At 66.2% G+C, this 56,139-nt stretch carries 58 protein-coding genes (1 of these 58 only partly in view); 22 read left to right on the top strand and 36 right to left on the bottom strand.

Translation table 11 applies throughout. From position 1 onward, the window contains the following. Positions 1 to 108: 108 nt before the first annotated feature. Both ACEN8G_RS09275 and ACEN8G_RS09270 read right to left on the bottom strand, forming a co-directional pair. Positions 109 to 540, bottom strand: coding sequence for a DUF488 family protein (locus ACEN8G_RS09275; RefSeq protein WP_413415779.1), 432 nt, complete (start codon positions 538 to 540; stop codon positions 109 to 111). Beyond that, complete coding sequence (locus ACEN8G_RS09270) at positions 537 to 1,181, bottom strand: lysoplasmalogenase family protein (protein WP_413415781.1); 645 nt, start codon at positions 1,179 to 1,181, stop codon at positions 537 to 539. The genes ACEN8G_RS09275 and ACEN8G_RS09270 overlap by 4 nt, the downstream gene beginning before the upstream one ends. Positions 1,182 to 1,237: 56 nt before the next feature. Here ACEN8G_RS09270 and trmFO point away from each other — a divergent pair, with 56 nt between their 5' ends. Further along, on the top strand, positions 1,238 to 2,587 hold the full coding sequence (gene trmFO, locus ACEN8G_RS09265; RefSeq protein WP_413415783.1) for a methylenetetrahydrofolate--tRNA-(uracil(54)-C(5))-methyltransferase (FADH(2)-oxidizing) TrmFO: 1,350 nt from the start codon (positions 1,238 to 1,240) through the stop codon (positions 2,585 to 2,587). On the opposite strand, the gene ACEN8G_RS09260 is transcribed toward trmFO, so the two are convergent. Beyond that, complete coding sequence (locus ACEN8G_RS09260; protein ID WP_413415785.1) at positions 2,554 to 3,060, bottom strand: histidine kinase; 507 nt, start codon at positions 3,058 to 3,060, stop codon at positions 2,554 to 2,556. The two genes, trmFO and ACEN8G_RS09260, sit on opposite strands and share 34 nt — an antisense overlap. 46 nt (positions 3,061 to 3,106) lie before the next feature. Beyond that, positions 3,107 to 3,766, bottom strand: coding sequence for a squalene/phytoene synthase family protein (locus ACEN8G_RS09255; RefSeq protein WP_413415786.1), 660 nt, complete (start codon positions 3,764 to 3,766; stop codon positions 3,107 to 3,109). 108 nt (positions 3,767 to 3,874) lie between these two features. On the opposite strand from ACEN8G_RS09255, the gene ACEN8G_RS09250 reads away from it, so the two are divergent. Genes ACEN8G_RS09250 through ACEN8G_RS09240 form a run of 3 tightly spaced genes read left to right on the top strand, consistent with a single transcriptional unit; the run spans position 3,875 to position 7,226 of the window. Then, positions 3,875 to 5,896 (top strand): pilus assembly protein TadG-related protein, encoded by a 2,022-nt coding sequence (locus ACEN8G_RS09250; protein ID WP_413415787.1) that lies wholly within the window; start codon positions 3,875 to 3,877, stop codon positions 5,894 to 5,896. Next, entirely contained in the window at positions 5,893 to 6,513 is a 621-nt protein-coding gene (locus tag ACEN8G_RS09245; protein WP_413415788.1) for a TadE/TadG family type IV pilus assembly protein, read from the top strand. The genes ACEN8G_RS09250 and ACEN8G_RS09245 overlap by 4 nt, the downstream gene beginning before the upstream one ends. Next, positions 6,510 to 7,226 (top strand): TadE/TadG family type IV pilus assembly protein, encoded by a 717-nt coding sequence (locus tag ACEN8G_RS09240; RefSeq protein ID WP_413415789.1) that lies wholly within the window; start codon positions 6,510 to 6,512, stop codon positions 7,224 to 7,226. The genes ACEN8G_RS09245 and ACEN8G_RS09240 overlap by 4 nt, the downstream gene beginning before the upstream one ends. A 74-nt stretch (positions 7,227 to 7,300) precedes the next feature. Here ACEN8G_RS09240 and ACEN8G_RS09235 read toward each other — a convergent pair whose 3' ends face one another. The 3 genes from ACEN8G_RS09235 to ACEN8G_RS09225 form a co-directional block, all read right to left on the bottom strand. Then, positions 7,301 to 8,707 (bottom strand): pyruvate dehydrogenase complex E1 component subunit beta, encoded by a 1,407-nt coding sequence (locus tag ACEN8G_RS09235; RefSeq protein ID WP_413415790.1) that lies wholly within the window; start codon positions 8,705 to 8,707, stop codon positions 7,301 to 7,303. A gap of 1 nt (position 8,708) precedes the next feature. Beyond that, the gene (gene pdhA, locus ACEN8G_RS09230; RefSeq protein WP_413415791.1) at positions 8,709 to 9,755 is read right to left on the bottom strand and encodes a pyruvate dehydrogenase (acetyl-transferring) E1 component subunit alpha; all 1,047 of its coding nucleotides are present in this window, start codon (positions 9,753 to 9,755) and stop codon (positions 8,709 to 8,711) included. 165 nt (positions 9,756 to 9,920) lie between these two features. Continuing rightward, the gene (locus ACEN8G_RS09225; protein WP_413415792.1) at positions 9,921 to 10,826 is read right to left on the bottom strand and encodes a LysR family transcriptional regulator; all 906 of its coding nucleotides are present in this window, start codon (positions 10,824 to 10,826) and stop codon (positions 9,921 to 9,923) included. Between the two features lie 100 nt (positions 10,827 to 10,926). Here ACEN8G_RS09225 and ACEN8G_RS09220 point away from each other — a divergent pair, with 100 nt between their 5' ends. Continuing rightward, positions 10,927 to 11,802, top strand: coding sequence for an NAD(P)H-binding protein (locus ACEN8G_RS09220; protein ID WP_413415793.1), 876 nt, complete (start codon positions 10,927 to 10,929; stop codon positions 11,800 to 11,802). Here the strand turns inward: ACEN8G_RS09220 and ACEN8G_RS09215 are convergent. From ACEN8G_RS09215 to eno, 4 genes are all read right to left on the bottom strand, one after another. Then, on the bottom strand, positions 11,759 to 12,106 hold the full coding sequence (locus ACEN8G_RS09215) for an FtsB family cell division protein (protein ID WP_413415794.1): 348 nt from the start codon (positions 12,104 to 12,106) through the stop codon (positions 11,759 to 11,761). The two genes, ACEN8G_RS09220 and ACEN8G_RS09215, sit on opposite strands and share 44 nt — an antisense overlap. A 67-nt stretch (positions 12,107 to 12,173) precedes the next feature. Continuing rightward, a complete protein-coding gene (locus tag ACEN8G_RS09210; protein ID WP_413415795.1) occupies positions 12,174 to 12,899 on the bottom strand; it encodes a TorF family putative porin in 726 nt (241 codons plus the stop codon). An 11-nt stretch (positions 12,900 to 12,910) separates the two neighbouring features. After that, positions 12,911 to 13,348, bottom strand: coding sequence for a hypothetical protein (locus ACEN8G_RS09205; protein WP_413415796.1), 438 nt, complete (start codon positions 13,346 to 13,348; stop codon positions 12,911 to 12,913). 189 nt (positions 13,349 to 13,537) lie between these two features. Beyond that, the gene (gene eno / locus ACEN8G_RS09200; RefSeq protein WP_413415797.1) at positions 13,538 to 14,815 is read right to left on the bottom strand and encodes a phosphopyruvate hydratase; all 1,278 of its coding nucleotides are present in this window, start codon (positions 14,813 to 14,815) and stop codon (positions 13,538 to 13,540) included. 116 nt (positions 14,816 to 14,931) lie between these two features. On the opposite strand from eno, the gene ACEN8G_RS09195 reads away from it, so the two are divergent. From ACEN8G_RS09195 to ACEN8G_RS09175, 5 genes are all read left to right on the top strand, one after another. Continuing rightward, positions 14,932 to 15,393: a hypothetical protein gene (locus ACEN8G_RS09195; RefSeq protein WP_413415798.1), complete on the top strand. Its 462-nt coding sequence runs from the start codon at positions 14,932 to 14,934 to the stop codon at positions 15,391 to 15,393. 15 nt (positions 15,394 to 15,408) lie between these two features. Beyond that, positions 15,409 to 15,750 (top strand): phage holin family protein, encoded by a 342-nt coding sequence (locus tag ACEN8G_RS09190; RefSeq protein WP_413415799.1) that lies wholly within the window; start codon positions 15,409 to 15,411, stop codon positions 15,748 to 15,750. Beyond that, entirely contained in the window at positions 15,747 to 16,079 is a 333-nt protein-coding gene (locus tag ACEN8G_RS09185) for a DUF3618 domain-containing protein (protein WP_413415800.1), read from the top strand. The genes ACEN8G_RS09190 and ACEN8G_RS09185 overlap by 4 nt, the downstream gene beginning before the upstream one ends. After that, positions 16,079 to 16,390: a hypothetical protein gene (locus ACEN8G_RS09180; RefSeq protein WP_413415801.1), complete on the top strand. Its 312-nt coding sequence runs from the start codon at positions 16,079 to 16,081 to the stop codon at positions 16,388 to 16,390. Before ACEN8G_RS09185 ends, ACEN8G_RS09180 begins: the two co-directional genes overlap by 1 nt. A gap of 61 nt (positions 16,391 to 16,451) precedes the next feature. Next, positions 16,452 to 16,667 (top strand): DUF4170 domain-containing protein, encoded by a 216-nt coding sequence (locus tag ACEN8G_RS09175; protein WP_413415802.1) that lies wholly within the window; start codon positions 16,452 to 16,454, stop codon positions 16,665 to 16,667. Between the two features lie 56 nt (positions 16,668 to 16,723). Here the strand turns inward: ACEN8G_RS09175 and ACEN8G_RS09170 are convergent, their stop codons facing one another. The 5 genes from ACEN8G_RS09170 to carA form a co-directional block, all read right to left on the bottom strand. Continuing rightward, entirely contained in the window at positions 16,724 to 17,380 is a 657-nt protein-coding gene (locus ACEN8G_RS09170) for a rhomboid family intramembrane serine protease (protein WP_413415803.1), read from the bottom strand. Positions 17,381 to 17,382: 2 nt separating this feature from the next. Continuing rightward, entirely contained in the window at positions 17,383 to 17,859 is a 477-nt protein-coding gene (greA, locus tag ACEN8G_RS09165; protein WP_413415804.1) for a transcription elongation factor GreA, read from the bottom strand. 191 nt (positions 17,860 to 18,050) lie between these two features. Then, entirely contained in the window at positions 18,051 to 21,380 is a 3,330-nt protein-coding gene (carB, locus tag ACEN8G_RS09160; protein ID WP_413415805.1) for a carbamoyl-phosphate synthase large subunit, read from the bottom strand. Next, positions 21,380 to 21,772: a hypothetical protein gene (locus ACEN8G_RS09155; RefSeq protein ID WP_413415806.1), complete on the bottom strand. Its 393-nt coding sequence runs from the start codon at positions 21,770 to 21,772 to the stop codon at positions 21,380 to 21,382. The genes carB and ACEN8G_RS09155 overlap by 1 nt, the downstream gene beginning before the upstream one ends. Next, on the bottom strand, positions 21,769 to 22,935 hold the full coding sequence (gene carA / locus ACEN8G_RS09150; RefSeq protein ID WP_413415807.1) for a glutamine-hydrolyzing carbamoyl-phosphate synthase small subunit: 1,167 nt from the start codon (positions 22,933 to 22,935) through the stop codon (positions 21,769 to 21,771). Before carA ends, ACEN8G_RS09155 begins: the two co-directional genes overlap by 4 nt. A gap of 127 nt (positions 22,936 to 23,062) precedes the next feature. Here carA and ACEN8G_RS09145 point away from each other — a divergent pair, with 127 nt between their 5' ends. The 11 genes from ACEN8G_RS09145 to ACEN8G_RS09095 all read left to right on the top strand — a co-directional run bounded on the left by ACEN8G_RS09145 (position 23,063) and on the right by ACEN8G_RS09095 (position 34,743). Further along, entirely contained in the window at positions 23,063 to 23,515 is a 453-nt protein-coding gene (locus ACEN8G_RS09145; protein WP_413415808.1) for a GatB/YqeY domain-containing protein, read from the top strand. Positions 23,516 to 23,568: 53 nt separating this feature from the next. Beyond that, complete coding sequence (locus ACEN8G_RS09140) at positions 23,569 to 23,982, top strand: endonuclease domain-containing protein (protein WP_413415809.1); 414 nt, start codon at positions 23,569 to 23,571, stop codon at positions 23,980 to 23,982. Further along, on the top strand, positions 23,983 to 25,866 hold the full coding sequence (gene dnaG / locus ACEN8G_RS09135; RefSeq protein WP_413419017.1) for a DNA primase: 1,884 nt from the start codon (positions 23,983 to 23,985) through the stop codon (positions 25,864 to 25,866). Between the two features lie 41 nt (positions 25,867 to 25,907). Next, positions 25,908 to 27,938, top strand: a complete 2,031-nt coding sequence (rpoD, locus tag ACEN8G_RS09130; RefSeq protein WP_307119256.1) for an RNA polymerase sigma factor RpoD — start codon at positions 25,908 to 25,910, stop codon at positions 27,936 to 27,938. 252 nt (positions 27,939 to 28,190) lie between these two features. Then, a complete protein-coding gene (locus tag ACEN8G_RS09125; RefSeq protein WP_307119257.1) occupies positions 28,191 to 28,805 on the top strand; it encodes a DUF6975 family protein in 615 nt (204 codons plus the stop codon). Between the two features lie 163 nt (positions 28,806 to 28,968). After that, a complete protein-coding gene (locus tag ACEN8G_RS09120; protein ID WP_307119258.1) occupies positions 28,969 to 29,820 on the top strand; it encodes an AAA family ATPase in 852 nt (283 codons plus the stop codon). Further along, positions 29,820 to 30,254 (top strand): GFA family protein, encoded by a 435-nt coding sequence (locus tag ACEN8G_RS09115; RefSeq protein ID WP_413414670.1) that lies wholly within the window; start codon positions 29,820 to 29,822, stop codon positions 30,252 to 30,254. Before ACEN8G_RS09120 ends, ACEN8G_RS09115 begins: the two co-directional genes overlap by 1 nt. Next, positions 30,254 to 31,480 carry a hypothetical protein gene (locus ACEN8G_RS09110; protein WP_413414669.1) on the top strand — a complete coding sequence of 409 codons (1,227 nt, stop codon included), beginning with the start codon at positions 30,254 to 30,256 and terminating at the stop codon, positions 31,478 to 31,480. The genes ACEN8G_RS09115 and ACEN8G_RS09110 overlap by 1 nt, the downstream gene beginning before the upstream one ends. 61 nt (positions 31,481 to 31,541) lie before the next feature. After that, complete coding sequence (locus tag ACEN8G_RS09105; protein ID WP_413414668.1) at positions 31,542 to 32,120, top strand: CHAP domain-containing protein; 579 nt, start codon at positions 31,542 to 31,544, stop codon at positions 32,118 to 32,120. Between the two features lie 37 nt (positions 32,121 to 32,157). Beyond that, complete coding sequence (locus ACEN8G_RS09100) at positions 32,158 to 33,555, top strand: hypothetical protein (RefSeq protein WP_413414667.1); 1,398 nt, start codon at positions 32,158 to 32,160, stop codon at positions 33,553 to 33,555. Between the two features lie 9 nt (positions 33,556 to 33,564). Further along, entirely contained in the window at positions 33,565 to 34,743 is a 1,179-nt protein-coding gene (locus tag ACEN8G_RS09095; RefSeq protein WP_413414666.1) for a vWA domain-containing protein, read from the top strand. 152 nt (positions 34,744 to 34,895) lie between these two features. Here ACEN8G_RS09095 and ACEN8G_RS09090 read toward each other — a convergent pair whose 3' ends face one another. Together ACEN8G_RS09090 and ACEN8G_RS09085 are read right to left on the bottom strand one after the other, a co-directional pair. Further along, the gene (locus ACEN8G_RS09090; protein WP_413414665.1) at positions 34,896 to 35,759 is read right to left on the bottom strand and encodes a hypothetical protein; all 864 of its coding nucleotides are present in this window, start codon (positions 35,757 to 35,759) and stop codon (positions 34,896 to 34,898) included. A gap of 48 nt (positions 35,760 to 35,807) precedes the next feature. Then, a complete protein-coding gene (locus ACEN8G_RS09085; RefSeq protein ID WP_307119264.1) occupies positions 35,808 to 36,101 on the bottom strand; it encodes an Hpt domain-containing protein in 294 nt (97 codons plus the stop codon). A gap of 85 nt (positions 36,102 to 36,186) precedes the next feature. Here ACEN8G_RS09085 and ACEN8G_RS09080 point away from each other — a divergent pair, with 85 nt between their 5' ends. After that, positions 36,187 to 38,493 (top strand): hypothetical protein, encoded by a 2,307-nt coding sequence (locus ACEN8G_RS09080; protein ID WP_413414664.1) that lies wholly within the window; start codon positions 36,187 to 36,189, stop codon positions 38,491 to 38,493. A 684-nt stretch (positions 38,494 to 39,177) separates the two neighbouring features. Here the strand turns inward: ACEN8G_RS09080 and ACEN8G_RS09075 are convergent. The 18 genes from ACEN8G_RS09075 to ACEN8G_RS08990 form a co-directional block, all read right to left on the bottom strand. Further along, positions 39,178 to 39,462 carry a DUF1467 family protein gene (locus ACEN8G_RS09075; RefSeq protein ID WP_413414675.1) on the bottom strand — a complete coding sequence of 95 codons (285 nt, stop codon included), beginning with the start codon at positions 39,460 to 39,462 and terminating at the stop codon, positions 39,178 to 39,180. A 54-nt stretch (positions 39,463 to 39,516) separates the two neighbouring features. Further along, on the bottom strand, positions 39,517 to 41,154 hold the full coding sequence (locus ACEN8G_RS09070) for a ribonuclease J (protein ID WP_413414663.1): 1,638 nt from the start codon (positions 41,152 to 41,154) through the stop codon (positions 39,517 to 39,519). Between the two features lie 13 nt (positions 41,155 to 41,167). Continuing rightward, entirely contained in the window at positions 41,168 to 41,941 is a 774-nt protein-coding gene (locus tag ACEN8G_RS09065; protein ID WP_413414662.1) for a type III pantothenate kinase, read from the bottom strand. Positions 41,942 to 41,952: 11 nt separating this feature from the next. Then, positions 41,953 to 42,603 (bottom strand): biotin--[acetyl-CoA-carboxylase] ligase, encoded by a 651-nt coding sequence (locus ACEN8G_RS09060; protein ID WP_413414660.1) that lies wholly within the window; start codon positions 42,601 to 42,603, stop codon positions 41,953 to 41,955. Positions 42,604 to 42,650: 47 nt separating this feature from the next. Next, positions 42,651 to 44,099 (bottom strand): NADH-quinone oxidoreductase subunit NuoN, encoded by a 1,449-nt coding sequence (gene nuoN, locus ACEN8G_RS09055; protein WP_413414658.1) that lies wholly within the window; start codon positions 44,097 to 44,099, stop codon positions 42,651 to 42,653. Next, on the bottom strand, positions 44,099 to 45,673 hold the full coding sequence (locus ACEN8G_RS09050) for an NADH-quinone oxidoreductase subunit M (RefSeq protein ID WP_413414657.1): 1,575 nt from the start codon (positions 45,671 to 45,673) through the stop codon (positions 44,099 to 44,101). The genes nuoN and ACEN8G_RS09050 overlap by 1 nt, the downstream gene beginning before the upstream one ends. Beyond that, complete coding sequence (gene nuoL / locus ACEN8G_RS09045; protein ID WP_413414656.1) at positions 45,670 to 47,763, bottom strand: NADH-quinone oxidoreductase subunit L; 2,094 nt, start codon at positions 47,761 to 47,763, stop codon at positions 45,670 to 45,672. Before nuoL ends, ACEN8G_RS09050 begins: the two co-directional genes overlap by 4 nt. A gap of 109 nt (positions 47,764 to 47,872) precedes the next feature. Further along, a complete protein-coding gene (gene nuoK, locus ACEN8G_RS09040) occupies positions 47,873 to 48,178 on the bottom strand; it encodes an NADH-quinone oxidoreductase subunit NuoK (RefSeq protein ID WP_086129652.1) in 306 nt (101 codons plus the stop codon). Continuing rightward, positions 48,175 to 48,786: an NADH-quinone oxidoreductase subunit J gene (locus ACEN8G_RS09035; RefSeq protein ID WP_307119275.1), complete on the bottom strand. Its 612-nt coding sequence runs from the start codon at positions 48,784 to 48,786 to the stop codon at positions 48,175 to 48,177. Before ACEN8G_RS09035 ends, nuoK begins: the two co-directional genes overlap by 4 nt. Before the next feature lie 33 nt (positions 48,787 to 48,819). Next, positions 48,820 to 49,308, bottom strand: a complete 489-nt coding sequence (gene nuoI, locus ACEN8G_RS09030; protein WP_307119276.1) for an NADH-quinone oxidoreductase subunit NuoI — start codon at positions 49,306 to 49,308, stop codon at positions 48,820 to 48,822. Beyond that, positions 49,305 to 50,360, bottom strand: a complete 1,056-nt coding sequence (gene nuoH, locus ACEN8G_RS09025) for an NADH-quinone oxidoreductase subunit NuoH (protein ID WP_413414654.1) — start codon at positions 50,358 to 50,360, stop codon at positions 49,305 to 49,307. The genes nuoI and nuoH overlap by 4 nt, the downstream gene beginning before the upstream one ends. After that, positions 50,357 to 52,357 (bottom strand): NADH-quinone oxidoreductase subunit NuoG, encoded by a 2,001-nt coding sequence (gene nuoG, locus ACEN8G_RS09020; protein ID WP_413414653.1) that lies wholly within the window; start codon positions 52,355 to 52,357, stop codon positions 50,357 to 50,359. The genes nuoH and nuoG overlap by 4 nt, the downstream gene beginning before the upstream one ends. A 54-nt stretch (positions 52,358 to 52,411) precedes the next feature. Continuing rightward, positions 52,412 to 52,996, bottom strand: a complete 585-nt coding sequence (locus ACEN8G_RS09015) for a hypothetical protein (RefSeq protein WP_413414652.1) — start codon at positions 52,994 to 52,996, stop codon at positions 52,412 to 52,414. Beyond that, on the bottom strand, positions 52,993 to 54,291 hold the full coding sequence (gene nuoF, locus ACEN8G_RS09010) for an NADH-quinone oxidoreductase subunit NuoF (protein WP_413414651.1): 1,299 nt from the start codon (positions 54,289 to 54,291) through the stop codon (positions 52,993 to 52,995). The genes ACEN8G_RS09015 and nuoF overlap by 4 nt, the downstream gene beginning before the upstream one ends. Next, entirely contained in the window at positions 54,291 to 54,464 is a 174-nt protein-coding gene (locus ACEN8G_RS09005; RefSeq protein WP_413414650.1) for a hypothetical protein, read from the bottom strand. The genes nuoF and ACEN8G_RS09005 overlap by 1 nt, the downstream gene beginning before the upstream one ends. Continuing rightward, a complete protein-coding gene (locus tag ACEN8G_RS09000) occupies positions 54,464 to 55,132 on the bottom strand; it encodes a complex I 24 kDa subunit family protein (protein WP_413414649.1) in 669 nt (222 codons plus the stop codon). The genes ACEN8G_RS09005 and ACEN8G_RS09000 overlap by 1 nt, the downstream gene beginning before the upstream one ends. Continuing rightward, entirely contained in the window at positions 55,132 to 55,470 is a 339-nt protein-coding gene (locus tag ACEN8G_RS08995; RefSeq protein ID WP_413414648.1) for a nuclear transport factor 2 family protein, read from the bottom strand. Before ACEN8G_RS08995 ends, ACEN8G_RS09000 begins: the two co-directional genes overlap by 1 nt. Then, a protein-coding gene (locus ACEN8G_RS08990) for an NADH-quinone oxidoreductase subunit D (protein ID WP_413414646.1) crosses the window boundary here: on the bottom strand, positions 55,467 to 56,139 show its 3' portion. It continues 563 nt past the right edge of the window; only the last 673 of its 1,236 coding nucleotides appear in the window; its start codon lies off the right edge, out of view; the stop codon is at positions 55,467 to 55,469. The genes ACEN8G_RS08995 and ACEN8G_RS08990 overlap by 4 nt, the downstream gene beginning before the upstream one ends.

Below are 56,139 nucleotides of genomic sequence, written 5' to 3'. Positions count from 1 at the left end.
AGACCTGGCCGCCAGAGCGTTCTGGGCCGGCGCCTTGCCCCTCTGTGTCGCCGGCCCCCCAAACCTACGGGGCGGCCGAATTCCTTATTCCGGCCGCCCCGGCCTTTATCAGGGGTAGAGGTCCACCACTTCGGCACCCTCGCCTTCCGCCGCGAGCAGCAGCGTGCGGTGGCAATGTTCGGGATTGCGCTCGAAGCACAGCAGGGCGCTCGGCTTCTCCTCCGCCAGCGCGCGCATCTGCGCCGCCTCGGCCTGCGCCTCGGGCAGATGGAGCTGCCCGTCATAGACGGCGCGCAGCGTCTTCACGTCGCCTTTCTTGGCGGCATCGCGGCCCAGCTTGGGCGTGCCGAGATTCTTCAGCAGCACATAGTCGATCCCCGCCCCCTTCAGGCTGGCGGCGAGGATGTTCTTGGAAAAGCCCGGGCGTCGCGACAGCGGCACCGCGCGCACGTCGATCACGCGCTCCACCCCGGCCTTGCGCAGCGCCGCGATGAACTCGTCCATCGTCGTCGCCTCATAGCCGATGGTGAAGATCTTCATGCCGCCGCCTTTTCTCCGCGAAGCGCACGGACCGCGCCCCAGGCGATCAACGCCTGACCGATGAAATAGGTCGGCCACACCAGCAGATGCGCGATCTGCGGCGCGATCATGCGCCCCTCGCGCAGGAAGATCAGCCAGTCGGAGACGAAGAACAGCAGCGCACCGGCCGCGACCAGCGTGCCGAGCCGGCTGAGCATCGCCGAGGCGGTCATCAACGAGAGGCCGAACACGTAGAAGGCGAGCAGCTCGACCTGATAGCCGCCCTTGAAGACCCACCAGGCGAGCAATGCCACGGCCATCGCGACCGGCGGGGCGATCCACTGCGCGGCGGGGACGCGCTTGTTGCGCAGATAGAGATAGCTGGCGAGGAAATGCCCGGCGAGGAAGGCGAGCCCGCCCGCCGCCATGCCCTGCAGCTCGAGCAGCACGTCACCCAGTGCGCCAAGCGCCAGCACCGCGCCGATCATCCGCCCGTCGCCATTCACCGCCTTGTTGCGCGCCCACAAAGCGAGCAGGCCGACGCCCGCCCCCTTCCAGACGACGGCGGCGGTGCCGCCCGCCTCGAGCCAGTAATTGGCGAAATAGCTGGCGCCGGCGATGAGCGCGGCGGTGAAGAGCGGTTCGGTACGAAGGCGGTCCATTCGCCCTTGATGCCGCGTGACTGGCGCAATGCCAAGCATCGCTCTATCGGGGGCGCATGCACGACATTCATATCATCGGCGGCGGCCTGGCCGGCTCGGAAGCCGCGTGGCAGCTCGCGAACAAGGGTTTCAAGGTCCGCCTCTCCGAAATGCGCGGCAGCGGCACCATGACGCCGGCGCACCAGACCGAGGGGCTGGCCGAGCTGGTCTGCTCGAACAGCTTCCGCTCGGACGACGCCCAGAACAATGCAGTGGGCCTGCTCCACCAGGAGATGCGCGACCTCGGCTCGCTGATCATGGCGCAGGGCGACCTGCACAAGGTGCCCGCCGGCTCGGCGCTGGCCGTCGACCGCGACCGCTTCTCCGACGGCGTGACCGCGGCGCTGATGGCGCATCCAAACATCGAGATCGTCCGCGAGCGGGTGGACCGGCTGCCCGAGAGCGGCCTCACCATCGTCGCCACCGGCCCGCTCACCGCGCCTGGCCTGGCCGAGAGCATCGGCACCGCCACCGGCAGGGACCAGCTCGCCTTTTTCGACGCGATCGCCCCGATCGTTCACCGCGACTCGATCGACATGGACGTCGCCTGGTTCCAGTCGCGCTGGAACAAGGTCGGCCCCGGCGGCACGGGCAAGGATTACATCAACTGCCCCATGACCAAGGAGCAATATTACGCCTTCCACGCCGCGCTTCTCGCCGGCGAGAAGACCGAGTTCCGCGAATGGGAAGACGTTCCGTACTTCGAAGGTTGCATGCCGATCGAAGTGATGGCCGAGCGTGGGGTCGAGACGCTGCGCTTCGGCCCGATGAAGGGTGTCGGCCTCGACGATCCGAAGACCGGGCGCTGGCCCTATGCGGTGGTCCAGCTGCGCCAGGACAATGCCTCGGCGACCCTGTGGAACATGGTCGGCTTCCAGACCAAACTCAAATATGCCGAGCAAGTCGCTCTTTTCCGGACGATTCCCGGGCTTGAGAATGCCGAGTTCGCGCGGCTCGGCGGGTTGCACCGCAACACCTTCATCAAGTCGCCCGAGCTACTGGACGCACAACTTCGCCTCCGCAACGCTCCACATATCCGCTTCGCCGGCCAGATCACCGGCTGCGAGGGTTATGTCGAAAGCTCGGCGATCGGCCTCCTGGCAGGCCGCTTCGCCGCCGCCGAGCTGGCCGGCGAGACGCTCACCTCACCGCCCCGCGAAATGGCCCTGGGGGCGCTACTTTCGCACATAACCGGGGAAGCAGAGGCCGAGACCTATCAGCCGATGAACGTCAATTTCGGCCTGTTCCCGCCAATCCCGGGCAAGACCAAGAAAGCCGATCGCAAGCTGATGTACACCGATCGCGCCCGCGAGGCGAAGCAGAGCTGGATGGCTCAGTCCTCGCTGTCGTCCGCCGAAGCCTCCTGAGCCGCTGCCGGCGCCTTCGCCGCAGTCGCGGCGGGGGTGCAGGCGCAGCGCGGCTTGGCCGGCTTGCGCTTGACTGCGGTGGTGGCGAACTCGGCGCGGCTTAGCGTGCCCGACTTGTCCTTGTCGGCGCCTGCAAAGCGCTCCACCGCCTTCACCGACCATTCCTCGAAGCCCAGCTTGCCGTCATGGTCGGTATCGAGCCGGGCGAACAGCTTGCGGCGCAGCGCGAAGAATTCGTCCTTGGCGATGCTGTCGTTCTTGTCCTTGTCGATCCGGTCGAAGCGCTTCTGCTCGCGCGTCTTCGCCGCGGCGCTGGGCGGCTCGGCGGGAAGATCCTGCTCCGTTTCGGAGGCAACTCCCGCAGCGGGCGCCGCAGGGAGCCTGGTTTCGGTGCTCGCGGCGCCGCGGAACAGGAATAATCCGGCAACGACCAGCAGCAGAGTCGCTCCCGCACCCACTAGATAGCGCCACATTCGCCTCTCTCCCCCTTGCATGGGCGAGGCTAACCCGGCCGCGCGGTCAGCGTCCAGTGAGGCGATGCCAGAGCAGCCGCCCGACCCGGGAGGGAGCACCGGCCGCCTTGGGCGCCTCGGCAAGGTCGAGCCGCGCGCGATGGGCGAGCGCCCCCAATGCGCGTGCCGGCCGGCTCCAGCGCATCCCGGCAGCACCCTCCAGCAGCGGACGCGCGAGATCGCAGGCGATCGCCCGCTCCTCCTCGGCTTCGAGATTGCCCGCCAGGTCGGCCAGCGCCCAGCCCTGCCCGGCAAGGGCGAGCGGGTCGCCCCTGCTGCCCAGCAGCGCCCCGGCGGCGACGAACAACTGCCCCCGTCCCTCGCCGAAGCGGCGCATGGCATCGGCGTCTAGCCGCTCCTCCTCGATCAGCACTTCCCAGCCATGGACGATCGGCACCAGGGAGGCACCGGTAATACCGTGGCGCAGCACCTCGGCCTCCAGCGCCTTCAGCACCGGTTCGGCAGGCGCAGGCGCATGATCGAGCTTCTCCAGCGCTTCGCGCCACCAGGCGAGCCGCATCTGGCCGAGCGCCGGCTCGCGCGTGGTGCGCAGCAGCCTGGCCAGCGCATCGTCGAGCGCCAGCAACGCCACCAGCCCAGCCCGACGATCGACACGCGCATAGGTGAGCACGAGATCTCGTTCCGGATCCTCCACGAGCCCCGTCACGCCGCGAGTCCCAACGGTCTTAAGGCCGGCGTTAACCATCCGGATTTATACGTATTTAGCGACAATGGATCCAAGGAACCTTGTTGAACGGGGATTAGGGGCCCTTCTATGACCGAAGGACGGGGGAATACAGCGTCGGCGCGCGCCTTTCTGGGTGCGCTCGGAGGCGATACGCGCGCCAATACGCTGGCCATCATGGCGATAGCGCTGATCCCCCTTGCGGGCATGGTGGGCGGCGGCGTCGACATCAGCCGCATGTACATCGTCAAGACGCGTCTGCAACATGCCTGCGACGCCGCGGCGCTCGCGGGCCGCAAGACGATGGGCGGCGGCACCTGGGGCGACACGCCGCGCCAGACGGCCGAGAAGTATTTCGACGCCAATTACGACAAGAACGCCTATGGCATCGATCCGGCGACCGTGGCGAAGACGTTCACCGAGAAGGCCGGCAAGGTCTCCGGCACTGCTTCTGCGACCGTGCCGATGACGCTGATGCGCATCTTCGGCAAGACCAACGAGCAGCTCTCCGTCGCCTGCGACGCCGAGATGCGCTTGCCGAACACCGACGTGATGTTCGTCCTCGATACCACCGGCTCGATGAACTATTGCCCGAACGGCGATTCCAGCTGCAACGGCAATTCCAGCTCGCGCATCGCGGCGCTTCGCAAGGCGGTGAAGTGCTTCTACCAGATCGTCGCGCGAACCGACATTCCAGACGTCGATTGCGACGGCGACGAGCCCAGTGGCGGCACGGGCGATCAGGTGCAGATCCGCTTCGGCTTCGTGCCCTATTCGACCAACGTCAACGTCGGCAAGCTGCTGCCCAACGACTATATCGCCGACAAATGGTACTATCAGACGCGCCAGGCCAATATGGCGGTGCCGCCCCAGAGCACCACCACCTATTGGGAAAGCTATGGCGGCGGCTCGATCAGCCAGGCCAATTGCCTGAAGTTCATGGGCAATACGAGCTTCGGCAGCTTCACGCCCTCCCCCACCACCTCCGGCGGCCCGCCGCCGACGGCTACCGTCGCGACGAGCTTCCCTAGCGACGGCTCCGCAAGCGATGGCGGCAACAATGGCGAATGGGGATGGAACGGTGCGCCCGATACCCAAGGCAGCGACAAGAGCTGCCGGCGCAAGCGCACCGACACGACGACCTTCTACCAGGAGAAGTTCGCCAGCTGGACCTACAACAGCATTGAAGTGGATGTCAGCGGGCTCAAGGCCGGCGGCAGCAACTGGAACAGCTCCTTCACCGCGCTGGTCGGGGACACGACGCCCGGCAACGACGTCACCCCGGCCACCATTACCTGGTCGGGCTGCATCGAGGAGCGCGCGACCGACAAGACCACCGATTACGATCCGATCCCGTCCGAGGCGACCGATCTCGACATCGACATGGTGCCGACCAATGACGAAACGCGCTGGAAGCCCGCGCTCCCCCGCCTGATCTTCACGCGCAAGTCCGGGAACGGCGTGAACTACAACGCCACCAGCTGGCCCAGCAGCGGCTGGGACCCCACCAGCGGGTGGAATGCCGATCCGGCGCCGAACACGACCGCCGACTACAACAACAACGCGACCTTCTATTGCCCGACTGAGGCGCGGAAGCTGCAGACCTGGACCGACGCCACCGTCTTCCAGAACTATGTCAACTCGCTCACCCCCAACGGCAACACCTATCACGATATCGGCATGATCTGGGGGGCGCGGTTCATCTCGCCCACCGGCATCTTCAAGACCGAGAATGCCTATACTCCCAAGGGTGGCGAGATCGAGCGGCACATGATCTTCATGACCGACGGCGATACCAACGCGCAGACCTATGACTATGCCGCTTATGGCCTGCCCTTCTTCGATAGCCGCCAGACCGACGAGAGTCCGACCAAGGCGCAACTCGACGAGCAGGTGAACCTGCGCTTCCTGGCGATCTGCGACTGGGTGAAGAAGAAGAACATCACTCTCTGGGTGATCAACTTCGGCGAGGGCCAGAGCCAGGACACCAAGGATCGCCTGAAGAAATGCGCGACCTCGGAGCGCTTCTTCGACGCGACCGATGCGGCCGCGCTGCAGAAGACCTTCAAGTCGATTGCCGACCAGATCTCGCAGCTGAGGCTGACCAAGTGACGCGCCGGGCGCTGCACCGCCTTGCCCGCGACGATCGCGGTGCGACGATCGTCGAGTTCGCGATCGTCTCGCCGGTGATGGCCATGCTGCTGCTCGGCGCCTTCGACATCGCGCATACGCTCTACATGCGCGCGGTGCTGCAGGGCGTGGTGCAGAAGGTCGGGCGCGATGCGACGCTCGAAAGCGGGCTCGCCGCCAATACCCAGAGCAGCCTCGACGCGAAGGTGTCGCAGCAGGCCAAGCTGCTGGCGAACAACGCCACGGTGGCGATCACCCGCAAATGGTACCGCACCTTCGCCAATGCCGCGGCGGCGAAATTCGAGCCGTTCACCGATACCAATGGCAACGGGACCTGCGACGGCCCGGTGGGCGGCACCCCGGGCGAGCCCTATGAGGATAACAACGGCAACCAGAAATGGGATTCAACCGGCGGCAACGAGGGCCAGGGCGGCGCCAAGGACGCCGTGGTCTACACCGTGACCGTCACCTATCCGCGCTTCTTCCCGATTTATCGTCTCATCGGCGGATCGAACACCACTACGGTGAGCGCGTCGACGATTTTGCGCAACCAGCCCTATGGCGACCAAGGGGCCCCGACCGTGAGGAATTGCCCGTGACGCGCGCGCGACACTATCTGCCCCGGCTGATCCGCCGCCTGCGCGAGAACGAGAGCGGCGTGGCGCTGCTCGAATTCTCCTTCTCGCTGCCCATCGTGCTCACGCTCAGCCTCGCGGGCGCGGAGCTGACCAACTATGTGATCACCAAGATGCGGATCGGCCAGATCGCGCTGCACCTGGCCGACAATGCCGCGCGCATCGGCTCCGGCAGCCAGCTCCAGGCCAAGACGATCTCGGAGGCCGACATCAGCGACCTGCTTGTCGGCGCCGACCTGCAATCGGGCGAGCTCAAGCTGCTCACCAACGGGCGCGTGATCCTCTCGAGCGTCGAGCCGGATCCCACCAATTCGGGCAAGTCGCGGATCCGCTGGCAGCGCTGCAAGGGCGCCAAGACGGCGCTCAACTCGACCTATGGCGCACAGGGCGACAAGAACATGGCCGGCATCGGCCCCACCAATCGCCAGGTGGCCGCGCCGGACAGCGGCGTCACCATGTTCGTCCAGGTGCGCTATCAATACACCCCGCTGATCCAGACCTCGCTGTCGCCGAGCACCGAGTTCAACGAGGTCGCCTCGATGATGGTCCGCGACCGCCGCGACACCAGCGACGACAGCGCGCTCGGCAACACCAATGCGAAGCACCCCAGGGGCATCTACCGGGTGACCGGCGTCACGCCCTCGCTCTGCCCCGGACAGCAGGAACTCGAGACCTAGGCGTCCCCTGGCTGGCAAAAGAAAAAGGCCGGGGGAGACCCCGGCCTTTTCCGTGTTCGATATCCGGCCGAATATCAGGCCTTGTAGGTGACCTTCTTCACCGCCGCGACCACCTTGTCCGCGGTGATCAGCGCCAGCTTCTCGAGGTTCGCCGCATAAGGCAGCGGAACATCCTCATTGGTCACGCGAAGCACCGGCGCGTCGAGATCGTCAAAGCCCTGTTCCATGACGACAGCGGCGATCTCCGACGCGATCGAGCAGGTCGGCCAGCCTTCCTCGACCACGACCAGGCGGTTGGTCTTCTTGAGGCTCTCCAGCACCGTCGCGGTGTCGAGCGGGCGCAGCGTGCGCAGGTCGACCACCTCGGCATCCACACCCTCGGCAGCCAGCTTCTCGGCCGCTTCCAGGGCCACACCCACGCCGATCGAGTAGCTGACGACCGTGACGTCCTTGCCCTCACGGACGATGCGCGCCTTGCCGATCGGCAGGACGTAATCGTCGAGCTTCGGAATCTCGAAGTGGCGACCGTACATCAGCTCGTTCTCGAGGAACACGACCGGATCTTCCGAGCGGATCGCGGCCTTGAGCAGGCCCTTTGCGTCCTGCGCGTCATAGGGCGCGATCACGATCAGGCCGGGGACGCTGGCGTACCAGGGGCCATAGTTCTGCGAGTGCTGCGCTCCGACGCGGCTCGCTGCGCCGTTCGGACCGCGGAACACGATCGGGCAGCGCATCTGGCCACCGGACATGTAGTTGGTCTTGGCCGCCGAGTTCACGATGTGGTCGATCGCCTGCATCGCGAAGTTGAAGGTCATGAACTCGACGATCGGCTTGAGGCCGCCCATCGCCGCGCCCGAGCCGAGGCCGGCAAAGCCATACTCGGTGATCGGCGTGTCGATCACGCGCTTCGGGCCGAACTCCTCGAGCAGGCCCTGGGTCACCTTGTAGGCACCCTGATACTCGGCGACTTCCTCGCCCATAACGAAAACGCGCGGATCCTTGCGCATCTCCTCGGCCATCGCGTCGCGCAGCGCCTCGCGGACGGTCACCTTGACCATCTCGGTGCCCTCGGGGATCGCCGGGTCCTGGACCGTGGCGGCCTTCTCGCTGGCGAGCTGCTTGGTGCCGCTGTCTGCCTTCTTCGGGCCGCCATCCTCGCCGGCAGCCGGCTCGGCCGCAGCGGGAGCCGGCGTCGGGGCCGGTGCGGCGGCAGGTGCCGGGGCCGCCGAAGCGTCCTCACCTTCGCCCGCGATCGTCGCGATCACGGTGCCGACCTTCACGTTGTCGGTGCCCTCGGCGACCAGGATCTTCGAGATCGTGCCTTCGTCGACCGCCTCGAACTCCATCGTCGCCTTGTCGGTCTCGATCTCGGCCAGGATGTCGCCCGACTTGACCGTGTCACCTTCCTTGACGAGCCACTTGGCGAGCGTGCCCTCTTCCATGGTGGGCGAGAGCGCCGGCATCTTCAGTTCGATCGCCATCTCAGTAGGACTCCACCAGCACGTCGGTATACAGTTCGGAAGGATCGGGTTCGGGCGTCTGCTCGGCGAAGTCGGCGGACTCGTTCACGATCTTGCGGATCTCGGCCTCGATCGCCTTCAGATCGGCCTCGGAGACCTTCATGTCCTCGAGCTCGCGCTTGACCTGCTCGATCGGATCCGACTTGTCGCGGACCGACTGCACTTCCTCGCGGCTGCGATACTTGGCCGGGTCGGACATCGAGTGACCGCGGTAGCGATAGGTCTTCATCTCGAGGATGATCGGACCCTTGCCCGAACGGACCCAGGCCAGCGCTTCCTCGGCGGCACCGCGGCAGGCGAGCACGTCCATGCCGTCCACCTGGATGCCGGGGATGCGGAAGCTCTCGCCGCGCTTGTAGAGCTGGTCCTCGGCCGACGACCGGTTTACGCTCGTGCCCATGGCATATTGGTTGTTCTCGATCACATAGATGATCGGGAGCTTCCACAGCTCGGCCATGTTGAACGACTCGTAGACCTGGCCCTGGTTCGCGGCGCCGTCGCCGAAATAGGCCATGGCGACGCCGCCATCCTCGTTATACTTGTGGGCGAAGGCCAGGCCGGTGCCGAGCGCGACCTGCGCGCCGACGATGCCGTGGCCGCCGTAGAACTTCTTCTCAGTCGAGAACATGTGCATAGAGCCGCCCTTGCCGCGGCTGATGCCCGCCGCACGACCGGTCAGCTCGGCCATGATGACCTTGGGATCGATGCCGTATGCGAGCATGTGGCCATGGTCGCGATAGCCGGTGATCACCGAGTCCTTCTCGCCGTCGAGCGCGGACTGCAGGCCGACCGCAACGGCTTCCTGGCCGATGTACAGGTGGCAGAAGCCGCCGATGAAGCCGAGGCCATAGAGCTGGCCGGCCTTCTCCTCGAAGCGGCGGATCAGCAGCATCTGCTTGTAGAATTCGAGCAGCTGCTCCTTGGAAGCCTCATACCGCTTGGGCTCTTCGGGCCGCTCGCGGTTGGTCTTTGCGGGTTCAGTCGTTTTGCGTGCCGGTGCTTTGGCCACAGGAAATCCTCGTCCGGGGAGGGGGAAGGCGGGTGCCTATAAGCGCGTTTTCGCCCGCCGTGCAACTAACGCGGGAATGCGCGTGCCGTTCACGTGCCGCTACGGCAATTGCAGTCTCTGCAACCAGAAATGCGATTTCCGCACGCTGCATTGCAACAAACGCAATCAGACCGGGCGCGCGAGCAATCCGGTGCAGAAATCGAGGAACGCCCGCACCTTGGCGGGCACGTGACGACCCGAAGGATAGAGCGCATGCAATGGGAAACGCTCGTCGGGCCAGTCGGGAAACAGCTCGACCAGCGCACCGCTGGCGAGGAGCGGCGCCACGCCAATGGCAAGCGTCTGCGCGACCCCGGCACCAGCGACGCAGGCGGCGATCATCGTGGCGCCGTCCGTAGTGATCAGCCCCCTGCCCGCCGCGACTTCGACCAGTTCGCTGCCGCGGCGGAACTCCCAGTCGAACGGGCGTCCCGTGCGTGGGTCATTGAAGTGGATGCAGCGATGCCCGGCAAGCTCCCCGGGATGACGCGGCCGGCCATGGCGCGCGATCCAGGCCGGCGCGGCGACGGTCAGCACGCGGGTCTCCGCGAGCATGCGCGTCACCAGCGAGCGGGATTCGGGCGGCCCGAAGCGAATCGCCACGTCGATCCCCTCGCGCACCAGATCGTCGGGCCGGCCCCGGGCGAGCAATTCGAGCTCGAGTTGGGGATGTGCGTCTAGAAACTCGGGCAGGCGCGGCGCGAGCACGGTGCTGGCGAAATGGGAATCGACATCGGCACGCAGCCGCCCCGTGATCCGGCGCGTGCTGCCGCCCAGCGCCTCGGCAGCCTCGGCGATCCCGTCGAGCAGCGGCGCGACCGAGGCGTGGAAGCGGGCGCCGGCCTCGGTCAGCCGCAACGACCGGGTGGTTCGATCGAACAGCCGCGCCCCGACCCGGGTCTCGAGCCGGCCGATCGCCCGCGACACCGCCGAGTCGGTCAGTCCCAGCACGGGGGCAGCGCCGGTGAAGCTTCCCGCCTCCACCACTGCCACCAGCACGCGGACGCCCGCGAGCAGCCGATCATCGAACACCACACAACTCCTGCATTTACGTCATGAATGATCTGACAGATCGGCGTTATAGTCAAAGAGCGCCCGCGCCTATCTCGCTTGCGAGACAAGGAGATCGACAATGTACGCAATGACGGGACTGACCGGACAGGTTGGCGGCGCGCTGGCCGAGGCACTGCTAGCCGAGGATGCAGGGCTGCGCGCCCTGGTGCGTGATGCTTCGCGCGCAGCACGCTGGCAGGAGAAGGTCGAACTGGTGACAGGCGAGATCGCCGATGTCGCCGCGCTGACCGAGACGCTGCGCGGTACCGAGACCGCGTTCGTGATGCTGCCCGCGGCCTTTGATCCGCAGCCGGGCTTCCCCGATGCCCGCGCGATGATCGAGTCGGTGCGGGAGGCGCTGCTGGCAGCGAAGCCCGAGCGCGTCGTGGCGCTATCCACTATCGGCGCCCGGGCAGTGCAGCCGAACCTGCTCAACCAGCTCGGCCTGTTCGAGGATGCACTGCGCGACCTGCCGATGCCCGTCGCCTTCCTGCGCGCCGCCTGGTTCATGGAGAATGCCGCCTGGGACGTGGCTCCCGCACGCGAAGGTCGGATCGCCTCCTTCCTGCAGCCAGTCAGCCACGCGATCCCGATGGTCTCGGCAGGCGATGTCGGGCGCGCGGCGGCGACGCTGATGCGGCAGCAATGGCGCGGCGTGCGGGTGGTCGAGCTCGAAGGGCCGGCCCCGGTCTCACCTGAAGCGATCGCCGGCACTTTCGCCGCGCTGCTCGGCCATCCGGTCGAGGTTCAGCCGGTGCCGCGCGACAGCTGGGAGGCGCTGTTCTGCGATCAGGGCATGGCCCATCCCCTCCCCCGCATCCAGATGCTCGACGGGTTCAACCAGGGCTGGATCGCATTCGGCGATCCCTCGGCGGAAAGGATGAAGGGGGCGACGACGCTCGCCCAGGCGATCAGCGGCCTGTTGGCGCGGGACCGTGCTTCTGCAGCGGAATGACCACTTCGTCCGGGCGGACGACATTGAGCTGCTTGCGCGCCAGCTCGTCCGCCAGGTCGGGATCGACGCCGCGCTTCTGGTCGAGCAGGTCAACGCGGTTCTTCAGCGCCGCACGCTGCTTGTCGAGCGCGGCATAATCGGACTGCTTCTGCTGGTACTCGGCCTTGATCAGCTTGGTCTGCATCACACCGGTGGGTCCGAGCACGGCGTTATAGCCGAAAAAGCCGATGGCGATCAGCGTCACCGCGGGCAGCCCGGCCCGGCGCAAAAGGGTCTGGAAGGGAGAAGCAGTACGCGATCGCATATGGTGTTTTTCGCTTAACCACGCCCCGCGCGCAAGGCCCGTATTGGTGCGGAGGAAGGGGGGCGGATCAGAAGGCCAGGCGAACCCGCCCGACCACCCGGTCGCCGCTATTGCCCGGGTCGGCAAAGGACGAAGCGCTGGTCCGGCGCACGAAGTCCGTGCCGATATAGTCGAGACCGATCGTGAAGGGGAACTGGTTGTAGTCCACCCCCAACCGCCAGTCGGTATAGTTTCCCAGCGGCCGGAGCCGGGCGGCCCGCACCGAATCGTCCATACTCCCGCTGCTATGTCCCAGCGCACCGGACAGCGAGAGCGGCGTCCTGGGGATGCCGGCATTGGCGGACGCGAACAGATAGAGGTTGTCGCCGCCGATGGCGCGCTGGTCCGGCGCATAGACGGCACCAATGCCGATCTGAAGCGGTCCCAGCGAATAGCTGCCCCGGGCACCCAGCTCGACATAGTCCATCCGCTCGCGCGCGCCGGCGAACAGATGGGCGGTCACATGTCCGCGCAGCCGGAACGGTCCCGCATCGGTTGTCGCGCCCAGTTCGAGATCGGCAACCGCGTCCGCTTCCGCATGGCGGGAAGCGTTGCGCGTGGTCGCGACCCGGGCGGATGCATCCACTATCCCGACCGAGACTTGCGCGTCCGCAGACGCCGCCGCGCGCCCGCCGCTCCAGCTCAGGCCCCGGCGATTCTCGTCGGTCGCCAGCTCCACGCCGCCGGAGACATCCTGCGCAGCCGCGCTCGAAAGACTTGCGAGCCCAGCCGCCAGCAACAGGATCGCACGCATCACCATCCTGTTCAGCGCCCCACTCCCTTCGGCGCGATTTCCGTCTTCAAGATTGCCTGATCCTCTCCTGCGGCCGCCAGCAGGTGCATGCGGATCTCCTCACCACGCCGGGCGACTTCCGCCGCAACGGCATCCTCATCGGCGCGACACCAGCCCGGGCGGTTCCCTTCCAGGATCGCCTTGCGGTCGATGCTGCGGTTCAAGCGCAGCTTCCCGCCCAATCGTGCCTCACGCTCGATGCGCAGGTGCGCGCGCCACGTGCAGCGCAGTGTCGACGCCATGCCCGCCTTGGCGACCGAACCGACCTGCCGCCGGACCAGCACGACGCGAGCGCGGTAATGCGCGTCGATACTTTCGCCCTCATGATCGAAGCTGGCGCGATGCTCCAGGGTGGAATGGACCGGTTCCGGGGCGGCGAGCGCCAGCCCGAGTGCGAGAACAATGCTCATGGATCATCTCCTGCAGCTTACCGGCTCTCTCGGCCGGTATTCCCGTCGGATGAACAAGCGAGCCTTGCGGCGCAACCACCTGCGCCTGGGAGAAACAATTCCTCACAATGGCACGAAAAAGGCCGGGGCATCGCGCCCCGGCCTCTTCCATCTATCCCTGCCCTTCCAGGCGGAAGGGACGGGTTTCGATTACTTCTTCAGCACCGAACGGCCCGCATAGATCGCAGCGTCGCCCAGCTCTTCCTCGATCCGGATCAGCTGGTTGTACTTGGCAAGCCGGTCGGAGCGCGCCAGCGAACCGGTCTTGATCTGGCCGCAGTTGGTGGCGACCGCCAGGTCGGCGATCGTCGCGTCCTCGGTCTCTCCCGAGCGGTGCGACATCACCGCGGTGTAGGACGAGCGCTGCGCCAGGCTCACCGCTTCCAGCGTCTCGGTCAGCGTGCCGATCTGGTTGACCTTCACCAGCAACGAGTTGGCATAGCCGCCCTCGATGCCGCGCAGCAGGCGCTTCGGGTTGGTCACGAACAGGTCGTCGCCGACCAGCTGGACCTTGCCGCCCAGCTTCTCGGTCAGCGCCTTCCAGCCTTCCCAATCGTCCTCGGCCATGCCGTCCTCGATCGAGAAGATCGGGTACTTGGCGGCCAGCTCGGCGAGGAAGTCAGCGTTTTCAAGCGACGAGAAGGTCTTGCCCTCGCCTACCATCTTGTAGGCGCCGTCCTTGAAATATTCGGTGGCGGCGCAGTCGAGCGCGAGCATCACGTCGTCGCCCGGCTTGTAGCCGGCGGCCTCGATCGAGCTCATGATGAAGTCCAGCGCCTCGGTCGTCGAAGCGATGTTCGGCGCGAAGCCGCCCTCGTCGCCCACGCCGGTAGCCAGGCCCTTCTCGTGTAGCTTCTTCTTGAGCGTGTGGAAGATCTCGGAGCCGCAGCGTACCGCCTCGACGATGTTCTCCGCACCCACCGGCACGATCATGAACTCCTGGAAGTCGATCGGGTTGTCGGCATGCTCGCCGCCATTGATGATGTTCATCATCGGCACCGGCAGGACGTGCGCATTGACGCCGCCGACATAGCGATAGAGCGGCAGGCCGCGCGCATCGGCAGCGGCCTTGGCGGCGGCCAGGCTGACGCCCAGGATCGCGTTGGCGCCCAGGCGGCCCTTGTTCTCGGTGCCGTCGAGCTCGATCATCGCGGCGTCGAGATCGGCCTGGTCCTCGGCTTCCATGCCGACGACTTCCTCGAAGATCTCGCTGTTGACGGCCTCGACTGCCTTGTCGACACCCTTGCCGAGCCAGCGCGACTTGTCGCCGTCGCGCATTTCCACGGCTTCATGCGCGCCGGTCGAGGCGCCCGAGGGCACTGCGGCGCGGCCGAAGCTGCCGTCCTCGAGCAACACATCGACCTCGACGGTGGGGTTGCCCCGGCTGTCGAGGATTTGGCGAGCATGGACGTCGATGATTGCGGTCACGAAACGGTCTCCCTAGATATGGGGTATTGAGGGCGCGACGCGGCCTCTAACGGCTCCGGATGGAACTCGCAAACGTGGCCGTTGTTGTTTCGCGAAAGGCATGGAGGGTTTTTGGCATGGCTGACGAAACGACGGGCGAAACGATCGACGGGGCGGCGGATACCACTGCCGAGACCACAAAGCGTTCCGCGGCGGACACGATCCGCGAAAAGGCCGGCGAGATCGGCAGCGACGCGGCGGACCGCGCCCGCGCCTTTGCCAGCGAAGGCAAGGAAAAGGCGACCGGCGCGCTCGACGAGGTCGCCAAGATGATGCAGTCGGCGGCGCTCGACGTCGATGCGCGGCTCGGTGAGCAGTACGGCAAATATGCCCGCTCCGCGGCGGACGGCATCGCCAATTTCTCCGAGAGCCTGCGCGGCAAGGAAGTCGACGACCTGCTCGAGGACGTCACGGCATTCGTCCGCAAGAGCCCGGCGATCGCGGTCGGCGTCGCGGCGGGCCTCGGCTTCGTGCTCGCGCGGCTGATCAAGTCGGGGATCGATGCCGCATCGGACGCGGCGGACACCGACAAGTCGTAAGCGGCGAAACGGGGGGTGGACGCGCCGCAGCCTGAAGAGAAGTCCATCGGCGACCTGCTCCAGCAGCTCGTCGAGGACGGCAGGGCCTATGCCGATGCCGAGATCGGCTATTACCGCACGCTGCTGCGCTCGAAGCTGCGCGATGCCCGGGCGATGCTCTGGATGGGTGCGGTGGCGCTCGTCCTCGCTCAGGCCGCCGCGGTGGCACTGGTCGTCGGGCTGGTGTTCACCCTCTCCCCGCTCGTCGGGCCAGGCTTCGCCACCCTGATCGTCGTGCTGGCGTTCCTCGCGATCGCCGGGCTGATGGGCTGGCTCGCCTGGAGCCATGTGAAGCGCATCTTCAAGGAAAAGCCGTGAGCGAGAATCCGCACGACGTGGATGCCGCTAGGGCTCGGATCGACGCGGCCAGGGCGCAGCTGTTCGGCACGCTGGGCCAGGTGCAGGAGCGGCTGAGCCCCTCCAACCTCGCGCAGGATGCGGTCGAGACCGCCGCCCACGGCGTCGCCACGGTCGCGCGCAAGGGCGCCGAGGCGGTACGCAGCCGTCCCCTCGCCGCCGCCGGCATCGCCGCCACCGTGGGCCTGGTCATGGCCCGGGGCTGGATCGGCGACATCCTCGGCAAGCGGCATGAAACTCGCGACCCGGCCACGGGTTTGAAGCGTAAAGGCAAGAAAGGATCCTCGTGATGAGCAGCAATCCCGCAAACGAGAAGGCCGAGAGCCTGACCGAGAACCCCTATGTGCTGGTCGGTGGCGGCATCGCCCTCGGCGTGCTGATCGGCATGCTGATCCCGCGAAGCCAGAAGGAGCGCGAGCTGCTCGACGCGACCGGGCGCCAGATCGCCGACAAGGTCACCGGCACCGTCCAGGCGGTGAAGGATGCCGGCAAGGCCGAGTTCGACGCGCTGCTCCCCAGCCGCGACGACGCCAAGGAGCGCGTGGGCGCGCTGTTCGGCAATCTGGTCGATGCGGCGAAGGGCGCGACGCAAAAGGCTTGAGGCCGGCGCGCCTGCTTCCTAGAGGCCTCTATAAAACCAGAAAGTGTTTTTCGGAGGCCCAATGAGCAAACTGCACCTCGTCTTCGGCGGTCGCGTGACCGATCCGCAGACGCTCGACTTTGTTGATCCGTCCAAGCTCGACGTCGTCGGCATCTTCCCCGACTATGCCAGCGCAGAGAATGCGTGGCGCGGCGCTGCCCAGCGCACGGTGGACGATGCCGAGATGCGCTATGTCGTGGTGCATCTGCACCGCCTGCTCGAGCCCGATCTGGGCTGAGCGACGAGGAACTGATCCCCGGCCCAGTGCCGGGGACAGTCAGGCGAGAACGGCCCTCAGGCCTTCCGCCAATGCCACATGAAGAGCGGACGGGCGACGCCCAACCCCGCCAGGAAGCCGCCGATCGGAGCAGCTGCGCCCCAGGCGAGCACGCTGGCGCGCGAAACGCCCTCCGGAGGCGTCTGCAGCAACGCCGTCACCAGGCTGATCGCCGCCCAGGCAGCAGCGAGCCACAGCACGTGCACGGTACGGGCCGAGAAGGGCCCGATCGGCGGATTGCGCGGCTGGCCATAGAGCAGCGAATAGGCGCCGATCACCGCCGACAGCGCGCCGCTCATGCCGAGCATCGGCCACATCGCCATCGGCGCGATCAGCGCATAGGCGGCGGACGCCGCGAAGGCGCCGACCACATAGAGCAGCACGAATTGCGGCCAGCCGATTGCCTGCTCGGTCTTCTGCCCGGTGATCACCAGCATCAGCACGTTGAAGAAGATCTGCAGCGCGCTGGCATGGACGAACAGCGTGGTGAGCGGCGTCAGCCATGCCGGCACCGCCCAGATATCGGGCGCGAGCAGCTCCTGCTGCAGGCGCGCCGGAATGAAGCCGGCGAGCACTGCGGCAGTGGGAAGCTGGTTGGCGATCAGGATCAGGGCGCTGACCAGCGCCGTGACCGCCGAGATCGTGATCGTCGCCGGGAAATCGCGGAACTTCACGCTCAGATGAATTCGATCTGCGACACCAGATAATAGCGGTCGCCGGCGGGCACCGAGACCTCGACCTCTTCGTCCACCTTGCGCCCGATCAGCGCGCGGCCGATCGGCGAGTTGTACGAGATGCGGCCGCGGCTGACGTCCGCCTCGGTCTCGCCGACGATCTGGTACTTGATCGGCTTGTCGTCTTCGTCGAGCAGCGTCACCGTCGCGCCGAACACGACCCGGTCGCCCGAGAGCTCGCGCGGGTCGATGATCTGGGCGCGGCTGAGCTTGCCCTCGATGTCGGCGATCGTCGCCTCGTTCTGGCCCTGCTGCTCCTTGGCGGCGTGATATTCGGCATTTTCCGAAAGGTCGCCATGCGCACGCGCCTCTTCGATCGCATCCACGATCAGCGGGCGCTCGATTTTCAGGCGCTTCAGCTCCGAAACGAGCTTGTCATAGCCTTCCTGAAGCATCGGCATCTTATCGACCGTAGCCATCCACCAAGTCCTTCAAAACGCCCCGTCCCACAAGCGCCCCCAGGGGGAACGCCCGCACATGGATACTGATGGGGGAGATCAATTGTGCGAACGCGAATAATAAGCCTGCGGCGTCCGCTCCGCAAGGCTAGGAAAGTTATGGTGCGGGACAAGCCGCTCTTACCCCCTCCCGCGTGCGGGAGGGGAGAAGGTCAGCCCCGGCTCGCGTAGAATTCCTGCAGCGGCCGCACGTCCAGGCTGTGCTTCGACAGTGCCTCGATCGCCCGCGCCGCAGCGACGCTTGCCTGCGCCGTGGTGAAATACGGGATCTTGAGGTTGAGCGCCGAGCGGCGGATGTCCGACGAATCCTTGAGCGACTGCCAGCCTTCGGTCGTGTTGAAGATCAGTGCGATGTCCCCGTCCAGGATGCGATCGACGATGTGCGGGCGGCCCTGGGCCACCTTGTTCACGCGCTCGACCTTGATGCCCTCGGCCTCGAGGTAATCGGCAGTGCCACCGGTCGCCACGATCGAGAAACCCAGCTCGGTGAGCAGGCGCACGCCCGGCAGGATCACCGGCTTGTCAGTGTCCTTGACGCTGACGAACAGGCGGCCCGCGCTCGGCAAGGTCGTCCCCGCCCCCAGCTGCGCCTTGGCGAAGCTGGTCGCGAAGTCCAGGTCGATGCCCATAACCTCGCCCGTCGACTTCATCTCGGGGGAAAGCACCGGGTCGACACCCGGGAACTTGTTGAACGGGAACACCGCTTCCTTGACCGCGATATAATCGATGTTGCGGTCGATCGTCGGCAGGTCGGCCAGCTTCTCGCCCGCCATCACGCGGCTGGCGATCTTGGCGACCGGGATGCCGATCGCCTTGGCGACGAACGGTACGGTGCGCGAGGCACGCGGGTTCACCTCGATCAGGTAGACCTCGCCGTCCTTCACCGCGAACTGGATGTTCATCAGGCCCTTGACCTTGAGCGCCCGCGCCAGGGCTTCGGTCTGGCGCTCGATCTCGGCGATGATCTCGGCGGGCAGGCTGTAGGGCGGGATCGAGCAGGCGCTGTCGCCCGAATGGACGCCGGCTTCCTCGATATGCTGGAGCACACCCGCGACAACCACGTCGGTGCCATCGGAAATGGCGTCCACGTCCACCTCGACGGCATCGCGCAGATACTGGTCGATCAGCACGGGGCTGTCGCCCGAGACCTGCACGGCGGTCTGGATATAGTCGTCAAGCTGCTGGGTGGAGTCGACGATCTCCATCGCGCGACCGCCCAGCACATAGCTCGGCCGCATCAGCACTGGATAGCCGATCCGCTCGGCGATCTTCACCGCCTCGTCGCGGGTGCGGGCCAGGCCGTTCGCCGGCTGCTTGAGGTCAAGCTTCTCCACCAGGTCGGCAAAGCGCTCGCGGTCCTCGGCCAGGTCGATCGCGTCGGGCGAAGTACCCAGGATCGGAATCCCGGCATCTTCCAGCGCCTTGGCGAGGTTGAGCGGGGTCTGGCCGCCGAACTGGACGATCACGCCGACCAGCTCGCCCTTTTGCTGCTCGACGTGCAGGATCTCCAGCACGTCCTCGGCGGTCAGCGGCTCGAAATAAAGGCGATCCGAGGTGTCATAGTCGGTGCTCACCGTCTCCGGGTTGCAGTTGACCATGATCGTCTCATAGCCCGCGTCCGCCAGCGCGAAGCAGGCATGGCAGCAGCAATAGTCGAACTCGATACCCTGGCCGATGCGGTTCGGACCGCCGCCCAGGATCACGATCTTCTTGCGGTCGCTCGGCGCCGCCTCGTTCTCGGGCTCGCCGAAGCTCGGCGCCTCGTAGGTCGAATACATGTACGGCGTCTTCGCCTCGAACTCGGCCGCGCAGGTGTCGATCCGCTTGAACACCGGGCGCACGCCGAGCTTGTGGCGGTGCGCACGCACGTCATTCTCGGTCACGCCGCCGGTCATCGCCTTGACGACCTCGCCGATCAGGCCCGACGACTTGGCCATGGCATCGGTGCCCGCGCGCAGGTTCGCCGACTTTAGCGCGAGGAAGGCCAGGCGCTTGTCGCTGAAGCCCATCGCCTTCAGGCGGCGCATGCCCAGCGCGTCCTGCGGCAGGCCCTTTTCCATCACCTCGGCCTCGGCCGCGATGATCTCGGCCAGGCGCTCCATGAACCACGGGTCGTACTGGCCGATCGCGCAGACCTCGCGCACGGTGAAGCCCTCGCGCAGCGCCTGGGCGGCGATCAGCAGCCGGTCGGGCGAGCGGACGGCCAGCGCCGCCTCGATCTCGTCGCGCGGCGCACCGGCGAGCTTGTCGACATTGTTGAATCCGCTCAGGCCGGTCTCCAGACCGCGCAGTGCCTTCTGCATCGATTCATGGATGTTGCGACCGATCGCCATCACTTCGCCGACCGACTTCATCGCGGTGCCGAGCGTCGGCTCGGCGCCCTTGAACTTCTCGAAGGCGAAGCGCGGGATCTTGGTGACGACGTAATCGATCGTCGGCTCGAACGACGCCGGGGTGGCGCCGGTGATGTCGTTGTCGATCTCGTCGAGCGTGTAGCCCACCGCCAGCTTGGCCGCGACCTTGGCGATCGGGAAGCCGGTCGCCTTCGATGCCAGCGCCGACGAACGCGACACGCGCGGGTTCATCTCGATGACGATCAGGCGGCCGTCCTTCGGATTCACTGCGAACTGCACGTTCGAGCCACCGGTTTCCACGCCGATTTCGCGGAGCACCGCGATCGATGCATTGCGCATGATCTGGTATTCCTTGTCGGTCAGCGTCAGCGCCGGGGCGACGGTGATCGAGTCACCGGTGTGCGTGCCCATCGCATCGACATTCTCGATGCTGCACACGATGATGGCGTTGTCCTTGCGATCGCGGACAACCTCCATCTCATATTCCTTCCAACCGAGGAGCGATTCCTCGATCAGCACCTCGGTGGTCGGCGACAGGTCGAGGCCCGTCCGCACGATGGCGATGAATTCCTCGCGGTTGTACGCGATGCCGCCGCCCGAGCCGCCCATGGTGAAGCTGGGGCGGATGATCGCCGGCAGGCCGACATGCTCGAGCCCGGCCAGCGCCTCGGCCTCGGTATGCGCGATCGCCGAGCGGGCGCTTTCGAGCCCGATCTTGGTCATCGCGTCCTTGAACTTCAGCCGGTCCTCGGCCTTGTCGATCGCCTCGGCGTCCGCGCCGATCATGATGCAGCCGAACTTCTCCAGCGTGCCGTCATTGGCGAGGGCGAGCGCGGTGTTGAGCGCGGTCTGCCCGCCCATCGTCGGCAGCACCGCATCGGGGCGCTCCTTCTCGATGATCTTGGCGACGATCGCCGGCGTGATCGGCTCGACATAGGTGGCGTCGGCCAGCTCGGGATCGGTCATGATCGTCGCCGGGTTCGAATTGACCAGGACGATGCGATAGCCCTCTTCCTTGAGCGCCTTGATCGCCTGCGTGCCCGAATAATCGAACTCGCAGGCCTGGCCGATCACGATCGGACCGGCGCCAATGACGAGGATGGAGGAGATGTCGGTGCGTTTTGGCATTATCTTTTCGTCGCCTCAACTAGGCTTTTGATTTCTACAGGACCTTCGATTTTTGCCTCCGGCGGCAATCGGTCCTTCACACACGCCAGAACTTCTTTGCGGGTGCTTGCGGGCAATAACAGCACAACCGTCGCGCCGTGAATGTTGCCCGGATCGAGAGTTAAGACACGAACATCGGATATTGTGCAGATGGCCGCATCTTCCACGGCGTTACCGTGCAAATCTTGGTCCGGCTTCTCACCGCGCGCCATGCGAAGATATGATCCACCGAGTGAAAATTGCTCATATCTCACCACAAAAGCGCGTTCCGGCAGGGCGGAAAGCGGGGGCGCTGAAGCCTGACAACCGGCGAGGGGCATTCCAAAGAGTGCAATTAAGGCTTTCGCCATCACTTGCCCATCATCCCCACGAACCGCTCGAACAGATACAGACTGTCCTGCGGACCCGGGCTCGCCTCGGGATGGTACTGGACGCTGAAAGCCGGGCGATCAGTCAGCTCGATGCCAGCGTTGGAGCCGTCGAACAGCGACACATGCGTCTCGCGGGCGTTCTCGGGGAGCGTCTCGCGCTCGACCGCGAAGCCGTGGTTCATGCTGGTGATCTCCACCGCGCCGTCTTCCAGCCGCTTGACCGGATGGTTGGCGCCGCGATGGCCCTGGAACATCTTGGTGGTCTCGGCACCCACGGCCAGACCCAGGAGCTGGTGGCCGAGGCAGATGCCGAACAGCGGCTTGCCGGTCTCGAGCAGCTGACGGATCACCGGCACGGCATATTCGCCGGTCGCAGCGGGATCCCCCGGGCCGTTCGACAGGAAGAAGCCGTCCGGGTTGAACGCCATGATCTGCTCGAACGTCGCCTGTGCCGGCAGCACGGTGACCTTGGCGCCGGCCTGGACCAGGTTGCGGAAGATGTTGCGCTTCGAGCCATAATCGAGCGCGACGACATGCGGGCGGGTATCTTCCTGGCCGCCGTCGTCATAACCGAAGCCCAGGCGCCAGACGCCGCCTTCCCAGCCATAATGGGTCTCGGCGGTCACCGTGATCGCCAGGTCCATGCCCTCCAGGCCCGGCCAGGCGCGCGCCATCTCGAGCAGCAGCGGAATGTCGAACTTGCCCTCGACCGAATGCGCGATCACGCCGTTGGGCGCGCCGGCAAGGCGGATGCGGCGAGTCAGCGCGCGGGTGTCGATGCCCGACAGGCCGATCCGCGCATGCTTCTTCATCCAGGCATCGAGATGCTCGGTCGACCGGAAGTTGCTCGGCTCGGTCACGTCCTCGCGCACGATCATGCCCAGCGCATGGGGATCGTCCGCCTCGATATCGTCGGGGTTGGCGCCGACATTGCCAATGTGCGGGAAGGTGAAGTTGATGATCTGGCCCGCGAAGGACGGGTCAGTCATGATCTCCTGATAGCCGGTCATCGCGGTGTGGAAGCAGACTTCGCCCACCGCCTGGCCTTCGGCACCGAAGCCACGGCCCCAAATCACGTCCCCCGACGCCAAAACCAGAACACCGGTAGCTCCGGCAGGCATAGGCGTAGGCGTGGCGTCGGCCATTTGTGGGTGGCTCTCCATTTGAGGTGCAGCAATGTCGCTAAGTGCCGCCCGCTAGACCCCTACCCCCCTCGCGTCAACCGGTTCGCGGGTCTATTGCGGGGTCAATTCCCGATTCACGAGAGACGAAATGATCCGAGACGATATCAAGGCCGCCCAGATCACCGCCATGAAAGCCGGCGACAAGGAGGCCCGCGGCGCCATCAGCCTGATCCAGAGCGCGATCAAGAACCGCGACATCGAAGAGCGCACCAAGTCGGTCCAGATGGACGACGACGCGCTGGTGATCGAGGTGCTGCAGAAAATGGTGAAGCAGCGCCGCGAATCGATCGAGATGTTCGAAAAGGGCGGCCGCCAGGAGCTCGCCGACGCCGAGAAGGCTGAGGTCGCGGTGATCGAGCGGTTCCTCCCCGCCCAGATGAGCGACGAAGAGACCACCGCCGCGATCGAGGCGATCAAGGCCGAGCTGGGCGCTTCGGGCATGAAGGACATGGGCCGCGTGATGGCCGAACTGAAGGCGCGGCATGCGACGACGCTCGACATGAGCAAGGCCAGCGGGCTGGTGAAGGCGGCGTTGAGCTGAGGACATGCTAAACTCCCCCTCCCTTCCAAGGGAGGGGGTTGGGGGGTGGGTGAGTGTTCACGCAAAGCAAGCAGTGGATGCAGGCACGCGCGAAGGAACTTCGCCAGAATCCCACGCCTATGGAATACAAGCTCTGGCAGCGGCTCAGGGCATCGCAGCTGGAAGGCATCAAGTTCCGTTTCCAGCACGTCATAGAACCGTGCATCGTTGATTTTTGCGCCGCGGGCATTGGGCTCGTGGTGGAAATCGACGGCGACACCCACATTCCTGATGCCGATCGTGATCGTGACATCGGCTTGGGACAACTCGGCTACACAGTGCTTCGCTTCACCAATCATGAAGTCTCGACCAACATTGATGGCGTGCTCGAAACGATAGCTTCTCGGGCGCGGGGGCTTGCCGTGCGTCAATGGAATCGGGGACTCACCCTCCCCCCGCCCCCCTCCCTTGGAAGGGAGGGGGAGTAGGTGTCCCTCACCCCCGCCTTCCTCGACGAACTCCGCGCCCGCACGCTGCTGTCCGGACTGATCGCCAAGACGACCAAGCTCCAGAAGGCAGGGCGCGAGTTCCGTGCCTGCTGCCCGTTCCACAACGAGAAGACGCCGAGCTTCTACGTCAACGACGACAAGGGCTTCTACCATTGCTTCGGGTGCGGCGCGCATGGCGATGCGATCCGCTGGATGACCGACCAGCGCGGCCTGCCCTTCATCGATGCGGTGAAGGAGCTGGTCCAGGCAGCCGGGATGGAGATGCCCGAGCAGGATCGCCGCAGCGCCGAAAAGGCCGAGCGCGCCAAGGGCCTGCACGAGGCGATGGAGGACGCCGCCAAGTTCTTCGTCGACAAGCTGAACGGCATCGAGGGCGCCGAGGCCCGCGCGGTGCTCAAGAAGCGCGGCATCTCGGAGGAGACCGCCCGCACCTTCGGCATGGGCTATTCCCCCGATTCGCGCGGCAAGCTCAAGGATGCCCTCAAGGCCTATGGCGATCCGATGCTGGTCGAGGCCGGGCTCCTGATCTCCGTGGAGAAGAAAGACCCCTACGACCGCTTCCGCGGCCGTCTGATGATCCCGATCCGCGACGTGCGCGGCCGCACCATTGCATTCGGCGGCCGCATCATCGGCGAGGGCGAGCCGAAATATCTCAACTCCCCCGAGACCCCGCTCTTCGACAAGGGCCGCACCCTCTACAATCTCGACCGCGCCCAGGCAGCCGCCCGCAAGTCCGGCCGGATCATCGCGGTCGAGGGTTATATGGACGTGATCGCGCTGGCCCAGGCCGGTTTCGCCGAAGCGGTCGCCCCGCTCGGCACCGCGATGACCGAGCATCAGCTCGAACGGCTCTGGCGAATCGCCGACGTTCCCCTGCTCTGCTTCGACGGCGACTCGGCCGGGCAGAAGGCGGCGATCCGCGCCGCGCATCGCGCCATGCCGATGCTCGAGCCCGGCCGCAGCCTCGCCTTCGTCACCCTGCCCGACGGCCTCGATCCCGACGACCTCGTCCGTGCCCAGGGGCCTGCCGCCTTCGAGGCGCTGCTCGCCAAGGCCCAGCCGCTGGTCGACCGCCTGTGGGAAAGCGAGATCGCCGCCGAGCCGCTCGACACGCCTGAACAGCGCGCCGGCCTCAAGCGCCGCCTCGCCGCGCTCGCCGACAGCATCGGCGACTCGAACGTGAAGCACGAATATCTCGCCGAGTTCCGCGCCCGCGCCGACCAGCATTTCGGTCGCGGCCCGCGCAATTTCGAGAATCGCCCCCAGCGTAGCGCCGGCCCCGCCCCGGCCCGGGGCAAGCGTGACAAGCGCGGCAACTGGCTTCCGCCCGAGCCGCCGCTCACCCAGCAGACCCGCTCGCTCCAGGCCGGCGGGCTCGATCCGATCCTCGCCAAGGCCGTCCTTTCCGGACTGATCCGTCACCCGGCAGAAATCGCCCGCCACATGGAAGTGCTCGGCAGTCTTCGCGGTGCCTCCGGCGCGCTCGGCAAATTGTTCGAGGCGGTGGTCGATGTCGCGCTGGAGGATAGGCAGCTTGATAGAACCAAGGTACTCACCATATTGGCGAAGTCCGGTTTCGATCAGATGGCGAGCGAGCTGCTCCGGGCCGATACCCTGCCCTTCTCCTTTACCCGGCCCGAAGCCGAGGAAAAGAAGGCGCGCGAAGACCTGAACGAGGCGATCGCAGTGATGGTGGCGCGCCCCGCGGTGGACGCGGCGCTGGCAGAGGCAACGGCTGTGATGCTCGAGCGTTTCGACGACGAGGCGTTCGCCCGGCAAACGGCTCTGCTCAGGCAGCGCCAGGAGCTGGAAACGCGCCTCGCGAATCTGATGCTTGCGGACGACGAGAATTTCGAGGATTAGGGCGGCGTATAATTGCCGCCATCCAAGTTTCGAGGATTTGAATGGCCAAGGCGAACATGGCGGACGTCACCGAGGGCAATGAGGCGGGTGACGCGCCGCTGATCGATCTGAACGAAGGTTCGATCAAGAAGCTCGTCGCGCGGGCGAAGAAGCGCGGCTACATCACCGTCGATCAGCTCAACGAGATGCTTCCGCAGGACCAGATGTCCTCGGAGCAGATCGAGGACGTGATGGCGGCGCTCAACGACATGGGCGTCAACGTCGTCGAGAATGAGGAAGCCGGCGAGGACGCCGAGCCCGAGGACGACAGCCAGGACGAAGCCGAGTCGAGCGACAGCGGCGACGATTCGGCGCCTGCCTTCGAGACCAAGAAGAAGGAAACCGTCGATCGTACCGACGATCCGGTGCGCATGTACCTGCGCGAGATGGGCGCCGTGGAGCTCCTGTCGCGCGAAGGCGAGATCGCGATCGCGAAGCGCATCGAGGCCGGCCGCGACACGATGATCCTCGGCCTGTGCGAATCGCCGATCACCTTCAACGCGATCATCGGCTGGTCGAACGCCCTCAACGAAGGCACGATGCAGCTGCGCGAGATCCTCGATCTCGACGCCATGCTCTCCAAGGGTCCGTCGGCCGAGCAGGTCGAAGGCGCCGAGGAAGACGATAACGGCGAGATCAGCGAGAAGACCGCCGGCGCCTCCTACAAGGAGGAAGAGGAAGTCGAGGAAGTCCAGGACGACGAGGACGAGGACTCGATGACCGAGCGCCGCACCCCGCGGCCGTCGGACGACGAGGAGGAGGACAACACCCTCAGCCTCGCCCAGATGGAAGAGACGCTCAAGCCGCAGGCGCTCGAGAAGTTCGCCAACATCACGTCAATCTACAAGAAATTCTCCAAGATGCAGCTCCAGCGCCTCGACGCGATGGCTGCTGGCGGCGAGCTCGTCGCTTCGGAGGAGAAGAAGTATCAGAAGCTGCGCGAGGAGCTGACGGCCGAGGTCGAATCGGTCCAGTTCCACCAGCAGAAGATCGAATATCTCGTCGACCAGCTCTACAGCTTCAACCGGCGCCTCACCGCGCTGGGCGGCCAGATGCTGCGCCTTGCCGAGCGGCACAAGGTCAGCCGCAAGGACTTCCTCGATCGCTATGTCGATCACGAGCTCGACGAGCAGTGGCTGCAGTCGGTCCAGGGCCTCGACAAGAAGTGGGCGGCGTTTGCCGCGAACGAGGCCGCCGCTGTCGATCGCATCCGCATCGAGATCTCCGAGATCTCGCAGTCGACGGGCATGGCGCTCGCCGAGTTCCGCCGCATCGTCAACATGGTGCAGAAGGGCGAGCGCGAGGCGCGTATCGCGAAGAAGGAGATGGTCGAGGCCAATCTCCGCCTCGTGATCTCGATCGCCAAGAAATACACCAATCGCGGCCTGCAGTTCCTGGATCTCATCCAGGAGGGCAATATCGGCCTGATGAAGGCGGTCGATAAGTTCGAATATCGCCGCGGCTACAAGTTCTCGACCTACGCCACCTGGTGGATCCGCCAGGCGATCACCCGCTCGATCGCCGATCAGGCACGCACGATCCGTATCCCGGTCCACATGATCGAGACGATCAACAAGCTGGTCCGCACCAGCCGCCAGTTCCTCCACGAGCAGGGCCGCGAGCCCACGCCGGAGGAAATGGCCGAGCGCCTGAGCATGCCGCTCGAGAAGGTGCGCAAGGTGATGAAGATCGCCAAGGAGCCGATCAGCCTCGAAACGCCGATCGGCGACGAGGAGGATTCGCACCTGGGCGACTTCATCGAGGACAAGAACGCCGTCATCCCGGTGGACGCCGCGATCCAGGCGAACCTCAAGGAAACGGTCACCCGCGTCCTTGCCTCGCTCACTCCGCGCGAGGAGCGCGTGCTGCGCATGCGCTTCGGCATCGGCATGAACACCGATCACACGCTCGAGGAAGTCGGCCAGCAGTTCTCGGTCACCCGCGAGCGCATCCGCCAGATCGAGGCCAAGGCGCTGCGCAAGCTCAAGCATCCCTCGCGCAGCCGGAAGATGCGGTCGTTCCTCGACCAGTAACTTCGGAAATCTTCGCGGATACTATCGGAACGCCTCGGAACTTGTTTCCGGGGCGTTTTCGTTTTCTCCCCGGAACGGTGCGGGAACACGTGGTTTATCCACAGTAAATTCGGCATTCACCGCGTCTTTACGTGCTTCGGTATATCCCCGGGTTGCAGAACCTGCCCGCCGGCATGGGGCCGCAGGAGGACGTAGGGGCTTATGCCGTTTGATTCCGTACAAGTTGCGCGATTGGGCGGTGCCTGGGGCTCGATGGGGGCGCTCATCGCCTCCGATGGCAGCGCCAATCACCCCTATCTCCAGCGCCTCGCCCGCAACGAGGAGCCGCTGCGCGACCTGTCGGACGCGGTCCACCACATCTGCCTGCTCCATGGCCGCCATCCCGGCGTGATCGATCATGCGCTGGGCCATGCCCGGCTCGGCATCGAGCGCGACTGGCTGGAGGCTGCGGCCGACGCCTTCGTGATCGAGCGCGCCTATCTCGTCCGCATCGTCGCCGCTGCCGGTCCGCTGCCCAGCACGCCCGGCCATGCCGAGAGCGAAGCGGCCACCGCCGCGCAGCGCCATGCCATCGACATGCTCGCCCAGTCGGACCGCGCAGGCTGCGCCACCGGCGCGGCGATCGCGCTGGCGATGGACTGGGCAGTGATCCGCGAGACGCTCGACGCCGCCGCCGAACGGCTGGGCCTGGCGCCCCCGCCCTCGCAGCTGCCGCTCGCCGAGGAGACGGTGACGGTGGTCGACACTTTGGTCCGCGAAGGCATGCTCGAGCGCGCCATGCTGTTCGGCGCCCAGCAGCTCTTCGCCCAGCATCGCGGTCTCTGGGACCTGCTCGAAGCCCGCGCCTCGGCCCGCGACAAGCAGTAGCCTCCTTCTACTCCCCTTCCGCTTGCGGGAGGGGCCGGGGGAGGGCCTGAACTGGCCGCGAGCACCCATTTAGAGATTTACACTCCCTCCCCTGACCCCTCCCGCAAGCGGAAGGGGAACATAGTGGTTGCCTCCCCGCCCCGCCCCCCTTTTCGAATACGTCATGCGTTTCGAAGGCACCCAAAGCTATGTCGCGACCGAGGACCTGAAGGTCGCGGTCAATGCCGCCGTCACCCTGCGGCGCCCCCTCCTCGTCAAGGGCGAGCCCGGCACCGGCAAGACCGTGCTGGCCTATGAGATCGCCAAGGCCGTCGGCGCGCCGCTGATCGAATGGAACGTCAAGTCGACCACCAAGGCGCAGCAGGGCCTGTACGAATATGACGCGGTCGCGCGTCTCCGCGACGGCCAGCTCGGCGATCCGCGAGTCCATGAGATCTCCAACTATATCCGCAAGGGCAAGCTGTGGGAGGCGTTCACCGCGCCCCAGCTCCCGGTCCTGCTGATCGACGAGATCGACAAGGCCGACATCGAATTCCCCAACGATCTCCTCCAGGAGCTCGATCGGATGGAATTCCATGTCTACGAGACCCACGAAACCGTCCGCGCCGCCGAGCGCCCGATCGTGGTGATCACCTCGAACAACGAGAAAGAACTGCCCGACGCCTTCCTGCGCCGCTGCTTCTTCCATTACATCAAGTTCCCGGACCGTGAGACGATGCAGGCGATCGTCGACGTCCACTTCCCCGGCATCCAGAAGATCCTCGTCTCCAGGGCGATGGATATCTTCTACGAGATCCGCGAGGTCCCCGGCCTCAAGAAGAAGCCTTCGACGTCCGAGCTGCTCGACTGGCTCAAGCTGCTCCTCCACGAGGAAATGCCGCTCGAGGTGCTACAGAACAAGGACCCGACCAAGGCGATCCCGCCGCTCCACGGCGCGCTGCTCAAGAACGAGCAGGACGTGATGCTGTTCGAACGCCTCGCCTTCATGGCCCGCCGCCAGCAGGGCAAGGCCTGATGCCCTATACCGGCAGCTGCGCCTGCGGCGCGGTCACCGCCACGATCGCCGGCGAACCCGTCGCGGTGCGCCAATGCTGGTGCCGCCAGTGCCAGCGCCTGGCCGCGGGCTCGCCGACCACCAACGCGATCTTCGCCACCGACGACCTCGAGCTGAGCGGCACGCTGACCACCACCAGCTATGTCGCCGACAGCGGCAACACGCTGACCCAGAGCTTCTGCGGCCTGTGCGGCACCCCGGTGATGGCGCAGAGCTCCGCCCGCCCGCAATTCCGCACCATGCGCCTCGGCTTCCTCGATGCGCCGCACGGCCTGACCCCGCAGGTGGCGATCTGGACCGACGACGCCCCCGCCTGGGCGCATGTCGATCCGACGCTGGAGACCTTCCCCCGCCAGCCCCCGGCTCCGGTGCTCGCGGTCCGATCGGCAGACTGATGAAATTCTTTCACAAGCTATTCGGCGGTGGCACTCCGAAGCGGGAGGAAGACAGGTTTGCCGAGTTGTTACTCCGGGCGCTGAAGAAGGCGGCACCGTCCTTCGTCGCCGGATATGACCCGGTCGCGTTCGAGATAGGTCGCGGGCAGGGAGATCACCCGCACAAGACCTTCCTGCACAATTCATTCATCGAGTATCAGCGCCTCCCTGCCGAGGATCGGGGTGGGCACATCGCCAATATGGTCGGCTTCATCCTTGACCGCGAAAAGCCGCAGCCCCGGGGCGACGCCGCACTTGATATGCTGTTGCCGGTGCTGCGCGCTCGCGCAGACATGCTGGTGGCGACCGCCGGCATATCGGGAGATTTTCCGCATCAGAACTCGGCGCGGCCTTTTTGCGATACGATGCTGCTGATGCTGGCGCTGGATTCGCCAAACAGCATCAGTCTGGTGACGGATGAACTGCTCGCGGAGCTTGGCGTCAGCTTCGACGATGCGCTCGGGCTCGCAGTTGCACATCTCGACGAACGTGAACACAAGTTTGGCCCCTTGGCGGAAGGCACGTTCGTGTCGCTATGCCAGGACTATTACGACGCCTCCCGGATTCTGCTCCCGGACCTTATTGCGCAGCTGCCGGTAAAGGGGAATCCGGTGGCGATTGTGGAATCCCGCTCTGCGGTACTAGTGACGGGCAGCGAAGACCTCGACGGGCTGCGCATGATTGCCGAATATGCCTGGCAGGACTTTCCAGAGAACGAGCGCGCGGTCTCGCTCACGCCCATTGAGTATCAGGACGGCGCGTGGCGCGTGTTCCCCGTACATCAGGATCACCCCCAGGCACTCCGCAACCTCGTCCAATATCAACGGACCTGGAGCTATGGCGCCTCCGCCGAAACGCTTCAGGAGAGACTGGGCGATGATCTCTACGTCGCGGGCGTCATACTGCTCGAGCAGGACGGGATCGCCGCGACTGCCGCGAGCTGGGCCAATGGCGTGCCGACGGCATGCCCCCTGGTCGATGCGCTGATTATAGAGGGCGATGGCGAGTTTCCGGAGATCATGCGCAGACTGGCAGATGTGGCCAGAGCCTGTGGCCCGTTCGACGGTGTCGAAGAGATGCCCTACCCGCCACGCCTCTCGTTACCGGCGGCACCGGATCGCGAGGCGCGACGCCGGCTGACGGACGAATACCCGGACTACGCCCCTTTCGGTGAACAACAGGGTTAACCCCTTTTAAACCACCCCCGGATACCGTCCGCTTGGGGGGGACCTTGTATGGGTCCCGAGTATGCGTAAGCGTGTTGCGTTCTCCGTGCTGCTTGCCGCCGCGTTGTCCGCCGCGGCGCCTGCCGGCGCACAATCCCTTCTCGAATATGTCGGCGAGTGCGTGCCCTTCGCGCGTCAGGCCTCTGGCATACAGATCTATGGCGATGCCTGGACCTGGTGGGACCAGGCCAGGGATCGCTACCAGCGCGGCCAGACCCCGAAGGTCGGCGCCGTCCTCGCCTTCTCGAAGAGCGCGCGCCTGCCGCTCGGCCATGTCGCGGTGGTCAGCCGCATCGTCGAGAAGCGCGTGCTGATGATCACCCATGCCAACTGGTCGCGGGTGGGTGGCGAGCGCGGCCATGCCGAGCAGGACGTCACCCTGTTCGACGTCTCCGAGCGCGGCGACTGGAGCCTGGTCAAGGTCTGGTACCGCGACCGCAACGGCCTGGGCAGCTCGATCTACCCCGCGCACGGCTTCATCTACGGCACACCGGACCGCAACGCGCCCGGCACCGTGCGCAAGGCCCGCCCCTCGGCCGAGCTCACCGCCCGCCAGCCCGATTATGTCGGCTCGCTGATCGACGCCTACGTTACCCGCTGAGCTTGCCGCCGGTCCCGCGCTGCCGCATGAAGGTCGCATGGGGGAAGACATCGCACGGCGCCGCGCCCAATGGCTGTTCGCCGCCATCATCCTGCTCGGCCTGGCCCTGCGCATCGCCGCCGCCCGGGGCGCGCTGTGGCTCGACGAGGCCTGGTCCGCGGTCCTCGCGCACGAGGCCGGCACCCCGATCGGCGTGTTCGTCCAGATCAACCACGACAACAACCACCATCTCAACTCGCTCTGGCTCCAGCTGGTCGGGCTGGGCGCCGATCCGCTGCTCGCCCGCGCCCCGGCGATCCTCACCGGCACCGCCGCCATCTACGTCGCCGGACTGATCGGCTGGCGGCGCGGCACGCTGTTCGGCCTGGTGACCGCGGCGCTGTTCGCCGTCTCGCCGATGCTGGTGACTTTGGGATCGGAAGCGCGCGGCTATGCGCCGATGGCCCTGGCCTTCCTCGTCGCCCTCCTGCTGACCGATCGCTGGCTCGCCGGCGAGGCCGAGCGCAGCCCGGCGACCGCGCTGGCGCTGTGCTTCTTCCTCGGCGCGCTGTCGCAGCTCACCATCGTCTTCGGCTTCTGCGCACTGGCCGGCTGGATCGGCTTCGCGCTGTGGCAGCGCGAGGGTTTCGTGAAGGCGCTGAAGCAGAGCCTCGCCCTGCTCTGGCCCTCGATCCTGGCGCTGGCGCTGGTCGTGGCGATCGTGCTGGGCGCGGCGGCGGCGAGCCGCACCGGCTTCCAGTTCGGCCGCTACGATCCCTTTGCCTGGCTGCCCTTCCTCCACGCACTCGTCCTCGGCTTCGGCAGCACGCTCGGCTGGCCGGTGATCACCCCCTGGTGGCTCGCGCTGGTCCCGGCGCTGGTGCTGCTCGCCCCGGGCTTGGGCGCGCGGCGCACCGCGTTCAGCCGGCTCGCCATCCTCGCCTTCCCGCTCGCGCTGGCGCTGCTCCACGCCGGCAACACCGGCTTCCCCCGCTACTATCTCGTCGCCTGCCTCGCGCTGCTGCTGATGCTGGGCGAGATGATCGCGATCGCGCTGCCCATGCCGGGCTGGCGCCGATGGCTGGCCCGCGCCGGACTGGCCGCCGTCCTGATCGGCGGCCTGATCGAGGATGCCCGCATCATCCATGCCCGGCGCGGTGATCCCGGCGGGGCGATCCGGGCGATGGCGGCGCACGCGCCCGCCGGGACCCGGGTGATCCTCGACCGCCCCACCGGCAAGGCGATCCTCCAGGTCGCCTCCGCCGAACAGGCCTATCCCCTCGTCATCGTCGAGAAGTCCTGTGGCCCCGCGCCCTTCCTGTTCCTCGACCGGCCCGATGGCGAGGCCTTCCCCGCCGCCTCGCGGCGCTGCGGGCGCCTCTACCGCCCGATCGCCCGCGCCCAGTCCTACGGCCTGTCCGGCAGCCACTGGACGCTGTACGCGCTCCAGCCCTAGAAGAGGGCCATGTTCCTCTCCTTCCTCGACGAGCTGCGCGCCGCGGGCATTCCCGCCAGCCTCAAGGAGCATCTCATCCTGCTCGAGGCGCTCGACCGCGGCGTGATCGAGCAGACGCCCGAGGCCTTCTACTATCTCGCCCGCGCCACCTATGTGAAGGACGAGGGGCTGCTCGACCGGTTCGACCAGGTCTTCGCCAAGGTGTTTCGCGGCGTCGCCACCAGCTATGGCGTCGCTCCCGCCGAGATCCCCGAGGAATGGCTGCGCGCCATCGCCGAGAAATATCTGACGCCCGAGGAAATGGCGCAGATCCAGTCGCTCGGCTCGTGGGAAGAGATCATGGAGACGCTCAAGAAGCGGATCGAGGAGCAGCATGCGCGCCACCAGGGCGGCAGCAAGTGGATCGGCACCGGCGGCACGTCGCCCTATGGCAATAGCGGCTACAACCCCGAAGGCGTCCGCATCGGCGGCGAGAGCAAGCACAAGCGCGCGCTCAAGGTCTGGGACCAGCGCGAGTTCCGCAACCTCGATTCCACCCGCGAGCTCGGCACCCGCAACATCAAGGTCGCGCTCCGCCGCCTGCGCCGCTTCGCCCGCGAAGGCGCCGCCGACGAGCTCGACATCGACGCGACGATCGAGGGTACCGCCAAGCAGGGCTGGCTAGACGTCCATATGCGCCCCGAGCGGCACAATGCCGTGAAGCTGCTGCTCTTCCTCGATGTCGGCGGGTCGATGGACCCGTTCATCAAGCTCTGCGAGGAGCTGTTCTCCGCCGCGACCAGCGAGTTCAAGAACCTCGAATTCTTCTATTTCCACAACTGCCTGTACGAAGGCGTGTGGAAGGACAATCGCCGCCGCTTCCAGGAGCGCACGCCCACCTGGGACATCCTCCACAAATACGGCCATGACTATAAGCTGGTCTTCGTCGGCGACGCCTCGATGAGCGCCTATGAGATCACCCATCCCGGCGGCTCGGTCGAGCATTTCAACGAGGAGGCGGGCGCCGTCTGGATGCAGCGCGCCCTCAACACCTATCCCGCCGCGGTCTGGCTCAACCCGATCCCGCGCGAGCAATGGGGCTATACCCAGTCGGTGAAGATCCTGCGCGAGCTGCTGAACGACCGCATGTACCCGCTCACTTTGGCCGGCCTCGACGAGGCGATGCGCGAGCTCAGCCGCAAGCGCTGAGCAGACCCCAATCCTCCCCCGCAAGGGGGAGGTGGCACGCGAAGCGTGACGGAGGGGGAGGTCAGCGACCCACCATCGTCTCGCTCCCCCCTCCGTCATCCCCCGCTGACGCGGGGCCTGACACCTCCCCCTGGCGGGGGAGGATTGCGAAACTACCGCTGCTTCCCCGAAACCATGCCCCGCGAGATCCGCCAGGCCTGGTCCCCGCCCTGCTCGTACGGATTGCGCAGCTTGTAGAGCCCGGCGAGCAGCCCGATGTCCATGTCGGTGATCTCCGCAGGAGCCGGTGCCACGGCGGGATCGAACAGCGACAGGATCGAAGGCGCCGCGATCGATCCCTTCGCCGGCGGCCGCGCCCCCACCAGGGTGCGCATCACTACATAATCGGCGAGCTGGCGCACCGACTTGCCCAGCGCCACCTTGCGGTCCATCACCACCACGGCGTTGATCGTGATCGCCTGGGTGTCGCCCTCCATCACCGGCATGTTGTCCGGGTCCATGTCGGTGCTCGAATTGGTCACATTGCCCGCCTCGTCGCGCGTCACGACCAGGCGCCAGGCATGGATCGGCCCCGCCTTGAACGCGTCCGCCAGCGCCCCGTCGTCCAGATTGGCGAACACCGGATTGCGCCGCTTGCGCATCGTCGCGATCAGCGCATCGGCATTGTCGGCGAACACGATCATCAGGTTCGACTTGCACGGGTCCGGCGCGAGGCGGACCGAGGCGGCCCCGGCGACGATGCGGAACCGGTTCTCGATCGGCGCCTTGAACCGATCGGGCAGGCCGATCACCTCGGGACAGACCGGCTCGACGAAGCGCGCCAGCTGGCCATCGTCGACGTCCAGCACCTGGCGGATATAGCGCTGGGCGCGCTTGATCGGCTTGGGCTCCTGCCCGGTGACGACGATGCTGCCGTCCTGCACAGGCGCGGGCCTGGCGGCCTCCTGCGCATGCGCGCTCGCCGCGCCGAGCATGGAAACCAGAAAAAGCGAAGTCAGGCCAAGGCGCGTGCGCATGCGTGTTCGATCCCTTGTTGGATCGGGACTCCGCATGCGCCGGTTTCTTTAGAGCCGGTCGACTGCCCGATGGAGACGACGGAGTATCGCACCGTCATGCGCCTGTCCATTGGCGGCTTCATTGGCCAGCGCCATCAGCCGGACCGCGCCGAAGCTGGCGGAAAGGCCCTTCAGGCGCAGCGCCGCGGCGGCCCAGCCATCCGGATTGTCGGCGGACTTCATCGTCTCGATGCAGCGTTGCACGCTTTCAAGAAACGCCTCGCGCAGCTCGGCGATCAGCGCGGGTTCGTCACCCACCGCCGCCGCGAGCGTCGCATCGATTGCACCGGGATCGTACGCCATTCGCATAGCCTAATCCGCCCACCGTTAACGCCGCGTTTCCATACGTAAGTCGCGCAAATGTTGGAGCCACGGCGAAATGTGGTAAATGCACCATATGATTGGGGGAAAACCTGCCGAGCCGCTGGCCGCGAATGAAGACGCGGAAGAGCTGGCCCTGTCCGAAACCACCGCCCCCGTGGCGGTGGAGCCACTGGCTTATGACGAGGTCGAGGACACGGAGGAAGCGCCGCGCCGCAGCGCCGGCTGGATCCTCCCTGCCCTTGCCATCCTCGCCGTGCTGGGCTGGTTCGGCGCAATGGGCTGGCTGCTGCGCGCCAGCTTCGGCGCGGCGATCGAGCCGATCCGGCTGGTCGAGCTGATCGCCGCGCTCTGCGTCCCGCCCGCGCTGATCGGCATCCTCTGTCTCCTCGCACTCCGCACGAGCCGCGCCGAGGCGCAGCGCTTCGGCGCCACTGCCCGGGCGATGCGCGCCGAGGCGGCGAGCCTGGAGCGGGTCGTCGCCACGCTCTCGCGCAAGATCGAGGAGAATCGCGCCTCGCTCGCCGAGCAGACCAATATCCTGATCGCGATGGGCGAGCGCGCCTCGGAGCGGCTCGAAAGCGCCTCGAACAGCGCCGCCCAGCACGCCCGCTCGATCGACGCCAGCACCCGCCATTTCAGCGAAGCCACAGCCGATGCCGAGCACCGCGTATCGGTCGTCCTCTCCTCGCTGCCCAAGGCGCATGAGGAGATGCGTGGCCTGTCCGACCGGGTCGATGCCGCCGGCCTGCTCGCCAGCGAGCGCGCCGCCGCGCTCGACACTCAGCTTTCCGCGCTTTCCGAGCGTGGGCGCGAAGCCGATCAGATCGCCGGCGGCGCTGCCGACCGTCTAGCCGCGCACATCGCCCGGATGGAGGCGACCAGCGAGACCGCCAGCGCCCGGCTCGAGCAGGTCACCGGCGAGATGTCGACCGAAGTCGATGCCGTGCTCGACCGCGCCGCCCATGCCGTGGACGAGGCACGCAAGGGCATCACCACCCAGGGCGAGGCGATCCTCGCCATGCTCTCCGCCAACCAGGCTGCGCTCGATCGCGCCGGGCGTGACAGCATCGAGGCGATGGGCACCCGCATGGCCGCGATCGAGGAAGCGATCGGCCGCATCGGCAGCCGCATCGCCGAGGAGCAGGGCCGCGGCGACGCGCTGTTCGAAGGGCTGGCGACCGGCGTCGATCGGCTCGACCGCGCGATGGACGACCTCCATGTCGCCGGCACCGAGCGCACCCGCAACCTCGCCGCCTCAATGAGCGCGCTGCACGGCTCGGTCGAGGCGATGACGATCGCCCTCACCGTCGGCGACGAGACCGCGCAGAAGGTGATCGGCACCTCCGAGGATCTGCTCACCGCGCTCGATGCCTCGGCCCGCGAGATCGACGAGACCCTGCCCGAGGCGCTGGCCCGGCTCGACGCGCGGATCAACGCGAGCCGCCAGGTCGTCGCAGCCTCCAAGCCCGAGCTGCTCGCCTTGGTCACTGCCGCCGAGAGCACCCACGACGCGATCGAGGCGATCGCCGACGTGGTCGGCCAGCAGCGCGACACGCTCGCCAAGACCCAGGCCTCGCTGCTCGAGACGCTGGCGACCGGCGGCGAGCAGGCCCAGCAGCTCGGCGCGATCGTCGACGAGACCATCGCCACCACCCGCCGCTTCGCCGAGAGCGCCGCGCCGCAGCTGGTCGAGGCGCTGCTCAGCGTCCGTGAGACTTCCAGCGCAGCCGCCAACCATGCCCGCGAGACGCTGGCCGGCATCGTGCCGCATGCCGAGCGGGCGATCGAGGAGGCCGCCGGCGACGCGCTGCGCCGCGCGGTCGACGCTTCGATCCGCCGCCAGCTCACCGATCTCGCCGAGACGACCGAGGCCGCAGTCAACGCCGCGACCCGCGCCTCCGAGCGGCTCACCCAGCAGATGGTCTCGCTCGCCGACACCACTGCCCAGGTCGAAGCCCGCATCGCCGAGGGCCGCAAGGAGCGCGAGGAGTCGGACAGCGACAATTTCGCGCGCCGGGTCTCGCTGCTGATCGAAGCGCTCAACTCGGCCTCGATCGACATCACCAAGGCCTTTTCGGCGGACGTGACCGACAGCGCCTGGGCCGCCTATCTCAAGGGCGACCGCGGCGTCTTCACCCGCCGCGCGGTACGCCTGCTCGATCCCTCGGACACGCGCGAGATCCACCGTCTCTACGAAAACGACGACGATTTCCGCGACAATGTGAACCGCTACATCCACGATTTCGAGGCGATGCTGCGGCAGATCCTGGCCCTGCGCGACGGCTCGCCGATGGGCGTGACGCTGCTCTCCTCGGACATGGGCAAGCTCTACGTCGCCCTCGCCCAGGCAATCGAACGTCTGCGGACCTAGGTTTCCCGTGCTGGCGCTCGACGATCCCCGCTGGGGAAGCCTTCAGCACGCCTATGGCGCTGCCGGCGACATCCCCGCGCTGCTGCGCGAACTCGCTGCAGCGCCGGAGCCGCAGGAGGATCCGGAAGCCGAGCCCTGGTGGGTCCGCTGGGCTACAGCTTCCTGCTGCTGCCCACCGCGATCGAAGTAGCCCGCGAGACCGGGCGCGGCCCCGAGCTTCCGACGGCGTTCGCCGATGCGCTGATGAACCTCGACGAATATTGGGATCGACCGGATCACCTACGGCGAGGCCGAGTAGGCCATCAAGCTCCCCTCCCTGGAAGGGAGGGGCCGGGAGTGGGTTGCGTCCAGGCCTTACGGAAGCCGCGAGATGCTCGGGAGCAATATCGCGTACATCCACCCACCCCTAACCCCTCCCTTCCAGGGAGGGGAGCGGACGGTTTGGGCGCCGACACCTTGCAAAATAGGATTTCGCCTGTTTCCCTCCCGCGGTCCGGCGCCTGCCCGGCCGCTCTTTGACCCGTAGGAAAAATAGGACTTCATCGGCGCAACGATATTGCGCGGCATCGATGCCCCGAACCACCCTGTGCACGATGCTTGCAATCTTGCCGCCGCGAAAACCCGGCTTTGGCGTGTACTTCGTGTACTTTGCCGAGTCGGGCCGACACCCCCGCGTAGGAAGCGCTACGCAGCGTTCCCCGGCTGCACCTGCGACCACCAGTCGAGCATGTCGCTGGTCACCCAGCCATTGACGTAGTTGAGGTAGAAGAGCGCGAACAGGATCGTCGCCACGATGGTCGTGCACCTGGCGATCCGCCCGGCGTTGAACTCGTGCGGGGCGCTCGGCGCCTGGCCCGGCACCAGCGCCACCCCCGCCTCCTCGCTCGTCCGCACGCCGAACGGCAGGACGAGGAACACCGAGAAGGCCCAGAACAGGAAATAGATGGCGAGCGCGGACTTCCAGGGCATCGTGCGGTGATAGCAGATCGTCATCCCGGCGAAAGCCGGGATGACGACTATCGGCTATTGCTCGATGATCAGCACGTCCACCACGGGCTTCTTGCCCGTGTAGCGCACCGCGGCGCGGCGCACCGCCAGGCGGACCGACTCGCGCAGCCGCTCGATATCGCCCTTGCCGTCCTTCTTCACGGCTTCGCGCGCGGCCTCGGACGCCTCGGCGATGAAGTCCTCGCGGTCTTCCTCGACGGGAATGCCCTGCAGGCGGATCTGCGGCTCGCCGGCGAGCTTGCCATTGCGGATCACCACCGCCGCGCTGATCTGGCCGTAGAGCGCCACGCGCCGCCGCTCGGTGATCGTCGTGCCGTCGGCCGGCAGGATGATGTCGCCGTCGAGCACGAGCCGCCCCACCGGCGCCTCGCCGATCTTGGACGGGCCGTCGGGCGCCAGGCGGATGATGTCGCCATTCACCTGGCGGATCGCCCTCGGCACGCCCTGCTCGAGCGCGAAGCGGGCCTGCTCGTACATGTGGCGGACCTCGCCGTGCACCGGCACGACGACCTCGGGCCGGATCCACTTGTACATCTCGGCCAGCTCGGGGCGGCCCGGATGGCCGGAGACATGGATGAAGGCCTGGCGGTCGGTGATCAGCTCGACGCCCTTGGCGGCCAGCGTGTTCATGATCCGCCCGATCGCGATCTCGTTGCCGGGGATCTGGCGCGAGGAGAATACCACCGTATCGCCTTCATGCACCTTGAGGACATGGCTGCCCTCGGCGATGCGGTTGAGCGCGGCGCGCGGCTCGCCCTGGCCGCCGGTGGCGACGATCAGCACCTTGTTCGCCGGCAGCGCCATCGCCGCCTCGAAGTCCACCGTCTCGGGGAAGTCGCGCAGATAGCCGGTCTGCTTGGCGACGCGGATGATCCGGTCGAGCGAGCGCCCGGCGACGCACAGCTCGCGCCCGGTGTCGCGGGCGACCTCGCCCAGCGTCTGCAGGCGGGCGGCGTTGGACGCGAAGGTAGTGACCAGCACCCGGCCTTTGGCAGCGCCGATGACCTGGTCGAGCCCCTCACGGACCGCCGCCTCAGATCCCGAGGCCTCGGGATTGAAGACATTGGTCGAGTCGCAGACCAAGGCGAGCACGCCCTTGTCGCCGATCGCGGTCAGCTCCTCGGCGGTCGAGGCACCGCCCAGCGCCGGGGCGTCGTCCAGCTTCCAGTCGCCGGTGTGGAACACGCTGCCATAGGGCGTCTCGATCAGCACCGCATTGCCCTCGGGGATCGAATGGGCGAGCGGCGTATAGGTGATCCGGAACGGCCCGAGGTTGAACGGCCCCTCCTCGTCGACGACGTTGAGCTCGACCTTCTCCTCAAGGCCCTCTTCCTCGAGCTTGCCGCGGATCAGGCCGGCGGTGAACGGGGTGGCATAGAGCGGCACGTCCAGTTCGCCCGCCAGATAGGGCAGCGCGCCGATATGGTCTTCATGGCCATGCGTCAGCACGATACCGAGCAGGTCGTCGAGCCGCTCCTCGATGAACTGCAGGTCGGGCAGGATCACGTCGATGCCCGGATATTCCGGGGTGCCGAAGGTGATGCCGCAATCGACCATCAGCCACTTGCCCTGGCAGCCATAGAGATTGACGTTCATGCCGATCTCGCCCGAGCCGCCGAGCGCGAGGAACAGGAGTTCTTTTTCAGGGGTCACTTGGTTTCCTCGGTCAACGGCTGCGTTCCCACAGCATCGCCAACCCTTGAATGGTCAGATCGGGTTCGATCACGTCGAATATGGGGGTGCGCTTCTCGAAAAGCACGGCCAGGCCACCGGTGGCGATCACTTTGACGGGGCGACCGATCTCCGCCTTCATCCGCGCGACCAGCCCTTCGATCATCGCGACATAGCCCCAGTAGATGCCGATGTGCATCTGGTCGACGGTGTTGCGGCCCACCACGCTGGTCGTGGCCGGCGCGGTGATCGCGATGCGCGGCAGCTTCGCGGCGGCAGTCACCAGCGCATCGAGGGAAAGGTTGATGCCCGGGGCGATGATCCCGCCCTTGTAGGCACCGCGATAGTCGACCACCTCGAAGGTGGTGGCGGTGCCGAAGTCGATGATGATCAGGTCGCCGGGATGACGGGCATGGCCGGCGATCATGTTGAGCGCCCGGTCGGCGCCCAGCCCCTGCGGCTCCTCGACATCGAGCGGGAAGCCCCATTCGGCCTTGCCCTGCCCGGCGATCACCGCCTCGGTCTTGAAGTATTTGCTGGCGAGCACCTGAAGATTGTGCAGCGCGCGGGGCACCACCGTACCGATGATCACGCCGGTCACATCGGCGCGGTCATAGCCCTCCAGATTGAGCAGCTGGCTCAGCCACACCGCATATTCGTCGGCGGTGCGCCGCGGATCGGTGGCGATCCGCCAGCGGGCGCGGACTTCGCCGCCTTCCAGCAGGGCGAAGACGACATTGGTGTTGCCGGCATCGATGGCGAGCAGCATTTCCGGGCCTCTCAGAGCAGGAACACGTCTGCGGCGTGAATGACACGGCTGGTGCCGTCGGCCAAGCGCAGGATGAGCGCGCCTTCGCTGTCGAGCCCGCCGAACAGCCCCTCGATGCTCGATCCGTCGGCCAGACGAGCCGTGAGTGCAGTCCCGATCGGATGCGCCCGGGCCAGCCAGCGCTCACGCACCGGCGCGATGCCATCCCGCCAGCGCGACACCCAGCGGGCGAAGCTCTCGGCAAGCGTCTCGGCGAAGATCTGGGGATCGGGCGCCGGGCCATGCGCGGCGAAGCTGGTGGCGAGGCGATCGAGGTCCTCGGGATGTTCCGCCAGGTTCACCCCGAAGCCGAGGATCACCGCTTCTCCCACCCGCTCGAGCAGGATGCCGGAGAGCTTGGCACCGTTCACCAGCAGGTCGTTGGGCCATTTGAGCATCGGCGCGACACCGAAGACCCGCGCCGTCTCGTCCAGCGCGACTGCGGCGACCAGCGCGAGCGTAGCCGGGCTCGGCTCCCCTGCCCGCGTCCGCACCAGCGTCGAGACATAGAGATTGCCGAGCGGCGACTGCCAGGCACGGCCCTGACGGCCCTTGCCCGCGGTCTGCCGCTCGGCTCTCAGCCACAGGCCCTCGCCCGCCCCGTTCCGGGCGAGCTCGGCCATGTCGGCATTGGTCGATCCCGTCTCGGCGACGGTCCGAACGGTCGCGGTCAGAACAGCGCCTTCGCGGCTGCGCCGGTCCAGACTTCGAGGAAGCCCAGCAGCGGCCAGCCCAGCGGCGAGATCACCACCGCGGAGATCACCAGCAGCAGGCCCTCGACGGGATCCGTGCGGCCGCCAAAAGCGGGCGCCGGCTCGTCGAAATACATCACCTTGACGATCTTGAGGTAGTAGTATGCGCCGATCGTCGAGGCAGCGGCAGCCACCGCGGCGAAGACGAACAAGCCCGCATGGACCGCGGCCAGGAACACCTGCAGCTTCGAGAAGAAGCCGAGCAGCGGCGGGATGCCGGCGAGGCTGAACATGAAGATCGCCATCGCCACCGCGAGACCCGGGCGGGTGCGCGACATGCCCGACAGGCTCGAGATGGTCTCGACCGGACGGCCCTCCGCATCGCGCATCTGCAGCACGACGAGGAAGCTGCCCAACGTCATCACCACGTAGATGGCGACATAATAGAGCACGCTCGACACGCCTGCTTCACCGCCAGCGGCGAGGCCGACCAGCGCGAAGCCGACATTGGCGATCGAGGAGTAGGCAAGCAGTCGCTTGATGTTGTCCTGCCGGATCGCGGCGACCGAGCCGAAGATGATCGAGGCCAGCGAGGCGAAGATCACGATCTGGCGCCAGTCGGCGATCGCCGGGCCCATCGCGTCGATCGCGACGCGGGTGGCGAGCGCAATCGCGGCGACCTTGGGGGCCGAGGCGAAGAACGCCGTCACCGGGGTCGGCGCGCCTTCGTACACGTCGGGCGTCCACATGTGGAACGGCACGGCCGACATCTTGAACGCCAGGCCCGAGAAGACGAACACCAGGCCGAACAGCAGCCCGGTCTTCTGCTCGCCCGAGGCATAGGCGTCGGCGATGCCCGAGAAGAGCGTCGTGCCCGAGAAGCCGTAAACCAGCGAGATGCCGTAGAGCAGGATGCCCGAGGCCAGCGCGCCAAGGACGAAATACTTCAGGCCCGCTTCCGCCGAACGCGTGTCGCGGCGCATGAAGCTCGCCAGGATATAGGCCGAGAGGCTCTGCAGCTCGAGGCCGACGTATAGCGACATCAGGTCACCCGCCGAGACCATCATGCCCATGCCGGCTGCAGAGAGCAGGATCAGCACGGGATATTCAGGCCGCAGGTCGTCGCCCGAGGTTTCCGCGAAGAAACGCGGCGCGATCAGGATCGAGACGCCGGCAGCGAGGAAGATCAGCGCCTTGGCGAAGGCAGCAAACATGTCCGGACGGTAGAGGCCGCCAAAGGCCTCGCCACCCGCCGACGCCGGGCCGGCCAGCGAGATGCCGGCGCCGATCAGCACGGCGATGGCGGTCCAACTGACCAACCTGGTCGACTGGGCACCGCCCCAGGCGGCGACGAGCATGAGGAGGATGGCGCCCACAGCGAGCACCAGCTCGGGCAGCGCCATCATCAATTGGAGCGAATAATTCATCAGTGCGCCTCCCCGTGCGCAGCAGGGGCAGCGGCGTGAGTCTCGCCATGATGGGCGGCAGGCGCAGGCTTGCCGATAGTCGGCAGCGAGTCACCGGCGGGGGCGGCACGCTCGAGGCGAGCAACCAGCTTCTCCACGTCACCGCGCATCGGCTTCATGAAGCTCTCCGGATAGACGCCCATCCAGAGGGTCACGGCAGCCAGGGCACCGAGCATGAGGAACTCACGCGCGTCGAGGTCCGGCATCGCCTTCACATCGTCCTTGGTCAGGTCGCCAAAGGCCACGCGGCGATACAGGTACAGCATGTATGCCGCGCCCAGGATGATGCCGGTGGTGCCGAGCAACGCGTAGAGCGTCGAGACCTGGTACAGGCCGGCAAGGCTCAGGAACTCGCCGATGAAGTTGCTGGTGCCCGGCAGGCCGACAGAGGCCATGGTGAACAGCAGGAACAGCACGGCATAGCGCGGCATGTTGATCGCCAGGCCGCCATAGCGGTCGATCTCGCGGGTGTGCAGGCGATCATAGATCACGCCGACGCACAGGAAGAGTGCGCCCGAGACCACGCCGTGGCCCAGCATCACCATCATCGCACCCTCGATACCCTGCGCATTGAACGCGAACAGGCCGAAAGTGACGATCGCCATGTGCGCGACCGACGAATAGGCGATCAGCTTCTTCATGTCGCTCTGCACCAGCGCGACGAGCGAGGTGTAGACTACCGCGACGGCCGAGAGCGCGAACACCAGCCACAGGAACTGCGCCGAGGCTTCCGGGAACATCGGCAGCGAGAAGCGCAGGAAGCCGTAGCCGCCGAGCTTCAGCAGCACGCCCGCCAGGATCACCGAACCGGCGGTCGGTGCCTGCACGTGCGCGTCGGGAAGCCAGGTGTGGACCGGCCACATCGGCATCTTCACTGCGAACGAGGCGAAGAAGGCCAGCCATAGCCATGTCTGCACATGCGCCGGGAAGTCATGCTGCATCAGCGCCGGGATCGACGTCGTGCCGGTGGTCAGGATCATGTAGATGATCGCGATCAGCATCAGCAGCGAGCCGAGCAGCGTGTACAGGAAGAACTTGTACGACGCGTAGATGCGGTTGGCGCCACCCCAGATGCCGATGATCAGGAACATCGGGATCAGGCCGCCTTCGAAGAAGACGTAGAACAGCATCAGGTCCTGCGCCGCAAACGTGCCGATCATCAGCACTTCGGTGGCGAGGAACGCAGCCATATACTCCGGCACGCGCTTCTCGATCGAGAGCCAACTCGCCCCGATGCAGATCGGCATCAGGAATACCGACAGTGCGATCAGCAGCAGCGCGAAGCCGTCGATGCCGAGCGCCCAGGCGAACTCGGCGCCGCCGATGCCGAACAGGCGGACATGCTCGACGAACTGCCACTGGGCAGCGCCGTCGCCGGTCTGGAAGTTGGCCCAGAGCAGGATGCCGAGCGCAAGGTCGACGAAGGTGGCGGCGAGCGCCAGCCAGCGCGCGCCCTGCGCGTTGAGGAACAGGCAGGCGACCGCGGCAATCGCGGGCACCGCCAGCATGACGGTGAGGATCGGGAAGCCGCTCATCGCGCGATCACCCAGGTCAGCGCGGCAGTGAGGCCGATCAGCATGATGAAGGCATAGGCGTAGACATATCCGGATTGCAGCTTGGCAGTGACGCCACCGCCGAGCTGGACGACCTTGGCGACCCCATTCGGGCCGAACCGGTCGATCGTGGCTTCGTCACCCTGCTTCCAGAACAGGCGGCCGATCGCGAAGGCGGGGCGCACGAACAGGAAGTTGTAGAGCTCGTCGAAATACCACTTGTTGAGCGAGAAGAGGTACAGCGGGCGGAACGCCTCGGCGAACTTCGCGGGGAAGCTCGGCGACACGATATACGCGCCATACGCAATGGCCAGGCCGCTCAGCATCGCGATCGTCGCGCTGAGCTTCACCCACACCGGCACCTCGTGCATCGCGTGCATCAGATGCTCGTTGAAGGCGACCGCGCCGTGCCAATAGCTCTCGCCGGCGCTCGGCTCGATGAAGAAGCCGTGGAAGACGAAACCGGCGAAGATCGCGCCCAGCGTGAGGACGATCAGCGGGATCAGCATCACGATCGGGCTTTCGTGCGGGTGATAGCCCGCCGTGCCCTCATGGCCATGATCGTGCAGAATTTCGTCGGCGGTCGGCGCATGGCCGGCACCTTCATCCTCAGCAGCTTCATGACCGTGTGCATGATCGTCATGGCCGTGGCCATGGTGATCGTGCACGGCATGCTGGATGTGCTCGGAACCCGCCCAGCGCGGCTTGCCGTGGAAGGTCAGGAACACCAGGCGCCAGCTGTAGAAGCTGGTGAGCAGCGCGACGAACACGCCGACCCAGAAGGCGCTGGTCTGGCCTGCGGCATAGCTCGCCTCGATGATCGCGTCCTTCGAGTGGAAGCCGGCGAAGCCGAAGGGGGTGTTGCCGAAGATGCCGGGGATGCCCACGCCGGTGATGGCGAGCGTGCCGAACATCATCGTCCAGTAGGTGACCGGGATCTTCTTCCACAGGCCGCCATAGTAACGCATGTCCTGCTCGTGGTGCATCGCATGGATCACCGAGCCGGCACCCAGGAACAGCAGCGCCTTGAAGAAGGCGTGCGTGAACAAGTGGAACATCGCCGCGCCGTACGCGCCGACGCCGGCGGCAAAGAACATGTAGCCGAGCTGCGAGCAGGTCGAATAGGCGATGACGCGCTTGATGTCGGTCTGCGTCGTGCCGACGGTCGCGGCGAAGAAGCAGGTCGCGGCGCCGACAAAGGTCACCACGCCGAGCGCGACGGCGCTCTGCTCGAACATCGGCGACATGCGGCAGACCATGAACACGCCTGCGGTCACCATGGTCGCGGCGTGGATCAGCGCCGACACCGGGGTCGGGCCTTCCATCGCGTCCGGAAGCCAGGTGTGCAGGCCGAGCTGCGCCGACTTGCCCATCGCGCCGACGAACAGCAGCAGGCAGAGCACCGTCATCGTGTCGAAGCGGGCGCCGAGGAAGCCGATGGTCGAACCATGCATGTTCGGCGCGGCGGCGAGGATCGTCGGGATGTCGATCGTGCCGAACACCAGGAAGGTGCCGAAGATGCCGAGCATGAAGCCCAAGTCACCAACACGATTGACCACGAAGGCCTTGATCGCGGCGGCGTTGGCCGAGGGCTTGCGGAACCAGAAGCCGATCAGGAGGTAGGATGCGAGGCCCACGCCTTCCCAGCCGAAGAACATCTGGACCAGGTTGTTGGCCGTCACGAGCATCAGCATCGCGAAGGTGAAGAGCGAGAGGTACGCGAAGAAGCGCGGCTGATCCGGCTCCTCCGACATATAGCCCCAGCTATAGAGATGGACGAGGAAGGAGACGCTGGTCACCACCACGAGCATCACTGCGGTCAGGCTGTCGACGCGCAGCGCCCAGTCGACCTGCATCGAGCCGCTCAGCATCCAGGTGAACACCGGCGAGATCGTCGGCTCGGCATGGCCGCCGAGATATTGGAGGAAGATCGGCCACGACAGGGCGCACGCCGCGAACAGCGAAACCGTGGTGACGAGCTTCGGGAAGGTGCTGCCGAACGCCTTGTTGGAAAGGCCGGCAACGGCTGCCGCGAGTAGCGGCAGGAACACGATGAAATAGATCGGCGACATCAGATGAACCTCGTCACCCCGGCGAAAGCCGGGGTCTCAGGCGAGAGCGCGGGACAGGAGCCGCACGAGATCCCGGCTTTCGCCGGGATGACGGAATTGGGCACGCGCATCATCCCTTCATCCGATTGACGTCTTCGACCGAGATCGTGCCGCGGCCGCGGAAGTAGATTACGAGGATTGCGAGACCGATCGCCGCTTCGCCAGCGGCAACGGTGAGCACGAACATCGCGAAGACCTGGCCAACCAGGTCACCCAGCGCATTCGAGAACGCAACGAGGTTCAGGTTCACGGACAGCAGGATCAGCTCGATCGCCATCAGGATGACGATGAGGTTCTTGCGGTTCATGAAGATGCCGAGCACGCCGAGCGTGAACAGGATCGCGCTGACGACGAGATAGTGCGTAAGGGTGATCACAGCTCTACCCCCTGCCCCACGGGATGGTTCACGTTGCGGGTCGCGTCCTTGGCGCGGCGTTGGACCTGGCGGCTGATCTTCTGCGGCTTGACGTCGGTGCGCGGACGCAGCGTCAGCACGATCGCGCCGATCATCGCGACGAGCAACACCAGGCCGGCGCCCTCGAACACGAACAGGTAGCGGGAATAGAGAAGCTGGCCGATCGCCTCGATGTTGTTCACCTTGGCGTCGATCGGCGCGATGCGGCGGCCGAGCTGCAGTGTCCCGGCGCTATAGGCGCCCACCGCGATCAGGATCTCGGCGACCAGCGCAACAGCAAGCGCGAAGCCCACCGCGGCGTACTTCATCACGCCGGCGCGCAGCTCTGCGAAGTCGATGTTGAGCATCATGACCACGAACAGGAACAGCACGGCGACGGCGCCGACATAGACGATGACGAGCAGCATCGCGATGAACTCGGCATTGGCGAGCACCATCAGACCCGCGGCGTTGAAGAACGCCAGGATGAGCCACAGGACGGAATGGACCGGGTTGCGGGACAGGATGGTGAAGGCGCCGGAGACGCACACCACTGCCGCAAACAGGTAAAAGGCGAGAAGCTGGATCACGGAATCGGATGGCCCCTGTAGATTGGCGTGCGCTTAACGGTACGGTGCATCGGCGGCAAGGTTCGCGGCGATCGCGCGCTCCCAGCGGTCACCGTTCGCGAGCAGCTTCTCCTTCTGGTAGATCAGCTCCTCACGGGTCTCGGTGGCGAACTCGAAGTTCGGGCCCTCGACGATGGCGTCCACGGGGCAAGCCTCCTGGCAAAGCCCGCAATAGATGCACTTGGTCATGTCGATGTCGTAGCGCGTGGTGCGGCGGCTGCCGTCCTCGCGCGGTTCGGCCTCGATCGTGATTGCCAGCGCCGGGCACACCGCCTCGCACAACTTGCACGCGATGCAGCGCTCTTCGCCGTTCGGATAACGGCGCAGCGCGTGCTCGCCGCGGAAGCGGGGCGAGATCGGGTTTTTCTCATAGGGATAGTTGATCGTCGCCTTGGGCTTGAAGAAATACTTCAAGGTCAGCGCGTGCGCCTTGACGAACTCCCACAGAGTCCAGGTCTTGATGAAATGGGCGACGGTGCTCATGCGGGCACTCCAACCCGGGTCAGCATGAGGTACCCGGAAACGAGGAAGACGAAGAGAAGCGACAGCGGGAGGAAGATCTTCCAGCCCAGGCGCATCAGCTGGTCGTAGCGGTACCTGGGCACCGTGGCCTTCACCCAGCTGAAGCAGAAGAAGAAGAAGCACATCTTGGCGAGCAGCCAGATGATGCCCGGCACGTAATAGAGCGGCGCCCAGTCGATCGGCGGCAGGTAGCCGCCCCAGAACAGAGTCGCGTTCAGCGCGCACATCAGGATGACGTTGGCGTACTCGCCGAGCCAGTAGAGCGCGAAGGCCATCGACGAATATTCGGTCTGGTAGCCCGCGACGAGCTCGCTCTCGGCCTCGGTGAGGTCGAACGGCGCGCGCTGCGTCTCGGCCAGCGACGAGATGAAGAACACGATCGCCATCGGGAACAGCAGCGGGTTGGCGAAATAGCCGTTCACCAAGCCGAAGATCGCCGAGCCCTTCTGCGCTTCGACGATCTCGCCCAGGTTGAAGGTGCCGGCCCACAGCACGACCGAGATCAGCACGAAGCCGATCGAGACTTCATAGCTCACCATCTGCGCGGCAGCGCGGATCGCCGAGTAGAACGGATATTTCGAGTTCGAGGCCCAGCCCGCCAGGATGATACCGTAGACGCCGAGCGACGAGGCGGCGAGCACGTAGAGCAGGCCGACATTGATGTGCGACAGCGCGACGTTCGCCTGGAACGGCACAACCGCCCACACGATCAGCGCCACCGTGAAGGTGATGATCGGCGCGAGCAGGAAGAGCGTCTTGTTGGCGCCCGACGGGATGATGGTTTCCTGCAGGAAGACCTTCAGGCCGTCCGCGAACGACTGGAGCAGGCCGAGCGGGCCGACCACGTTCGGGCCGCGGCGCAGCGCCATCGCCGCCCAGATCTTGCGGTCGACATAGATGATCATTGCCACCGCCAGCATCAGCGGCAGCGAGATCAGCAGGATGCCGGCGATCGTGGCCACGAACCACGCCCATTCGAAGGGCAGGCCGAGCCATTGGAAAAACGGGGTCATTCTGCGGCCTCTGCGAAGTCTTCGCCGTGGATCAGTTCGGCCGAGCAGCGCTGCATCGTCGGCGACGCACGGCAGATGGCGTTGGTGAGATAGAAGTCGGCGATCGGATAGCCGAGCGCTCCGCTGGCCTTGGCGGCCAGCTTGGGCGGCGAGAACTCGTAGCCGGCCAGGCCTTCACGGCCCAGCGCCGGCACTTCGTTCGCCATCTCGGCGCGCAGCTGCTCGAAACTGTCGAACGGCAGCGTGTGGCCGAGCCGGTCGGAAAGCGCGCGCAGGATCGTCCAGTCCTCGCGGGCGTCGCCGGGGGCGAACACCGCGCGGTCGGCACGCTGCACGCGGCCTTCCAGGTTCACATAGGTACCCGGCTTCTCGGCATAGGTCGCGCCCGGCAGGATGACGTCGGCATGGTGCGCGCCGTTATCGCCGTGATGGCCGACATAGACCTTGAAGCTGTCCTTGAAGCTCTCGAAGTTCACTTCGTCGGCACCGAGGAAGAAGGTCAGCTTCGGCGCAGCGGCGACGATGTCGGCGATGCCGCCCTTCTGGGCATAGCCGAGCATCAGTCCGCCCATGCGCGCGGCGGCGGTGTGGACGACATTGAAGCCGTTCCAGCCATCCCGCTGGAAGGCCGAGGCCATGGCGAGCGTTGCGCCCTGCCCTTCCTTGAGCGCGCCCGGGCCGACGATCAGCACCGGCTTCTTCGCCGCGTCGAGCGCCTCGGCCGCACGATCCGGCAGCTTGCCGAGGATCGACAGGTCGTTGCCCAGCCACTCGACCTTGTAGGTCAGGTCGGTCTCGGGGCCGATCGCGAAGACCTTGGCGCCCTTCTTGATCGCCTTGCGCACGCGGGTGTTGATCAGCGGCGCTTCGAAGCGGAGATTCGAACCGACGAGGAGGATCGCGTCCGCATCCTCAATTCCGGCGATGGTGGTGTTGAATGCCACCGAGCCGAGGTTCGACACGTCATAGGCCAGGCCGGTCTGGCGGCCTTCGAGCAGGTCCGAGCCAAGTGCCTTCACCAGCGCCTTGGCGGCGTACATCGTCTCGCAATCGACCAGGTCGCCGGCAATCGCCGCGACGCTCGAGCCGGCGGCCTTGGCCGCGCCCGCAATCGCGTCGAACGCCTCGTCCCAGCTCGCTTCGACCAGCTTGCCGTCCTTGCGGACATAAGGCTTGTCGAGACGGCGGCGGACCAGCGCGTCGACATGATAGCGGGTCTTGTCGTGCGCCCACTCTTCGTTGACGTCCTCGTTGATCCGCGGAAGCACGCGCATCACCTGGCGGCCACGGCTGTCGAGGCGGATGTTGGTGCCGACCGCGTCCATCACGTCGATCGACAGATTCTTCTTCAGCTCCCACGAGCGGTACTCGAAGGCGACCGGCTTGTGGGTCAGCGCGCCCACCGGGCAAAGGTCGACGGCGTTGCCCGAAAGCTCGCTCTTGAACGCCTTTTCCAGATAGGTGGTGATCTGCATGTTCTCGCCGCGATAGATCGCGCCGATATCCTCCACGCCGGCCACTTCCTCGCCGAAGCGGACGCAGCGGGTGCACTGGATGCAGCGGGTCATGATCGTCTTGATGATCGGACCCATGTACTTCTCGGTCACCGCGCGCTTGTTCTCGGTGTAGCGCGAGTGGCCGCGGCCATAAGCGACCGACTGGTCCTGCAGGTCGCACTCGCCGCCCTGATCGCAGATCGGGCAGTCGAGCGGGTGGTTGATCAGCAGGAATTCCATCACGCCTTCGCGCGCGGCCTTCACCATCGGCGAGTCCGTGCGGATTTCCTGGTTGTCGGCGGCGGGCAGCGCGCACGAAGCCTGGGGCTTGGGCGGCCCGGGCTTCACCTCGACGAGGCACATGCGGCAATTGCCGGCGATCGAAAGGCGCTCGTGATAGCAGAAGCGCGGAATTTCCTTGCCCGCGGCTTCGCAGGCCTGGAGCACGGTGGCACCCGCGGGCACCTCCACTTCAATTCCGTCGACAGTTAGCTTCGGCATTCTACTTCTTTCCCTGCACGACAGGACCGCGCATCTTGTAAGCCATCGGACGCATCACTGCGCTGCATCGCCTTTGCGGTAGAGCCACAGGCCCTCGGCGACACCGGCGCGCAGCTGCACCTTGCTGAAACCGATCTTGGCACCACCCGGGGTGCAACGGCCGACCGCGGCGACCACGGCGCCGAGCGCGGCGCGCTCCTCGGCCGAGCCGGCAGTCGAACGGAGCAGCGCATCGGCGGCAACCGGATCGCGCGTCACGGCGCAGCGGGCGAGGTCGACCTGGACCAGCGAGGGATCGCCGCTGCCCTGGAACGGCGCCGGCTCGCCCATCACTGCCGCCGGCGGGGTCGAATAGGCTTCGAGATAGAGCTGCTCGGCGATCGCCCCGCGCACCACATCGGTGCCACGGTCGCGGCCGAGGACGGCGCCACAGGCGTTCTTCTTGTCGGCCAGCTTCTTCGCGGCCGCGCTCGATTCCTTGCTGCCCGCGGCAGTGGCGAGCAGCGCAGCGGCGCCGGCATGGTCGGCACCGACCGCGCACTTGCCAAAGGCCTGCGGGCCCTCCGCATTCTGCGCATGCGCCGCGGGCATAAGCGCCAGCAGCGACGGAACCGCAAGCATCATCAGAGCCTTGTTCATTCCGCAGCCTCCTGCATGCCGTTGCCGGCCTGGCGCTCGTTGATCCGGCGCTCGAGCTCCGGACGGAAGTGGCGGATCAGGCCCTGGATCGGCCACGCAGCGGCATCGCCGAGCGCGCAGATCGTGTGGCCTTCCACCTGCTTGGTGACCTGCTGGAGCGTGTCGATCTCGCTGATGTCGGCGTCGCCGGTGCGCAGCCGCTCCATCACGCGCCACATCCAGCCCGTGCCTTCGCGGCACGGCGTGCACTGGCCGCAGCTCTCATGCTTGTAGAAATAGCTGAGACGGCTGATCGCGCGGACCACGTCGGTCGACTTGTCCATCACGATGATCGCCGCGGTGCCCAGGCCCGAGCCGAGCGCGCGCAGGCCGTCAAAGTCCATCGGGCAGTCCATGATCTGCGCCGCCGGCACCAGCGGCACCGAGGAGCCGCCCGGGATAACCGCGAGGAGGTTGTCCCAGCCACCACGGATGCCGCCGCAATGCTTCTCGATCAGCTCGCGGAACGGAATCGACATGGCCTCTTCGACCACGCACGGCTTGTTCACGTGACCCGAAATCTGGAAGAGCTTGGTGCCGCGGTTGTTCTCGTTGCCGAAGCTCGAGAACCATTCCGGACCGCGCCGCAGGATCGTCGGGACCACCGCGATCGACTCGACGTTGTTCACCGTGGTCGGGCAGCCATAGAGACCCGCGCCCGCCGGGAACGGCGGCTTCAGGCGGGGCTGGCCCTTCTTGCCCTCGAGGCTCTCGAGCATCGCGGTCTCTTCGCCGCAGATGTAAGCGCCCGCACCGCGATGGACGAACACGTCGAAGTCATAGCCTGACTTGCACGCGTTCTTGCCGAGCAGGCCGGCGTCATACGCCTCCTTCACGGCTGCGAACAGCGTCTCGGCCTCGCGGATATATTCGCCGCGGATGTAGATGTACGCCGCACGCGCGCGCATCGCGAAGCCGGCGACCAGCGCGCCTTCGATCAGCTTGTGCGGATCGTGGCGGATGATCTCGCGGTCCTTGCACGAGCCCGGCTCGGACTCGTCGGCATTGATCACCAGGAAGTTCGGGCGATCCGGGCGCGGTTCCTTGGGCATGAAGCTCCACTTCATGCCGGTCGGGAAGCCCGCGCCGCCGCGGCCGCGCAGGCCCGACGCCTTGATCTTGTCGATGATGACGTCGTTGCCGAGCGCCAGCAAATCCTTGGTCTTGTCCCAATCGCCGCGCTTCTGGGCAGCCGGCAGGTTCCACGGCTGGAAGCCGTAGACATTGGTGAAGATGCGGTCCTTATCCGCGAGCATTAGCGGCCCTTCCCCACCATGTTCTGAATGAAGATGTACGCGAGCACAGCGAGCCCGAGCACGATTGCGATGCCGATCAGCTTGAAGGCGAGCTTGAGCGCCCAGCCGAGCACGACGATGCCGCCGATGATCGCCAGGATGACGAAGATGAGGTTCTTGGTCTCGGGCTTCATCACCATTCACCCCGATAATCGTGGTTCTCGGTTTCCATCGCCGCCAGGTTGGTCGGCTCGCCGAGCGGTTCCACGGTGTGGCGGCCGGGCTCCTGCGTGCCGGTCTTGGGGCTCTCGCCCCGGGCCAGCGCGTCAAGGATCACGAGCGTACGATCATAGTCCAGATCTTCGAAATTATCGTCGTTGATCTGCACCATCGGCGCCGACGAGCAATTGCCCATGCACTCGACTTCGGTGAGCGTGAACAGGCCGTCCTCGGTGGTATGGCCCTTCTTCATGCCGCGCGCCTTGCAGGCGGCCATCACGTCGTCCGAGCCGCGCAGCATGCACGGCGTCGTGCCGCAGACCTGCACGTGATAGCGGCCGACCGGCACCAGGTTGAACATGGTGTAGAAGGTCGCGACCTCGAAGATGCGGATGTACGGCACGCCGAGCTCGCGCGCGACGAACTCGATCACCGGAATCGGCAGCCAGCCCTGCGTGTTGGTCTCCGCACCCACCTGACGCTGGGCCAGGTCGAGATAGGGGATGCTGCACGAGAGCTGCCGGCCCGCCGGATAGCGGCCCATGATTTCCTGTGCCTTGACGGCGTTCTCCGGCGTCCAGGCAAAATTGCCCCAGCGCGCGCGGGTCTCCGCATCATCAGGGAGTTGGGGTGCGTCAGCCATTAACGAATGAACTCCACGCGATCGACCAGGTCGTCGGCGAAAGAATAGATGGACATAACCTCGAACGGCTCGCTCTCCGGCGAGCGCGCGACCTTCTCGTGGAGCACCACGGTGTCGCCCAGCTTGTAGCTGCTCAGGATCTCGGCGCGGTTCTGCGGGAACTCGGCGAACATCGCCTTCAGGCCCGAGCGGACGCCTTCCTTGCCCTCACGCAGCACCGCACCGCGATATCCCGCCTCGCAGGCACCGTCGGTCATCAGCGAGACATAGGCGTCGGCATCCTGCGCATTGTAGTGCGCGATCATCTCGTGCGCGATGGCGATGCGGTCGGCGCTCACCGGTCGCACTCCCCGAACACGATGTCGAGCGCGCCCAGGATGGCGGTGATGTCGGCGAGCATGTGGCCGCGCGACATGAAGTCCATCGCCTGGAGGTGGCTGAACGCGGTCGGGCGGATCTTGCAGCGATACGGCTTGTTGCTGCCGTCCGAGACGAGATAGACGCCGAACTCGCCCTTCGGGCTCTCCGTCGCGACGTACACGTCGCCCGCGGGGACGTGATAGCCTTCGCTGAACAGCTTGAAGTGGTGGATCAGTGCTTCCATCGACTGCTTCATCTCGCCGCGGCGGGGCGGCGCGACCTTGCGATCGAGGGTGAGCACCGGGCCCTCCGGCATCTGCTGGAGGCACTGCTTCATGATGCGCGCGGACTGGTAGACTTCCTCGACGCGGACCATGAACCGGTCATAGCAGTCGCCGCGGGTGCCGACGGGGATGTCGAACTCGACCCGGTCGTACACATCGTAGGGCTGCGACTTGCGGATGTCCCAGGGGATGCCCGCACCGCGGATCATCGGGCCAGAGAAGCCCCAGGCCACGGCGTCCTCGCGGCTCACCACCGCGATGTCGACGTTGCGCTGCAGGAAGATGCGGTTCTCGGCGACCAGGCTGATCGCGTCGCCGAACAGGCGCGGCAGGCGCGTGTCGAGCCACTCTGCGATGTCGGTC

The sequence above is a fragment of the Sphingomonas sp. Sphisp66 genome (assembly GCF_047324325.1).
GTDB lineage: Bacteria > Pseudomonadota > Alphaproteobacteria > Sphingomonadales > Sphingomonadaceae > Sphingomonas.
This window is presented reverse-complemented; position numbering and strand designations above follow the sequence as displayed.

Coding starts and splice junctions, on each gene's coding strand:
- ACEN8G_RS09005 (WP_413414650.1), bottom strand. CDS start 54,464: ATGAAGCCCGAGACCAAGAACCTCATCTTCGTCATCCTGGCGATCATC.
- ACEN8G_RS09260 (WP_413415785.1), bottom strand. CDS start 3,060: ATGTGGCGCTATCTAGTGGGTGCGGGAGCGACTCTGCTGCTGGTCGTT.
- nuoI (WP_307119276.1), bottom strand. CDS start 49,308: ATGAGCACCGTCGCCCATTTCATCAAGACCTGGACTCTGTGGGAGTTC.
- ACEN8G_RS09110 (WP_413414669.1), top strand. CDS start 30,254: ATGAAATTCTTTCACAAGCTATTCGGCGGTGGCACTCCGAAGCGGGAG.
- ACEN8G_RS09205 (WP_413415796.1), bottom strand. CDS start 13,348: ATGAGCATTGTTCTCGCACTCGGGCTGGCGCTCGCCGCCCCGGAACCG.
- carA (WP_413415807.1), bottom strand. CDS start 22,935: ATGGCCGACGCCACGCCTACGCCTATGCCTGCCGGAGCTACCGGTGTT.
- ACEN8G_RS09105 (WP_413414668.1), top strand. CDS start 31,542: ATGCGTAAGCGTGTTGCGTTCTCCGTGCTGCTTGCCGCCGCGTTGTCC.
- greA (WP_413415804.1), bottom strand. CDS start 17,859: ATGGCTACGGTCGATAAGATGCCGATGCTTCAGGAAGGCTATGACAAG.
- nuoH (WP_413414654.1), bottom strand. CDS start 50,360: ATGACCCCGTTTTTCCAATGGCTCGGCCTGCCCTTCGAATGGGCGTGG.
- ACEN8G_RS09180 (WP_413415801.1), top strand. CDS start 16,079: ATGAGCAGCAATCCCGCAAACGAGAAGGCCGAGAGCCTGACCGAGAAC.
- nuoN (WP_413414658.1), bottom strand. CDS start 44,099: ATGAATTATTCGCTCCAATTGATGATGGCGCTGCCCGAGCTGGTGCTC.
- ACEN8G_RS09050 (WP_413414657.1), bottom strand. CDS start 45,673: ATGAGCGGCTTCCCGATCCTCACCGTCATGCTGGCGGTGCCCGCGATT.
- ACEN8G_RS09125 (WP_307119257.1), top strand. CDS start 28,191: ATGGGGGCGCTCATCGCCTCCGATGGCAGCGCCAATCACCCCTATCTC.
- ACEN8G_RS09060 (WP_413414660.1), bottom strand. CDS start 42,603: ATGGCCGAGCTCGCCCGGAACGGGGCGGGCGAGGGCCTGTGGCTGAGA.
- ACEN8G_RS09080 (WP_413414664.1), top strand. CDS start 36,187: ATGCACCATATGATTGGGGGAAAACCTGCCGAGCCGCTGGCCGCGAAT.
- ACEN8G_RS09000 (WP_413414649.1), bottom strand. CDS start 55,132: ATGGCTGACGCACCCCAACTCCCTGATGATGCGGAGACCCGCGCGCGC.
- ACEN8G_RS09175 (WP_413415802.1), top strand. CDS start 16,452: ATGAGCAAACTGCACCTCGTCTTCGGCGGTCGCGTGACCGATCCGCAG.
- ACEN8G_RS09090 (WP_413414665.1), bottom strand. CDS start 35,759: ATGCGCACGCGCCTTGGCCTGACTTCGCTTTTTCTGGTTTCCATGCTC.
- nuoF (WP_413414651.1), bottom strand. CDS start 54,291: ATGCTCGCGGATAAGGACCGCATCTTCACCAATGTCTACGGCTTCCAG.
- ACEN8G_RS09100 (WP_413414667.1), top strand. CDS start 32,158: ATGGGGGAAGACATCGCACGGCGCCGCGCCCAATGGCTGTTCGCCGCC.
- ACEN8G_RS09120 (WP_307119258.1), top strand. CDS start 28,969: ATGCGTTTCGAAGGCACCCAAAGCTATGTCGCGACCGAGGACCTGAAG.
- ACEN8G_RS09085 (WP_307119264.1), bottom strand. CDS start 36,101: ATGGCGTACGATCCCGGTGCAATCGATGCGACGCTCGCGGCGGCGGTG.
- ACEN8G_RS09270 (WP_413415781.1), bottom strand. CDS start 1,181: ATGGACCGCCTTCGTACCGAACCGCTCTTCACCGCCGCGCTCATCGCC.
- rpoD (WP_307119256.1), top strand. CDS start 25,908: ATGGCCAAGGCGAACATGGCGGACGTCACCGAGGGCAATGAGGCGGGT.
- ACEN8G_RS09075 (WP_413414675.1), bottom strand. CDS start 39,462: ATGCCCTGGAAGTCCGCGCTCGCCATCTATTTCCTGTTCTGGGCCTTC.
- ACEN8G_RS09065 (WP_413414662.1), bottom strand. CDS start 41,941: ATGCTGCTCGCCATCGATGCCGGCAACACCAATGTCGTCTTCGCCCTG.
- ACEN8G_RS09015 (WP_413414652.1), bottom strand. CDS start 52,996: ATGAACAAGGCTCTGATGATGCTTGCGGTTCCGTCGCTGCTGGCGCTT.
- ACEN8G_RS09220 (WP_413415793.1), top strand. CDS start 10,927: ATGTACGCAATGACGGGACTGACCGGACAGGTTGGCGGCGCGCTGGCC.
- nuoG (WP_413414653.1), bottom strand. CDS start 52,357: ATGCCGAAGCTAACTGTCGACGGAATTGAAGTGGAGGTGCCCGCGGGT.
- ACEN8G_RS09275 (WP_413415779.1), bottom strand. CDS start 540: ATGAAGATCTTCACCATCGGCTATGAGGCGACGACGATGGACGAGTTC.
- ACEN8G_RS09195 (WP_413415798.1), top strand. CDS start 14,932: ATGGCTGACGAAACGACGGGCGAAACGATCGACGGGGCGGCGGATACC.
- trmFO (WP_413415783.1), top strand. CDS start 1,238: ATGCACGACATTCATATCATCGGCGGCGGCCTGGCCGGCTCGGAAGCC.
- ACEN8G_RS09250 (WP_413415787.1), top strand. CDS start 3,875: ATGACCGAAGGACGGGGGAATACAGCGTCGGCGCGCGCCTTTCTGGGT.
- ACEN8G_RS09210 (WP_413415795.1), bottom strand. CDS start 12,899: ATGCGTGCGATCCTGTTGCTGGCGGCTGGGCTCGCAAGTCTTTCGAGC.
- ACEN8G_RS09215 (WP_413415794.1), bottom strand. CDS start 12,106: ATGCGATCGCGTACTGCTTCTCCCTTCCAGACCCTTTTGCGCCGGGCC.
- nuoL (WP_413414656.1), bottom strand. CDS start 47,763: ATGTCGCCGATCTATTTCATCGTGTTCCTGCCGCTACTCGCGGCAGCC.
- ACEN8G_RS09145 (WP_413415808.1), top strand. CDS start 23,063: ATGATCCGAGACGATATCAAGGCCGCCCAGATCACCGCCATGAAAGCC.
- ACEN8G_RS09235 (WP_413415790.1), bottom strand. CDS start 8,707: ATGGCGATCGAACTGAAGATGCCGGCGCTCTCGCCCACCATGGAAGAG.
- ACEN8G_RS09095 (WP_413414666.1), top strand. CDS start 33,565: ATGTTCCTCTCCTTCCTCGACGAGCTGCGCGCCGCGGGCATTCCCGCC.
- carB (WP_413415805.1), bottom strand. CDS start 21,380: ATGCCAAAACGCACCGACATCTCCTCCATCCTCGTCATTGGCGCCGGT.
- ACEN8G_RS09115 (WP_413414670.1), top strand. CDS start 29,820: ATGCCCTATACCGGCAGCTGCGCCTGCGGCGCGGTCACCGCCACGATC.